General features: G+C 27.6%; 58 protein-coding genes, 1 tRNA gene and 1 pseudogene (2 of these 60 running past the window's edge). 13 read left to right on the plus strand and 47 right to left on the minus strand.

The genetic code is table 11. The features are described 5' to 3' along the window. The 4 genes in view from O6B72_RS01580 to O6B72_RS01595 are tightly spaced (each overlapping or abutting the next) and all read right to left on the minus strand, a layout consistent with a single transcriptional unit that may run on beyond the window. On the minus strand, positions 1-622 hold the 5' portion of the coding sequence (locus O6B72_RS01580) for a cell division ATP-binding protein FtsE (RefSeq protein ID WP_269492008.1). 50 nt of this gene lie to the left of the window's left edge; 622 of the gene's 672 nt are visible here — the first part of the coding sequence; it begins with the start codon at positions 620-622; its stop codon lies off the left edge, out of view. Beyond that, the gene (gene trmB, locus O6B72_RS01585; protein ID WP_269492009.1) at positions 619-1,776 is read right to left on the minus strand and encodes a tRNA (guanosine(46)-N7)-methyltransferase TrmB; all 1,158 of its coding nucleotides are present in this window, start codon (positions 1,774-1,776) and stop codon (positions 619-621) included. The genes O6B72_RS01580 and trmB overlap by 4 nt, the downstream gene beginning before the upstream one ends. Continuing rightward, entirely contained in the window at positions 1,776-2,978 is a 1,203-nt protein-coding gene (locus tag O6B72_RS01590; protein ID WP_258298360.1) for a fibronectin type III domain-containing protein, read from the minus strand. Before O6B72_RS01590 ends, trmB begins: the two co-directional genes overlap by 1 nt. After that, positions 2,908-3,870, minus strand: coding sequence for an RluA family pseudouridine synthase (locus O6B72_RS01595; RefSeq protein ID WP_269492010.1), 963 nt, complete (start codon positions 3,868-3,870; stop codon positions 2,908-2,910). The genes O6B72_RS01590 and O6B72_RS01595 overlap by 71 nt, the downstream gene beginning before the upstream one ends. Before the next feature lie 53 nt (positions 3,871-3,923). On the opposite strand from O6B72_RS01595, the gene O6B72_RS01600 reads away from it, so the two are divergent. Next, positions 3,924-5,015 carry an FtsW/RodA/SpoVE family cell cycle protein gene (locus O6B72_RS01600; protein WP_258298358.1) on the plus strand — a complete coding sequence of 364 codons (1,092 nt, stop codon included), beginning with the start codon at positions 3,924-3,926 and terminating at the stop codon, positions 5,013-5,015. On the opposite strand, the gene O6B72_RS01605 is transcribed toward O6B72_RS01600, so the two are convergent. From O6B72_RS01605 to O6B72_RS01665, 13 genes are all read right to left on the minus strand, one after another. Beyond that, positions 5,012-5,617 (minus strand): MBL fold metallo-hydrolase, encoded by a 606-nt coding sequence (locus O6B72_RS01605; RefSeq protein ID WP_269492011.1) that lies wholly within the window; start codon positions 5,615-5,617, stop codon positions 5,012-5,014. The two genes, O6B72_RS01600 and O6B72_RS01605, sit on opposite strands and share 4 nt — an antisense overlap. A 373-nt stretch (positions 5,618-5,990) precedes the next feature. Then, positions 5,991-6,347 carry a hypothetical protein gene (locus tag O6B72_RS01610; RefSeq protein ID WP_269492012.1) on the minus strand — a complete coding sequence of 119 codons (357 nt, stop codon included), beginning with the start codon at positions 6,345-6,347 and terminating at the stop codon, positions 5,991-5,993. A 98-nt stretch (positions 6,348-6,445) separates the two neighbouring features. Then, on the minus strand, positions 6,446-8,782 hold the full coding sequence (locus O6B72_RS01615) for an AAA family ATPase (RefSeq protein ID WP_269492013.1): 2,337 nt from the start codon (positions 8,780-8,782) through the stop codon (positions 6,446-6,448). Continuing rightward, positions 8,769-9,899: a metallophosphoesterase family protein gene (locus O6B72_RS01620; RefSeq protein ID WP_269492014.1), complete on the minus strand. Its 1,131-nt coding sequence runs from the start codon at positions 9,897-9,899 to the stop codon at positions 8,769-8,771. Before O6B72_RS01620 ends, O6B72_RS01615 begins: the two co-directional genes overlap by 14 nt. Beyond that, positions 9,896-10,375, minus strand: coding sequence for a hypothetical protein (locus O6B72_RS01625; protein ID WP_269492015.1), 480 nt, complete (start codon positions 10,373-10,375; stop codon positions 9,896-9,898). The genes O6B72_RS01620 and O6B72_RS01625 overlap by 4 nt, the downstream gene beginning before the upstream one ends. Before the next feature lie 123 nt (positions 10,376-10,498). Beyond that, the gene (locus O6B72_RS01630) at positions 10,499-10,996 is read right to left on the minus strand and encodes a hypothetical protein (RefSeq protein WP_269492016.1); all 498 of its coding nucleotides are present in this window, start codon (positions 10,994-10,996) and stop codon (positions 10,499-10,501) included. Positions 10,997-11,007: 11 nt separating this feature from the next. Next, complete coding sequence (locus O6B72_RS01635) at positions 11,008-12,540, minus strand: helicase HerA domain-containing protein (RefSeq protein WP_269492017.1); 1,533 nt, start codon at positions 12,538-12,540, stop codon at positions 11,008-11,010. Between the two features lies 1 nt (position 12,541). Then, positions 12,542-13,108: an ATP-dependent Clp protease proteolytic subunit gene (locus O6B72_RS01640; RefSeq protein ID WP_269492018.1), complete on the minus strand. Its 567-nt coding sequence runs from the start codon at positions 13,106-13,108 to the stop codon at positions 12,542-12,544. Between the two features lie 162 nt (positions 13,109-13,270). Then, positions 13,271-14,842, minus strand: a complete 1,572-nt coding sequence (locus O6B72_RS01645) for a hypothetical protein (RefSeq protein WP_269492019.1) — start codon at positions 14,840-14,842, stop codon at positions 13,271-13,273. 616 nt (positions 14,843-15,458) lie between these two features. Beyond that, complete coding sequence (locus O6B72_RS01650; RefSeq protein ID WP_269492020.1) at positions 15,459-16,940, minus strand: hypothetical protein; 1,482 nt, start codon at positions 16,938-16,940, stop codon at positions 15,459-15,461. Positions 16,941-17,506: 566 nt separating this feature from the next. Further along, positions 17,507-17,581: transfer RNA gene (locus O6B72_RS01655), tRNA-Asn, on the minus strand. Positions 17,582-17,719: 138 nt separating this feature from the next. After that, the gene (locus O6B72_RS01660; protein WP_156846618.1) at positions 17,720-19,000 is read right to left on the minus strand and encodes a dihydroorotase; all 1,281 of its coding nucleotides are present in this window, start codon (positions 18,998-19,000) and stop codon (positions 17,720-17,722) included. Continuing rightward, the gene (locus O6B72_RS01665) at positions 18,997-19,926 is read right to left on the minus strand and encodes an aspartate carbamoyltransferase catalytic subunit (protein ID WP_269487386.1); all 930 of its coding nucleotides are present in this window, start codon (positions 19,924-19,926) and stop codon (positions 18,997-18,999) included. The genes O6B72_RS01660 and O6B72_RS01665 overlap by 4 nt, the downstream gene beginning before the upstream one ends. A 105-nt stretch (positions 19,927-20,031) precedes the next feature. On the opposite strand from O6B72_RS01665, the gene O6B72_RS01670 reads away from it, so the two are divergent. After that, positions 20,032-20,523, plus strand: coding sequence for a CreA family protein (locus O6B72_RS01670; protein ID WP_269487385.1), 492 nt, complete (start codon positions 20,032-20,034; stop codon positions 20,521-20,523). 31 nt (positions 20,524-20,554) lie between these two features. On the opposite strand, the gene O6B72_RS01675 is transcribed toward O6B72_RS01670, so the two are convergent. From O6B72_RS01675 to O6B72_RS01745, 15 genes are all read right to left on the minus strand, one after another. Continuing rightward, entirely contained in the window at positions 20,555-21,193 is a 639-nt protein-coding gene (locus tag O6B72_RS01675) for an HAD family hydrolase (protein WP_269492021.1), read from the minus strand. 8 nt (positions 21,194-21,201) lie between these two features. After that, on the minus strand, positions 21,202-21,984 hold the full coding sequence (locus tag O6B72_RS01680) for a patatin-like phospholipase family protein (protein ID WP_269492022.1): 783 nt from the start codon (positions 21,982-21,984) through the stop codon (positions 21,202-21,204). A gap of 75 nt (positions 21,985-22,059) precedes the next feature. Further along, a complete protein-coding gene (locus O6B72_RS01685) occupies positions 22,060-22,416 on the minus strand; it encodes a c-type cytochrome (RefSeq protein WP_269492023.1) in 357 nt (118 codons plus the stop codon). Next, positions 22,400-24,034, minus strand: coding sequence for an FAD-binding oxidoreductase (locus O6B72_RS01690; RefSeq protein ID WP_258298302.1), 1,635 nt, complete (start codon positions 24,032-24,034; stop codon positions 22,400-22,402). The genes O6B72_RS01685 and O6B72_RS01690 overlap by 17 nt, the downstream gene beginning before the upstream one ends. Next, positions 24,031-24,429, minus strand: a complete 399-nt coding sequence (locus O6B72_RS01695; protein ID WP_258298301.1) for a hypothetical protein — start codon at positions 24,427-24,429, stop codon at positions 24,031-24,033. The genes O6B72_RS01690 and O6B72_RS01695 overlap by 4 nt, the downstream gene beginning before the upstream one ends. Before the next feature lie 160 nt (positions 24,430-24,589). Beyond that, the gene (locus O6B72_RS01700; RefSeq protein WP_269492024.1) at positions 24,590-25,885 is read right to left on the minus strand and encodes an SH3 domain-containing C40 family peptidase; all 1,296 of its coding nucleotides are present in this window, start codon (positions 25,883-25,885) and stop codon (positions 24,590-24,592) included. Between the two features lie 18 nt (positions 25,886-25,903). Beyond that, positions 25,904-26,926, minus strand: coding sequence for a uroporphyrinogen decarboxylase (hemE, locus tag O6B72_RS01705; RefSeq protein ID WP_258298299.1), 1,023 nt, complete (start codon positions 26,924-26,926; stop codon positions 25,904-25,906). 21 nt (positions 26,927-26,947) lie between these two features. After that, positions 26,948-27,688 carry a hypothetical protein gene (locus O6B72_RS01710; RefSeq protein WP_258298298.1) on the minus strand — a complete coding sequence of 247 codons (741 nt, stop codon included), beginning with the start codon at positions 27,686-27,688 and terminating at the stop codon, positions 26,948-26,950. Further along, positions 27,667-28,698, minus strand: a complete 1,032-nt coding sequence (locus tag O6B72_RS01715; protein ID WP_269492025.1) for an aspartate-semialdehyde dehydrogenase — start codon at positions 28,696-28,698, stop codon at positions 27,667-27,669. The genes O6B72_RS01710 and O6B72_RS01715 overlap by 22 nt, the downstream gene beginning before the upstream one ends. Next, entirely contained in the window at positions 28,691-31,276 is a 2,586-nt protein-coding gene (gene gyrA, locus O6B72_RS01720; RefSeq protein ID WP_269492026.1) for a DNA gyrase subunit A, read from the minus strand. The genes O6B72_RS01715 and gyrA overlap by 8 nt, the downstream gene beginning before the upstream one ends. A 109-nt stretch (positions 31,277-31,385) precedes the next feature. Then, positions 31,386-31,859 (minus strand): hypothetical protein, encoded by a 474-nt coding sequence (locus O6B72_RS01725; RefSeq protein WP_269492027.1) that lies wholly within the window; start codon positions 31,857-31,859, stop codon positions 31,386-31,388. After that, positions 31,844-32,176, minus strand: coding sequence for a hypothetical protein (locus O6B72_RS01730; protein WP_269492028.1), 333 nt, complete (start codon positions 32,174-32,176; stop codon positions 31,844-31,846). The genes O6B72_RS01725 and O6B72_RS01730 overlap by 16 nt, the downstream gene beginning before the upstream one ends. 351 nt (positions 32,177-32,527) lie before the next feature. Continuing rightward, positions 32,528-33,358 carry a hypothetical protein gene (locus O6B72_RS01735; RefSeq protein ID WP_269492029.1) on the minus strand — a complete coding sequence of 277 codons (831 nt, stop codon included), beginning with the start codon at positions 33,356-33,358 and terminating at the stop codon, positions 32,528-32,530. Positions 33,359-34,471: 1,113 nt separating this feature from the next. Continuing rightward, positions 34,472-35,674: a methionine adenosyltransferase gene (metK, locus tag O6B72_RS01740; protein WP_024962596.1), complete on the minus strand. Its 1,203-nt coding sequence runs from the start codon at positions 35,672-35,674 to the stop codon at positions 34,472-34,474. A 97-nt stretch (positions 35,675-35,771) separates the two neighbouring features. Continuing rightward, positions 35,772-36,470 (minus strand): metallophosphoesterase, encoded by a 699-nt coding sequence (locus O6B72_RS01745; protein WP_024962595.1) that lies wholly within the window; start codon positions 36,468-36,470, stop codon positions 35,772-35,774. Between the two features lie 144 nt (positions 36,471-36,614). Here O6B72_RS01745 and O6B72_RS01750 point away from each other — a divergent pair, with 144 nt between their 5' ends. The 10 genes from O6B72_RS01750 to O6B72_RS01795 all read left to right on the plus strand — a co-directional run bounded on the left by O6B72_RS01750 (position 36,615) and on the right by O6B72_RS01795 (position 44,063). Further along, complete coding sequence (locus tag O6B72_RS01750) at positions 36,615-37,391, plus strand: NAD+ synthase (RefSeq protein ID WP_269492044.1); 777 nt, start codon at positions 36,615-36,617, stop codon at positions 37,389-37,391. After that, entirely contained in the window at positions 37,372-38,502 is a 1,131-nt protein-coding gene (locus O6B72_RS01755) for a DegT/DnrJ/EryC1/StrS family aminotransferase (protein ID WP_269487366.1), read from the plus strand. Before O6B72_RS01750 ends, O6B72_RS01755 begins: the two co-directional genes overlap by 20 nt. Next, complete coding sequence (locus tag O6B72_RS01760; RefSeq protein WP_269492030.1) at positions 38,495-39,409, plus strand: tetraacyldisaccharide 4'-kinase; 915 nt, start codon at positions 38,495-38,497, stop codon at positions 39,407-39,409. Before O6B72_RS01755 ends, O6B72_RS01760 begins: the two co-directional genes overlap by 8 nt. Positions 39,410-39,451: 42 nt before the next feature. Next, positions 39,452-39,757 (plus strand): monooxygenase, encoded by a 306-nt coding sequence (locus O6B72_RS01765; RefSeq protein WP_024962591.1) that lies wholly within the window; start codon positions 39,452-39,454, stop codon positions 39,755-39,757. A 17-nt stretch (positions 39,758-39,774) separates the two neighbouring features. Continuing rightward, positions 39,775-40,614: an acetylglutamate kinase gene (gene argB, locus O6B72_RS01770; RefSeq protein WP_373871172.1), complete on the plus strand. Its 840-nt coding sequence runs from the start codon at positions 39,775-39,777 to the stop codon at positions 40,612-40,614. Continuing rightward, positions 40,611-40,910, plus strand: a complete 300-nt coding sequence (gene cutA / locus O6B72_RS01775) for a divalent-cation tolerance protein CutA (RefSeq protein WP_024962589.1) — start codon at positions 40,611-40,613, stop codon at positions 40,908-40,910. Before argB ends, cutA begins: the two co-directional genes overlap by 4 nt. A 2-nt stretch (positions 40,911-40,912) precedes the next feature. Then, a complete protein-coding gene (gene thrC / locus O6B72_RS01780; RefSeq protein ID WP_269492031.1) occupies positions 40,913-42,346 on the plus strand; it encodes a threonine synthase in 1,434 nt (477 codons plus the stop codon). Further along, a complete protein-coding gene (gene kdsB / locus O6B72_RS01785) occupies positions 42,343-43,065 on the plus strand; it encodes a 3-deoxy-manno-octulosonate cytidylyltransferase (protein ID WP_269492032.1) in 723 nt (240 codons plus the stop codon). The genes thrC and kdsB overlap by 4 nt, the downstream gene beginning before the upstream one ends. A gap of 42 nt (positions 43,066-43,107) precedes the next feature. Then, positions 43,108-43,494, plus strand: a complete 387-nt coding sequence (locus O6B72_RS01790; RefSeq protein ID WP_258299131.1) for a DUF4878 domain-containing protein — start codon at positions 43,108-43,110, stop codon at positions 43,492-43,494. A gap of 140 nt (positions 43,495-43,634) precedes the next feature. Next, positions 43,635-44,063 (plus strand): hypothetical protein, encoded by a 429-nt coding sequence (locus O6B72_RS01795; RefSeq protein WP_332112742.1) that lies wholly within the window; start codon positions 43,635-43,637, stop codon positions 44,061-44,063. 37 nt (positions 44,064-44,100) lie between these two features. On the opposite strand, the gene O6B72_RS01800 is transcribed toward O6B72_RS01795, so the two are convergent. The 14 genes and pseudogenes from O6B72_RS01800 to pgp3 form a co-directional block, all read right to left on the minus strand. Beyond that, entirely contained in the window at positions 44,101-44,994 is an 894-nt protein-coding gene (locus O6B72_RS01800) for an NAD(P)H-dependent glycerol-3-phosphate dehydrogenase (protein ID WP_269492034.1), read from the minus strand. Positions 44,995-45,003: 9 nt separating this feature from the next. Continuing rightward, on the minus strand, positions 45,004-46,428 hold the full coding sequence (gene gatB, locus O6B72_RS01805) for an Asp-tRNA(Asn)/Glu-tRNA(Gln) amidotransferase subunit GatB (protein WP_269483646.1): 1,425 nt from the start codon (positions 46,426-46,428) through the stop codon (positions 45,004-45,006). A 132-nt stretch (positions 46,429-46,560) separates the two neighbouring features. Further along, positions 46,561-47,244: a F0F1 ATP synthase subunit A gene (locus tag O6B72_RS01810; protein WP_016647229.1), complete on the minus strand. Its 684-nt coding sequence runs from the start codon at positions 47,242-47,244 to the stop codon at positions 46,561-46,563. A gap of 73 nt (positions 47,245-47,317) precedes the next feature. After that, positions 47,318-48,076, minus strand: a complete 759-nt coding sequence (locus O6B72_RS01815) for a TSUP family transporter (protein ID WP_050335113.1) — start codon at positions 48,074-48,076, stop codon at positions 47,318-47,320. A gap of 12 nt (positions 48,077-48,088) precedes the next feature. Further along, a complete protein-coding gene (locus O6B72_RS01820) occupies positions 48,089-48,850 on the minus strand; it encodes a TIGR02757 family protein (protein WP_269484956.1) in 762 nt (253 codons plus the stop codon). After that, positions 48,850-49,425 carry a 16S rRNA (guanine(966)-N(2))-methyltransferase RsmD gene (rsmD, locus tag O6B72_RS01825; RefSeq protein ID WP_269492035.1) on the minus strand — a complete coding sequence of 192 codons (576 nt, stop codon included), beginning with the start codon at positions 49,423-49,425 and terminating at the stop codon, positions 48,850-48,852. The genes O6B72_RS01820 and rsmD overlap by 1 nt, the downstream gene beginning before the upstream one ends. Then, the gene (locus tag O6B72_RS01830; RefSeq protein ID WP_269492036.1) at positions 49,418-49,744 is read right to left on the minus strand and encodes a hypothetical protein; all 327 of its coding nucleotides are present in this window, start codon (positions 49,742-49,744) and stop codon (positions 49,418-49,420) included. The genes rsmD and O6B72_RS01830 overlap by 8 nt, the downstream gene beginning before the upstream one ends. A 2-nt stretch (positions 49,745-49,746) precedes the next feature. Continuing rightward, positions 49,747-50,715, minus strand: coding sequence for an SAM-dependent methyltransferase (locus O6B72_RS01835; protein WP_269486579.1), 969 nt, complete (start codon positions 50,713-50,715; stop codon positions 49,747-49,749). A 5-nt stretch (positions 50,716-50,720) separates the two neighbouring features. Beyond that, the gene (locus O6B72_RS01840) at positions 50,721-51,881 is read right to left on the minus strand and encodes an aspartate aminotransferase family protein (RefSeq protein ID WP_269492037.1); all 1,161 of its coding nucleotides are present in this window, start codon (positions 51,879-51,881) and stop codon (positions 50,721-50,723) included. Beyond that, positions 51,878-52,498, minus strand: a complete 621-nt coding sequence (locus O6B72_RS01845) for a trimeric intracellular cation channel family protein (protein ID WP_258298862.1) — start codon at positions 52,496-52,498, stop codon at positions 51,878-51,880. The genes O6B72_RS01840 and O6B72_RS01845 overlap by 4 nt, the downstream gene beginning before the upstream one ends. A 64-nt stretch (positions 52,499-52,562) precedes the next feature. Beyond that, on the minus strand, positions 52,563-53,627 hold the full coding sequence (locus O6B72_RS01850; RefSeq protein WP_269492038.1) for a sensor histidine kinase: 1,065 nt from the start codon (positions 53,625-53,627) through the stop codon (positions 52,563-52,565). Positions 53,628-53,688: 61 nt separating this feature from the next. Beyond that, a pseudogene (locus tag O6B72_RS01855) lies at positions 53,689-54,347 on the minus strand (response regulator transcription factor). Positions 54,348-54,387: 40 nt separating this feature from the next. Beyond that, entirely contained in the window at positions 54,388-54,930 is a 543-nt protein-coding gene (locus O6B72_RS01860; protein ID WP_269489721.1) for a hypothetical protein, read from the minus strand. Between the two features lie 90 nt (positions 54,931-55,020). Then, positions 55,021-55,836 carry a peptidoglycan metallopeptidase Pgp3 gene (pgp3, locus tag O6B72_RS01865; protein WP_269489720.1) on the minus strand — a complete coding sequence of 272 codons (816 nt, stop codon included), beginning with the start codon at positions 55,834-55,836 and terminating at the stop codon, positions 55,021-55,023. Positions 55,837-55,944: 108 nt separating this feature from the next. On the opposite strand from pgp3, the gene O6B72_RS01870 reads away from it, so the two are divergent. Then, the gene (locus tag O6B72_RS01870) at positions 55,945-56,652 is read left to right on the plus strand and encodes a lipid-binding SYLF domain-containing protein (protein WP_244078636.1); all 708 of its coding nucleotides are present in this window, start codon (positions 55,945-55,947) and stop codon (positions 56,650-56,652) included. 95 nt (positions 56,653-56,747) lie between these two features. Here O6B72_RS01870 and glyS read toward each other — a convergent pair whose 3' ends face one another. Continuing rightward, positions 56,748-57,671, minus strand: the final stretch of a protein-coding gene (gene glyS, locus O6B72_RS01875; protein WP_269492039.1) for a glycine--tRNA ligase subunit beta. 1,098 nt of this gene lie beyond the right edge of the window; only the last 924 of its 2,022 coding nucleotides appear in the window; its start codon lies off the right edge, out of view; the stop codon is at positions 56,748-56,750.

Consider the following 57,671-nt stretch of genomic DNA (forward strand, 5'->3'; position numbering starts at 1 on the left):
TAAATTTTAAACTTGACGGCGCTCTGTGAGTTACTACAACAACTGTTGCATTCCATCTATCATTTGCAAGCCTTAAAAGTCTCCAAATCATCTCACTTGACACATCATCTAAATTTCCTGTTGGTTCATCACATAAAATCAATTGAGGATTTTGTGCCAATGCTCTTGCTACAGCAACTCTTTGCTGCTCACCGCCGCTTATTTCAAGCGGATATTTGCCAACTTTATGAAAAAGTTTAACTCTTTTTAAAAGATTTTCAACCTGAGCATCGCACTCTTTTTCACCGTATCCTGTGATAACTAAAGGAAGTCTGATATTTTTTTCAATAGTCCATTCAGCAATTAGTCTATAATCTTGAAAAACGATTCCTATTTTTTGCCTAAGATGTCTTAAATTTTTAGCAGATCTGTTTTTTAAATCATAAAAGCAAACTTCTAAATCGCCACCTTTTATACTAATTCCGCCATAAAATGATTTTAAGAGTGTTGATTTTCCACTTCCGCTTTCTCCTGTAATTACTATAAAGTCCTTTGTTTTAATGCTGAAATTTGCACCATTTATAACAGGACTTGAACCGTGATATCCAAGAGTTAAATTTGAAGCTTTGATAATATCTGTCATTTTAGTAAAATTTCCTTTATTTTTTCATGTGCTTTTTGATTTATCTCTGTTGGAAGCGGTGAGTTTATATAGTACTTACTAACTTCGCTTGAAATGTAAATAAATCTATTTTCATTAACACTAAAATCTCCAAAAGAGAGTTTTAACAAAATTTCATCATCACTAAATTTATAAATTTCTTCGAAATTTATAAAAAAACCATCAAATTTAAACTTTTCGTGTTTAAATTTTGATGCTATTTTAAAAGGATCAAATTTTGGAAACTCTAACTCTTTGAAATTTGAAATATCATCTGATAAGTAATTATTTATCATAATAATATCATAAATATCTTTATCTTGTTTTTTCCATCTATCTTCATATTTGCTTGAAATTTCTAAATTTTTATTCTTATAAATTTCCAAATTAACACCATTTAAATCAAGCATTTCATTTATGCTAAACTCACTATAATTTCTACTATCACTTCTTAATTCAAATCTACCATTAACTTTTAAAACTCTTTTAGTTTCTTCTAAAAAGTTTTTTGAAATTACTCTTCTATGTGGCGAATCATCCCAGGGAACTGGAAAGTGCAAATAGATAAAATCAACAGAATTTGACTTAACTAAACTTAAAAAACTTCTTGCATCACAATTTAGTAGAGCCAAATTTACAAGCTTATCTTTTATAGCTAAATTTTCCACTTGATCAATTGATGGTTTATAAATCTCAATACCCAAATATGAAATTTCGGTGTTTTCTTTTGATCTATATAAAAGGTGCCTTCCAGAACCAAAGCCTATTTCAATTGCTTTTTTACTAGAACTGTTTAAAAAATTTATTGCTTCTAATTCATCTTTTACAATTTTACTTTTTTTAAATTTGCTTTTTTTAGCATTAATTGAATTTGTAATAAGCTCTTGAGTAAATTCATCTCTAAAAATTTCTAGAGCAATTTGTAAATTTTCAATCCTTGCTGGACGGGTAATTTTTTCAGATTTTATGATAAATTTATCTCCACTAGGTTTTATAGTTATAAAAAATTTTTCACCAAAAACTTCAGTTAAAAGCAAATCTACAACTCTTCCTTTTGCAAGTTTTAAAAACTTCACTCCATTCTTTTCAAAAGGAAGAGTTAAATTTTTAAGTTTTTTTACTCTAAAATTTGGCATTAAAACTCTACACTCATTTTATTTGATACATTTGAGTTTATGCTATATTCATCTACACTATAAACTCTATAACTATATTTTGTTCCTTTTGCAACTTCTCTATCTACATAAGACATTGTTTTTATATTATCAACTGTTTTTGTACTACCACCACCATCTCTTATAAGAACAAATTTATCATAATTTGCCCCAGTATGCCAGTTAAGTGATATAGAGTTTTTTTCAATTATTGGCTCACCTAAAACAGGTGCTTTTGCAGCAGCTAGTGTTTGCCCCATAATAGCCTCATCTTGAGCCAAGCTCTCAAGCCCATCTTTATCAACTAAAGTTACTTTATAATATCTTCTAGCCCCATTTGCATTAATTAAATCTTCATAGCTATTTTTATCTGTTTTAGCAAGTGGAACAAGTGGCAAAATAGATCCTCTTGAAGTATAAATTTGATAATGCGAAAAAGCATCATTTAATGGACTATCCCAAGTTAAAATTATTTTTTTTGGCTGATCAATTGTAGCCTGAAGATTTATAACACCAAGTGGAAGCTCTTTTGTTTGAGCAGTTAATACCTTTGATGGTTCTGAAATATCACCATCAAGAGTTTTTACTCTAATTCTATATTGATACATCTCCCCACTTTTTACGCTATTATCTATATATTCAGCACTCAATCTCCCTTTAACTTCGGCTTTTTTAGACCAACTACTTTTTTCATCTTTTCTTCGCTCGATTATGTATGAGCCAACTTTTAAATTTGCATGTGGTCTCCAAACAAGTTTAACTCTTTCAGGAAGACCATATATTGCTTGAGCAAACGAAACTGTTTCAATTCCTTTGGAAGTGCTAGCACTTACTACTATGCCATCTGCTGAAATGCCATTTTGACCAAATGTTTTAATAGCATATCTATAGGTTGTAGCAGGGCTTAAGCCATCATCTAAATAATGAGTTGCAAAACGATCTTTTATAGTACCCACTAATTTTAAAGACTCGTTTAAATTGGCCCTATAAATGTAGTATCCCATCACATCTAAATCTTTTGGATCGCTCCACTCAAGACCAATTGATTTTGAAGAACTAACTGTTCTAATATCATTTATTGCAGGTAAAGAACTATCTTTTACCATAGGAACTTTATGTGAGGCGCAACCAGCTATGAAAATCATCAAAACTACCGATAATAAAATTTGGTGAAAATTTTTCATACGCTTTCTCCTTAATGTTTTTATAGTTTAAAAATTCATTATCTAAATTTGCTACAAATTTCATATTTTCCCCAGTTATTGGATGTTTGAAATATAAAATATAAGCGTGTAGCATTAAACGAACAATTTTATCATTTTGGCTCTTAAATCCATATAAATTATCACCTATTATATAGCGATTTATACTTGAAAGATGAACTCTTATTTGATGAGTTCTTCCACTAAAAAGCTTTGCTGCAATTAAATTTACCTCATCATCATTATATAAATTTAAAAAAGCACTTTTTGACTCTCTTGCTCCTTGCACAATCGCTTTTTTAAGACGATTCTTGGGATTTCTACCAATTGGTCTATTAATTATTAAGTTTTCTTTTAAGCTTAAATTTATTAAAGCTAGATAAATTCTTCCCATTGTTCTATCTTTTAGCTGGGTAGCTAAATTTAAATGCGCCTTATTTGTTTTTGCTATAACAAGTGCACCACTTGTACCTTTATCAAGTCTATGAACAATACCTTTTCTTGTATTGTTCAAATTTGAAAGAGCATAGTTTTTATCTAAAAGCCAGTCTAAAAGAGTTGGTTCTTTTACACTTGGTGCTGGATGAGTTACTAAATTTGCAGGTTTATTTATAACTAAAATATCACTATCTTCATAAATTATTGGTATTTTAAAATCAGTTTTAAAATTTTCTTTTTTATCTTCTTTTTCATCCAAATTTATAGAAATTTTTTTTCCTACTTCGACTATAAAAGATGGCTTTAAAATAGGTGTTTTATCCAAAGTAACCAAACCGTTTTTTACTAAATTTGAGGCTTTATTTCTTGATATTTGCAACATTTTACTTACAAAAACATCCAATCTTAAATTTTCATCTACTAAAAAATCACTCAATTTGATACCTTTTTTTGTTATAATCCACTTAGAAATTTTAAATGGAGATATAATTGATAATTTTTGATAAGCGTATTTTAGCACATTTTGACTTTGTTCAGCTACTTTTTATAATTCCTATTTTAGTGCTATCGCATATTTTAATATCTGAAGCAAATGAAATTTTAGCTTTTAAACAATACATCTACTACGCACTTGGCTTTGGAGTGTTTTTATTTTTTTTTATAGTTCCATTTAGAAAACTTGAATGGATAATTCCATTTTTTTACTGGTTTGGGATAGTGTTATTAATAAGCGTTGATCTGTTTGGCGTAAGCAAGCTTGGCGCAAAAAGATGGCTTGAAATACCACTTATAAATTTTACAATCCAACCAAGTGAAATTATAAAACCGGCATTTATATTAATGCTTGCCTATATGGTTAAAAAAAATCCTCCGCCTAGTAACGGATACGACTTAAAAAGCTTTTTAAAATTTAGTTTTATCATACTTTTACCATTTATTTTAATACTTAAAGAACCGGATCTTGGAACAGCTATGATACTTTTATTAGGCGGATTTGGCACACTATTTATCATTCATGTTAATAAAAAAATTTGGATAAGTTTGTTTTTAGTAATATCTGTGGCATCACCTGTAATGTATCAAAGTTTACATGATTATCAAAAAAAAAGAATAACTGAGTTTTTATCAGAAGAGTCAAGCTATCATGTAAAGCAGTCAATCATCGCTATCTCAAATGGTGGAATGAGTGGAAAACCAAAAGATGAAGCTACTCAAACACACTTTAAATTTTTACCAATTGCAACAAGTGATTTTATCTTTGCATATAATAGCGAGCGATTTGGATTTGTGGGAAATTTACTTTTAATGGGGCTTTATTTATGTTTAATAATACACTTAATTACATTAAACTACCAACTAAAAGAGGACTACTTTACAAGAGTTGTGGCGACAAGTATTGGGGTTTTAATTTTTATCTATGCAGGAGTTAATATCTCAATGACAATCGGACTAGCACCAGTTGTAGGCGTTCCATTGCCATTTTTTAGCTATGGTGGAAGCAGTTTTATAACTTTTATGTGTTTGTTTGGAATGCTTCAAAATCTACTTACTTTTAAATTTAAAGATAGCTATAAACTTTAAAAATAGTTTAAAAAATGCTCTAAATTTGGTTTTTCAGCACTTAAAAAACTACTATTTCCATGACCTGGAAAAATCTCAAAATCATCTTTAAAACTTAAAACTTTTAAAATGCTTTCCCTCATATCAAAGGCACTTGAAAAAGGAAAGTCATATCTTCCAATGCTATTTTTAAATAAAAAATCTCCACTAAACAATACAGGTTTTTCATCATTTTTACAAACTTCAAGCATACAACATCCTGGTGTATGGCCAGGAAAATGATGAAAAATAACTTTAAATTCCCCTACTTTAAACTCATCTTTATCAGCAGTTAAAACATCTGCATTGCAAGTTTTTTTAAGCATACTAAAGTTATCATTTTCAAGCATAAACGCATCATTTTTATGAATATAAATTCTAACACCATCTTCTTTAAATTTATAATCATCGTATACGTGATCAAAATGACCATGAGTATTAAAAACAGCTAAAATATTATCTGAATTTATTTTAACCCACTCATATGCATTTTCGCCAGGATCTATTACAATATCGCCGCTTGAGCCTTTTAAGATATAACAATTTGTTACGGCAATCCCGAAGCTTTTTTTAAGAATTTTCATATTTTTTCCCTTTTTAAAATATTAAATAAATTCTAAAAAATTTATTTAATATTTTATGAAATTATTATTTAATAAAACTTAAGCTTATTCTCTAACAATATTTTAAATATTTCAATACTTTATTGTTTTTTATCTATAACCGTAATTATTAATTTGTAATATTTTTTTAAGATGTCAAAGCCATCAATAAAAAATAATTTATTTTAATTTGAAACATACATTACAACCATTATAACACATTGGTGTTGGCAATGCCTAAATAGCCAACAACCTAATAGAATATTAAAATAATGAATAGGTAATAATTTTTCTAATAATTAATTTTACATAGCTTAATGAAAGTGCTATTTTTTATATTCAACACCTAATAGTACTAAATCTCATCTGGATGACCTTTTCCAAACATCAAAAACCAAAGTCTATTTAAATTTCTAATTTCTTTTTCAGTCAAAATTTTATAATCTAAATCTTCCTCTATTGAGTTATCTAAGCTAGCATTAGAAGACCACCTATCACCATCTCCACATAAAGCATTAATAAATAAATTTAGATCTAGTTTTACATATTCAGATAAAATATCCCTATTAACGCCGCCAAGCTCTAAATAATAATTGAGCAACTCTTTTTTATCTTCGTTTGAAATCTCATCATTTGAAATCATATCATCCATCGTGCTATGCAACTCTTTTAAATTTTTACAATTTTTTAATATCTTTTTTTTATTCTTCATTTTTTTTCCTAAATAATATTGCTTGTTTACTATTTTTATTTTATCAATAAGCTTTATAATATTTTATTAAGACATTATATACAATATTATAAAGCCTTTTAAAGCTCTATAATATTTTCAAATGCATCTTTAATATCTTGCTCGTGAGATATTAAAAACACTTGAGAATATTTCTCTTTTATTGCATTAAAAGCATTTAAAATACCTTCTCTTCTTTCTTCATCTTGTGAGCCAAAAATCTCATCAAACGCTAAAAATTCTGTAGTATTAATACCATTTAATTCAGCCGCAACTTCTGAGATGGCTATTCTAATTACTAAATTTGCCAAATCTATCTCACCTCCTGAAAATCTTTTAATATCATATTTTTTACCTTCATCATAAATAAAAAAATCAAAATCATTGTCTATTTCTATTAGATCATATTTTTTATTTGTAATTTTTGAAAACATATCAGAAGCAATTGTTGAAATTCTTGGAGAAATTGTAGAGTTTATATATGTTTTAAATTTTTCTAAAAAATTTTTTATCTTATCGTTGATATCTTTTTTATTTATTAATTCCTCTTTTTTTTCTTCATTTTTGATATTGTTTTTTTCATCAGCTTCTATTTGAGAAAGTATTTTTGTATTATTATTTAAGTCTTTATTTTTATCATCTGTTTTTTTATCTAGTTCTTTTATTTTTTCTTCTAGCTCTTCTTTCTCTAAATTTTTATTGTTAAATTCTTTTTCGTCATATTTTAAAGAACTATTATTTTCTTGAATTCCTAGAAGTTTATTGTTTTCTTCGCTAATTTTTGAATTTAAATCTTTTATTACACCTTCTACTTTTGGAATTCCTTTAATTACTTCTAGGGTTGTTATATACTCATCTTTTTTAGGTTCTAGTTTTTTTTGATTTTCAATAACTTTATTATGATAGTTTTCATCGTAGTTTATATTTTTAAAAACTTCTAGTTCTTCGTTAAGTGTTTTTATTTCATTTTTTATTTTGATTATATTTTCTTTGTCTTTATTATAATTTAAAAGTCCTTTTTCTAATTCGTTTTTTTTAGCATCATGGTCTTTTATTTCTTTTTCAATATTATTTTTTTCTTCTTCAACACTTTTAAGCTCAGATTGATATTTTTCTATGTTTTTTCTTTCATCTGAAATCTTATTTTGACTTAAATCATTAATTGTTTTTGTTAGTGAACTTATTACTCCGTCATATTCGTCTTGTAAAGGTCTTGAGCAAGTTGGACAAGATGCGTTTTTCCCTATTTTTTGAATATTATCTTTTTGGGTTTCAGCTTTTTGGATTGCTTCTTTTGCTACGTTTATTCTCTCTTCTGCAGTGTTTATATCTTTGTCAATACCTTTTATTTTTTCAGATAAGTCTTTTAATTTTTCTTCGTTATTATCATAATTTTTATTTAAAATTTTATAATTTTTTATTATCTTTTTTATTTCTTCTTTTTTTAATTTTAAATTTTTTTGTTGAGAATCTAAATTGTTTTTTTGGTTATTAAAATTTTTTTCTTTTTCATTTTTTATACTATTTTTACTTTTTAGTTCATTTAATTGCTTAATTTTTTGTTCTAATTCATTGTAATCATCGTTGTATTGTTTAAGGTTCTGCAGTGAATTTTGTTTGTTTTTTAAGTCTTTCAACTCTTTTTCATAGTTTTGAATTTGATTTTTGTATGTATTGATTTTATCTTCACTATTTTTTATATCTTTTAGTTCTAAAAGCTCTTTGTTTATTTCTATATATCTATTTTTGAGTTTATTTTTTTCTTTGCATAGTTCTTCAATTTCCTTATTTATAGCGTCATTTTCATCTTTATGTTTTTTTATGTTTTCAGACATTTTAGTTTTTTCATCATCTGATAAAACTGATATTATGCCTATTTGGCTGCTTAAGTCTTTTATTTCTTTTTGTAAATTTTCTGTTATTGTGTCTAATTTTTCTAGCCCAAGCAGTTTTCTCATCATTTTTTTTCTATCTTGAGTGCTTCCTTCACTTAAAGTAATAAGATCTTTTTGTCTGGCAAATACTGTATTTTCAAAAATTTTCCTATTCATTTTTATTAAATTTAATATTTCTTCATTGACACTTGATGTATCAGAGGCTATTGGGTTATCGTTTTTATAAATAGAATCTTTTGAAATTAGATTTTTACCAGTATATGTTCTTATTACAATATAAGCATCACTACCTATTAAAAAATCTAACTTAACTTCAACTGACTCATTTTCATCTGCATTTGAGTTTTTAACAAGCTCTTTTTTATTTTTTAAGTACCCAAAAAGTGCAAAACTTATAGCATCAAATATCGTAGATTTGCCACTTCCATTTTTACCAACAATTCCTGTTATCCCATCACTAAAATCAAACTCTTCATAGGCATATTTTTTAAAATTTTTTAAAGTTAGTTTAGTTAGCTTCATTGTAATCCTCCTCATGACTATCAAAAAGTTCTTTTACTTTTTCTATTATTTCATTTTCATGCTTATCACTACTTGCCTCTTTTTCAATAAATTCTAAAAATTGTTCTTTTAACGATGATGATTCAATGTTTATATCTATCATATCGTCTAAATTATCAACCAAATTTCTTTTTATGTAAACATACAAAGCATCTTTTAGTCTATTTTTTATATCTATATTTTTAATATTTATTGAACTTGTTGTTGTTAGGTTATTTAAATTTACTATACAAATAGCATCTTTTATTACATTTAGATTAATCTTATCCATATCTTCTTCATATTTATCACAATCTATATTAAATTCATAAAAGGGTCTTATGTTAATATTTTTAAATTCTACTTTTGGATCTTGATTTTTGAATATATCAGCAATTATAAATCCTTTTTCATTTCTTGTATCATTCAAGCTCGTTCGTTCAGTACTTCCACTATAATATACATTTTTATGCTTTCCAACATTACTAAAACCATGCCAATGGCCAAGTGCAACATAATCCATTTCTTCAAAAATATACTCTTTATTTTCTGGATAACACCATTCGCCATATTCATCCATTGACCAACTAGCTCCTACTGTGCAGTGCATTAACATTATGTTAATTTTATCTGATTTTATATTTTTTTCACAAAGTTCTATTTGTTTTAGTGCCTTATTGCTATCATTTATATGTGGTAAACAGTGGAAAACAACATCTTCGAATTCATCAAATAGCTCATATTGCTGTTTATAGGCTATATAAACATTTTTAAAAATTTTAAAACACCCTAAAATTGGAGTGCTTGTATTTGACTTTGGTGTGCAATGATTACCAGCAATCATTATAAAAGGTATGCCTAATTCATCAATTTCTGATATTTTATCTATTGCAAACTCAATAGCCATATTACTAGGTGATACTTTATGAAAAAGATCACCTGTATGTATAATATAATCTGGTCTAATAACCTTTATCTCTTCAACAACCTTAGAAAAAGCATCATAAAAATCAGCCTCCCTTTGATTTGTGCCGTTTTGACCTAAAATATTTAGATCACTATAGCCTAAATGCGTATCACTAAAATGTAGTATTTTCATTTTTTATCCTTTTGCTCTTTAACATATTCAATCATTGTGCCAATTTTAATAAAATTATTACCTTGATTTATATAAACACCTACAAAACCACACCCTTCAAAGCCACATAAAGAATTTTCTTCGATGTAGTTTTTTACAGTCATAACTCCTAGGTCTTCAACTTCTATAAGAATATCTATTATTTGATATTTTTGCTTTCCATGATCATCACAAAAATCATAATATCCCATTAAATCTCTTTGCTTAATTATATGAGAGTTTCTCTCATCTAGAATATCAAGTATTTTTTGTTCGCTGTCTTCATCGCCTTTTAATAGTAAATCATTTAGCATATTTATTTCTTCTTTATTAAAAGCATTCTCTTCTTTTATAAAAACTTGAAAACTATTTTCTATACTCCAACCTAATATTACTTTGTCTTCCGTAATATGTTTTATTTCTTCACTATCAAGTGTTTTATATTTAATTTCTTGCATTTTACATCCTTTCTTTCTTAATTTTAAAAGCATTGAATCTTTTTTTTATATAAGTAAAATTTTCTGCAATACGATTGTTATTAAATTTATTTAATAATTTGTTTATATTCATAATTTTTCCTTTTATATTTTCCTTTTAAGTGTGTTTTCTTCTTCCTTTTTTCTTTTTAACATCTCCTCAAAAGTTTCTTCTTTTTCTTCAAAAATTTCCCATTTTTTACAGTAACTTTTTTTATTAAGTAAAGTGTTTTTTATTAAGCAAGATAGCATATTAGCCCTGCTGCTTAATTTTGCTAATTTTAATTTAGATTTTGCATTTAAAATAGCCAACATTTCACTATGATAAATTCTTAAAGTTTGTATATTACAACTTTCTATTTTTTTACAAGTTAGAATGCAAATTTCTTTACTAAAAATTAGTTTTAACATTAAAAACTCATCTTTTATATCTGAGCTTATCGATATAAAACTATCTGCTTTTTGCATATTTTTAGCTAATTTTACATCACAAATTTCTAACTTATTTAGATAAAGTGCATAGTTCATAACCGACTCAAATAACTTTAAATCTTTAACTAACTCATCATCATTTTTAAAATGACTCTTACTTAAACTTAGCATTTAGTCTCCCTTTAATTAAATTTTTGTAAATTTTTAGTCAAATTTCTCATTTTAGTTAAATTTTCACTTGTGATAAATTTGACCTCTTTTGTTTTGTAGTTAATTATGTTTTGAGCTATAAAGGTAAATTTTTCACTTAAAAGCTTCTCATCATATTTTAAAATGTAATTTTTTTCTTTAAAACCAGCTGCAAATCTTTCAAAAACTTTATTTAAGCTTTGAAACTCATACTCAGCACCTAACTGCTCGTTTTTGCTTATAAAAAGTGGTTTTGCATTTATAATTTTGTCATTTTTAGCATCATAGCACTCGTTATAGGTTATTAAACCATTTTCATCTTTTATGGCTTTTAAATTTTTAGAATCGCTATAAAACCTTGTTCTATCATTTCTAAATATAAATTTATTTGTTAAATTTTGACAAAGTGCTAAATATCTATTTTCTCCCATTTCATTTATCATAAGATGCTCATTTTGAAAACTTAAAATTACTTCAACTTTTGATTCTCTCAAAACATCAGTATGGAAATCCATGGTTTTATTTACAATTTTTTGAGCCTCGTCTATAAATATTGAAATAGGATTATCCTTGCCTTTTGCCTTCCTTCTGGAAAGATTGTCTAAAGCTCCATTTAATAGTAAGCTAAAAGCTGTTTCAGCAAGCCCTTCTTGATTTACAATAACGATTTTTCCACTATTTAAAAGATCTATTAAACTATTTTCATTTGAGTTAAAGTTTTTATTATAAGCCAAATCCGAACAAGAGGTAATTATACTTGGCACATTTCTCGAATAAATTCTATTTTCATCGTCCATGCCAGAATATGTACCACTTGATCTTTTTGCCCCCTTGAAATTTTTATATTTTATATTAAAGTTGTTCAAGATAGCTTTTGCTCTTTCTAATGGACTTGTAATGTTTTCTAAAAACTCATCTGCTAGTTCTTTCGGCAAATGTGAAACAATGCTTTTAAGATCAACATTTATATAGTTTTCATAAAAATCATAAACCCTTACTGTAAAATCAACAAAGTCATTATAGTTTTCATGCACCATAACGCCTTCTTCTAAGCTAAATTCGGGGACATTTTCTACATAATTTGGAAAAAACTCATTATAGATAAGCGCTATAATTTGCATTTGTTTTAGAGCATTTAGAGTATCATATAGATACCTGCAAGCAAGATTTTCCCACATTGAATCACTATCCATCGTAAAATAGATATTTTTTATTAATCCTATAGCAGATTCTAAATTTATCTCACTTAAAAGATTTATTTTAGCTCCCCATGGAGAATTTACCATTACAACATCGTTAAGTCTATTGTATTTTTTTGCCAAATGTTTGATTTTTTGGTGTTCTTCTCCCTTATAATCGAATGTTAATACCCCATAGCCTTTTTTTATTCTATCTTCCAAAAATGGAATAATAGCAGATGTTGTCTTGCCAGAACCAGTTTCACCAATTATCATCGCATGAGTAAATTCCTCAGGAAGTTCTAAATATTTTTCATTATCTACTTTTGTAAAACCATAATTACTCATCTTAAATCCTTACTTTTTTAGCTGTCATTATCTCATCGCAAAAGCCTAATTTTAAGCACTCATCTGAACTTAAAAAGCAGTCTTTTTCAAGCATTTTAAGAATTTCATCTTTTGGAGTTTTACCTGAATTGTCTGCTAAAATTTCAGCTGTAACTTCTTTTAATCTAATAGCTTCATCAATACTAGTTTGCATATCACTTAGTTTTCCAATCGCACCGCCACTTGGCTGATGTATCATATACCTAGTATTTTTACCCATATACCTTTTATCACCTACTGCAAAAATAATAGCTGCCATGCTTGCAACTAAACCAGTTGCATAGGTATAAACAGGAGCGTTTATTGTTTCAATCATATCTATTATGCTTAGTCCTGCATAGACAATGCCACCAGGACTACTGATATGTAAAAAAATTGGTTTGCTGTCACTGTTTGATTCCAAATTTAGAAGCATTAAATTTATTTTTTCAGTTAGCTCAAAATCAATTGGCGAGTTTAAAAAAATATGTCTTTTTTTAAATAGCTCATTTTCTAAAACTAAATTCGGAGTTTTTAAAATCTCATCCATTGTTTTTCCTTTTTTAAATATTTCAAAGATTTTTTGTCTTTGATGAGGAAATTGTAATTGGTTTTTGAAAGAAAAACTACGAGATTTAAAATAAGATTCTGCTTTAAAATACTATTTTTAGGGCCTTTTGAGCAGAATGTTTAAAATTTTGACATTGATTTTTTAAAAATATTGTGTTCTATCAGATATTTTTTTAAAAGTATTTAAAATTTCTTGTTTTATCGGTTTATTTTCAGAAATATTGGGGTTAAGATTGAATTTTAAAGCAACTGTGCTTTTTGCAATATCACACATAAAGACTATGTAAGCTTTTAACTCACCATCACTGTAGTTTAATATCTCTTTATTATATTTTCTTTCTAAATGAGATAATTTGTAGTATGGAAATGCATCGCCAATATTTAATTTTTCTAAAAGAGCGATTAAATTTTCCCTTAGAGCTTTTAAAGCACTATTTTTATTTTCAGCATTAAAAAACTCATCTACAAAACCATCTATTTTTGCATAAATTTCATCTTTTAAAGGAAGATCTTTATTTTTATCTAATAAAAATTCCTTTGCTTCTTTGTGATAATCACCTCTGTAATTTTCCATAAAAGCACCTAAAAAATCACTATTATAGCTCATTTTTATCTCATCATCTTCTAAAAAATTCATCTCGTTTAAAAAATAGTCGTTTTCTAAAATATTTAAGAAATTTCCTGCTATTTTATAAATTTTGCCAGTTTTCAAAACTAAATGTGCTCCATTATAAAAATAAATACAAGCTATATTTAGATTTTTAATATCATTAGAGTTGTAATGATTTGACATGGTAGCATATTTAATCCCCATTGTATCAATATAATCTTTTGAACGGATTTCTTCAAGTTTTGTATCTGATAGTTCTTTGTCATTTTCTTTAATAAATTCTGTAAAATTATTCCAAAAATCTTTGGTGTCATTATCCCATGGGTAAAGTATGTCTTTACCACAGTATCCATCATATCCATTGCTGTATTTTTCATACTCAGCAGGCTCTTTGTTTGGATATTTATTTTCAAGCCACTTCTTATACTCTTCAAATCTTTTGCTAGATTTACCATATTGGGCAGAACAATACCAAAATAAAATTTCTGACATATTAAGTAGCTTATTTTGTATGTCACTCTCACCTTCTAATAATTTTATTTTATCTACCAATTCTTTTATTTGGATAAGCGGAGTTAAAATATAATTTTTCTTTCTTTTCATCTTATCTAAATCCCAAAGCCGCAAAAGAAAAAAATTTGCATATTCCTTTGATTTTTTTGATTTTTTTGGTAATTTTGATATTGATGCCGCACCTTTTAACTCTCTTAAAAGATCTGCATATTTTCTTTTTAAACTAATATCTTTGTTTAATAATGGTAACTTATCATCATATTGTATTTCATTGTGTTTTTGTATTATGCTACCAATATTTATTAAATAATTTGTGTTCTTTTTATTTTCTATAAATTCTATAATTTTTTTATGTTTTGCTTTTTGATTTGAAGAAAAATTAAAATTTTTTGAGAAAGTCTTTTGAACATTTGTTATTGCTATATCCCATGCCCAAAGTTTTAAAAATTGCTCTATAGTGTTTTTAGCTTGGTTTTTATCTTCGTACTTAGGATTAAAAGGTAATATAATTTTTTCTAAATGAGTTATCTCATACATATCAAAAAATCTATAAAGTGTAGCCAACATAACAACCTCTGGCTTGTAATACATTTTATATCCTTTTATTTTTTTAAAATTTTACCAATACTTAGTATTTATGTCAATAATTTTATATTTTAATGATTATATACCTATTATCCTCATGCATATCTAAAATTGCTATTTTAGACTTTAATTAAATTTTAAAAATTAATAACAATAAAAAATTTATTTAATAGTTTTCAAAATAAACAATATTTAAGTATTATTTTATATTTTTTAGCTCAACATAATTATATAAATTTTAAAGAATCAATATACTATATAAGCACATTACTAGGACTTTATATCATATATTTTAGCATTATAAAAATAGGTAAAAATTATACAATGAGAGATTCGATAACTTAAAATTTTAAAATAAATATTTTCCCAAAAAATATTATCATTATCATATAAAATTTAGCAAAATATTTATTTTACTCTTTTGATTATCAAATAGATTGTTTTTTTAAAAAAATATAACTTTAAAAAATTTTAAAATTAAAGATAATGTAAATCTTACTTATTCTAGTGCTATAAAAAGTAGAATAAAACTATGAGTCTTTAAAAGACTAATTCAAATTAACTCTATATCTACAATTACTATTTTAGGTGCTTATTGTGTTTATGCACTATACCTTTAAAATCAATATAAAATTTCTCCACCTAAATAAACTCTAGCATAGATATAATCACCTACTTTTGGAGCTTTTGACTCCTTCCAAACATCTTTTACAATAAGTGTTTCCATCTCATCAAATACGCCACCATCTTCTTGTATAAATTCATTGGTTATAAAATCTATAGAACAAATAAACGCCCTTTTTTTAAAAAGTTCAAGCCTTACCTTTTTTATTTTTGAGACTCGTCCTTTTATAAAAAACTCATCTTTATCACCGCCTACTCCATCAGCACATACACACATTCTCATATAGCCTGTTTTAAAGACTTTTTTCTCCCCTATTTTACCACCAAAATTCCTTACATTATATGGTGTAATTTCAACTTCTACATCTTCATTTTTTGAGTATTTAGCCCAAAAAGCCACAGCATAAATTCTAGCCTTAAAAGGTATATTTGGAGTATAGATAGCCCTTTTGTTTAAAAAATTATCATCAAAAAATTCCAAACTTCTACCATTTTCCATAGTAAAGCCAATTTGTGCCTCTATACCATTTTCCCAAACATACACTCTATAAATTTTACCGGTATATATAAATCCTATATTTCTATATATTGGATGAGCAGTTGTCATAATAAGTTTTTCATTATTCCTAATAAATTTAACCATTAAAGCACTATTTGATTTTAGACTAGGATATACAAAACAAGATGCATTTTCATAGAGATTTGTTAGATTTTGTGCGTTATTTGTCATTGGTATTACTTCTATAGCATTTCTTATATATTGTTCTAAATTTAAAGCTATTTGTTTTAATCCTAACACATCGTTTTTGAAGCCTATGCGATGATTTACCATGGATAAAAATAAAAACTCATCACCTTTGTTCCCTATAACATGTTTATATTCAAAAACACAATTAATAGGCAAAAACTTTTTTATTTCACAGAAAAACTCTAACCCTTCTTTATATAAAGAACCACTTAAGCCAAAAATAGGATTTTCAAATTTCATCTGGTATTTTGAGCATCTATAACACCAATCATCAAGTTTTTTTTCTAGATTTTTTTTATTCTCATCATACTCTAAGCTAAACTCTTCACACAATGACTCTATGTCAAAACAATCCATATCGCCAAACAAACAAGAAGAATAATCAGCCAATAAATACAAATATTTTATAGCTACAATCCCGTGAGTTTTGCTCTTGTACTCTATATAATAGTTTTTAAGTGAATTTTTTAGTTCTTTTGCCAAATACAACCCATAGCTATCTAAATTTTTATCTTCTTGCAAACTTGAATCTTTAGTTTTTTTATAAAAATTTGCCCTTACTTGTTTGCTCCACTTTTTAAAATCATTTTTTAAATTATCTGAAACTTTAAGATCATCTATGGCTATTTTTTCTAAAATTTCACTACAAAAAGGAGTTGAAATTTTATAAATTTCACCATTTGCAACTTTTATATGATTTTTAAATTTTTCAAAATATTCTAAATTTTCCATATCTATCCATTTTTATTTTATTATACAACTTTTCAACGAACAAAAAAGAAAGTATGACCATATTTAAAAATTAAACAAATTTAATAGTATCTTCTTCCTTTATTGATTTGATAGTAAAAAAATAAATTAAAATAAAAACTTTTATTTTTTATCACCATAATTCAATATTTTCAATATACAAAAATATTTAAACGCAGTTAGATGTAATTAGTTTTTATTAAACTTATCAAAATATTTATCTTTAAAAAATATAAATAGAAATTTTATAAAGTAGTTTTATGAGGGATTTTATCCATCAAAGTTATTTACTAGGCAAAATACTAGATAAAAGCATTTTATATGTTATTTTAAAACTATATTTATTATAAAAACATATTTGTATTAATTCTTTTACAAAATAAATTTTACTACACAAACGTATGAAAATAAAAATGTTTTGAAATAAACTATAATACTACACAGCAAATTACAATTTTAAAAATATAAGAACAAGCAGAAAAAAACTAAAATTAAAAAAAATTAAATTTTTTAAAAAATCGATAAAATGGACTTTTAAAATGAAATAGTGGCTCCGGATGCTGGATTCGAACCAGCGACCAAGCGGTTAACAGCCGCCTACTCTACCGCTGAGCTAATCCGGAATAAAGTAGAAGTTTTAAACTAAAACTCTGTAAAAAAGAAATGTAATTATAATACAAAAAAATTCCTTTGTCAAGTAAATTTGCAAAATTTTATAAAAAATCTGCAAATTTACATAAATTTAGAAAAAATATCTAAATTTAAGCTATGAAATCTGGATATTCCCACACTATTTTTCCACTTTTTATGGTCGTAAAAGCTATGCCTTTTAGTTTTTTTCCAAGAAGTGGGGAATTTAAAGACTTTGATTTATTTAAAAACTCATCATACATATACTCTAAGTTTGGATCTATTATTGCAATATCAGCTAAAAATCCTTCTTTAATCTCGCCTTTATTTTTTAAATTTAAAATCTTAGCAGGATTGAAAGAAGTTAGCCTTACCATATCGTTTAAGTTTATAACATCTTCTTCAACAAGTTTTAAAGTAAGCGGTATGAGTGTTTGAAGTCCTAAAATTCCAAAACTAGCTTTGTCAAATTCTGTAAATTTATCATCTACATTATGCGGTGCATGATCTGTTGCAATTACATCTATAAGCCCATCTTTTAAAGCATTTCTAATAGCAAGTTTATCGCTTTCTTCTCTTAAAGGTGGAGACATTTTATAATTTGTATTATAGTCCATTAAGCACTCATCTGTAAAGCTAAAATGATGTGGTGTGGCCTCACAAGTTACATTTATACCATCTTCTTTTGCTCTTTTTATAAGTTTTAGTGAATACTCTGAGCTAACATGTGCAATATGAATATGCCCACCTGTTAATTTTGCTAAAAGCATATCGCGACTTGCCATAATTTCTTCTTTTTCTCTTGCCATACCTTTTAAGCCTAGAATTGCTGAAACTTTTCCCTCATGCATCACACCACTTCTGCACATTGAACAGTCTTCACAATGACTTATAACAAACGATCCAAAATGCTTTGAATACTCAAGTGCTGCACGCATGACATCACTAGAGCTTACTGGGAGCCCATCATCACTAAACGCCACAGCCCCAGCACTTATCATATCGCCCATCTCAGTTATGCCCTCACCTTTTAGGCTTTTTGAAATAGCACCAATTGGCAAAAGATCTATAAGTCCTCTTTTTTTAGCTTTTTGTATCATATCTCTTGTGATGGCAGCATTATCATTTACTGGATTTGTATTTGCCATAGGAAGTGCAGTTGTCACACCACCTGCAACTGCACACTCGCTTCCTGAATTAATATCATCTTTATACTCATATCCTGGATCACGAAAGTGTACATGCATGTCAATTAAACCTGGCATTACAAGCATATTTTTAGCATCTATTATTTTATCAGCCTCTAAAATTTCATCAGTTATTTTTACGATTTTATCATTTTCTATTAAAATATTTGCTTTTTTTGAACTATCATGATTTATTATAAGACCATTTTTTATTAGAGTTTTCACGCTTTTCTCCTATTCGAGTTTAAAATATCTAAAATAGCCATTCTTACAGCAACTCCATTTTCAACTTGGTTAAATACCATATTAAAATCCCCTTCAAGTACATCTGAATTTACTTCAACGCCTCTATTTATAGGACCTGGATGCATTATTAAAGGGTCATTTGCTAAAAGAACTCTTGCCTTTGTAAGTCCAAAAAATTTACTATATTCACGGTTGCTTGGAAAAGGTGTTGAAGCGTTTTGTCTCTCAAGTTGAACTCTAAGCATTATAATGACATCGGCTCCATCAACTGCTTCTTCCATATCTCTTGCTACCTTGCAACCAAAAGCATCTATGCCAAGTGGCATCATCATAGGTGGCCCAAAAAGTGTTAATTTAGCACCAAATTTACTCATTGCCCAAATATCACTTCTTGCAACCCTGCTATGCTCAATATCACCTATAATAGAAATTTTAAGATTTTTTAAATCACCTTTATGTTCCATTATGGTAAAAATATCTAAAAGTCCTTGCGAAGGATGTTCATTCAATCCATCGCCTGCATTTACAACTGATGAGGTTGTGTGTTTTGCGACAAATGATGCAGCCCCTGAGGAAAAGTGTCTAAGGACGAAAATATCAGTTTTCATGGCTTCTAAATTATTAATGGTATCCATTAAAGTTTCACCTTTTTTCGTGCTACTACTTGCAGCTGAAAAATTTATAGCATCAGCACCCAGTCTTTTAGCAGCAGTTTCAAAAGAAATTCTAGTTCTAGTTGAGTTTTCAAAAAAAGCGTTTATCACAGTTTTGCCACGCAAAGCATCGCTTTTTTTAATATCACTATTGTTCAGAGCTTTGTATTTTTTAGCTAAGTTTAAAAAACAGCTCATCTCATCGACGCTTAAATCCCTAAGTCCAAGTAAGTCTTTTCGTGTGTAATTCATTGTATTTCTCCATTTTCGGGAATTTATGATAGCAAATTTTTCCTTAAAATTTGAAAATTTAACTTTTTAAGATAAAATTTTAATACTTTTTAAAAAAGGAAAAAAATGAAAAACATATTTTTAATACTTTCTATTTTAACATTAAATTTGTTTGCAAATGATGATGCTATAAATAAAATAGGCTCGGTAAATACGGCTTGGAAACTGCTTGGTAAAAATGATAGGATAGAGATAATATCTGTAAAAGATCCAAAAATAGATGGAATAACTTGTTTTTTATCTTACGCTAAAAAAGGTGGAGCAAGCGAAATAGTAGGACTTGAAGAAGATACTAGCAATGCCTCAGTTTCATGTGTACAAACTGCAAAAAAGATTATCATAAAAGAAGATATCTCAAAGGATAAAGAAAATATTTTTAAAAAACGAAGCTCAGTTTTATTTAAAAAAACGCAAGTTGTAAGAATGTATGATGAAAAAGATAATGCAATAATTTATCTAGCCTACTCTGATAAGCTAGTTGATGGATCTCCTAATAACTCAATTTCAGTAGTTCCATGCAACCAAGCAGTTGGAAATGTGTGCGAGTTAATAAAATAATTGAAATTTGCTAAGATTTTAAGTAAATTTTTTATTTTAAATTTATAATATTCCAACCTTTTTCAAGTGCGATTTTTTTAAGCTTATCATCAGGGTTTATACAGTTTATAGAGTGTGCGAACTCACACATTGCAAGATCATTTATCGAATCTGTATAAAAAACTATTTTTTGTGGGTTTAAATTTTTGTTTTTTAAATAAATTTTTAAAGCCTCAACTTTGCCCTCTTGAAAACTTAAAGGAGGTATAAACTCATCCGTATAATGAGAGTTTTCAACCACTAGATTTACACCAATTGCCTCTTTTACATTAAGGTATTTTGAAACTGGATTTACTATATAAGATGGTGTTGCTGAAATTATCAAATTTGGAGTTAGAGTTTTTATCCAAATTTTAGCTTCATTATAAATAATAGGTTTAATTTTAGTTTCTAAAAACTCAGGTATTAATTTTGAAATTTCATCCAAACTAAGGCTTTGTAATGAAGTTATTGAGAATTTCAAATACTCATTCATATTAAGCTTTCCTTCATCATAAAGCTCTATCATTTTTTGATTATCTCTTATAAAATCATCTTTTAAAATACCTTTTTCGAGTAAAAATTCGTGCCATAAATCGTAGCTATCGCCATTAATTAGTGTTTTATCAAGATCAAAAACTGTTAAAGTCATAATTTTCCTTATCTAAATTTTTCTTCATTAACACTATTATAACCAAGTTCAAAAAGCTCATCAAAGTTTTTAAAACTAAAAAGTGAATATTTCTTAATCAAATTTGATGAGATATAAATTGTATCTTTTGATATTTTTGGCTTTTGGGGACTAAGCATAACTCTTAAGGCCCTATTTACGCCAGTTATTAGATTAAAATCATCTTTAAATTTTGGCTTTTTAAAAGGAAGTGAGATATCATATTTATTTATCAAATTTGAAATTGGCTGCAAATCAACAGCTACGGTTTTTTCTTTAAATTTTTCAAAAGGCTTTGTTGGGAGATTGTCTTTAAATCCACCATCTGCTAAAAAATAGTTATCATATTTTACCGCTTCAAAGATAGGTATTAATGCACAACTTCCTAAAACTATTTTTAAAGTATCACCTTTATTAAAGTAAATTATCTCACCACTTTTTAAATCAAGTGCCGATAAATAAACAGGAATTTTAAGCTCTTCTAAGCGCTTAAATTTAAGTAAATCTTGAATAATCTTGTTGTTAAACTCAATTTTTGCAAAGCTTTTAAAGTCCAAATTTAAACTAAATGCGCTTTTAAACTCATCAGTTTTAATAATTTCTAAAATTTCAAGTGGCTTAAATCCACTTGCATACGCCACAGCTACAAATGATCCTATACTTGCTCCACTAATGCGCTTTACATAAACACCAATTTCATCAAGTTTTTGAAGAACGCCTAAATGATATGCGCCTCTTGCAGCTCCACCTGAAAGTGATAAGTTTATATCCAAAATTAAGCCTTTTATTTAAATGCTTAATTTTACAGACTGTTTTTAAACAAATGCCCAAAAAATTGGGCATTTTAATTACTCTTTTGATAAATACTTACCTAAAGCCTTTAGATCTTCATCATTTATCTCAACTTTTCTAAAAAAAGGCATACTATGTTTTCCATCTCTTACAAAAAACTCAACTAACTCAGGATTTAAATCATCTCTTTTTGTTAATTCAGCAGGAATTGAACCTTGATACAATGCCTGCAATGCATTTGTTCCTGGCATATTTGCCCCATGACATGGAAGACACCAATAATTATAAATTTCTTCTCCTGTTTTTGGCATTTTTGCCTCAACGCCGCCACTTAAAATATCATTTTCTTTAGCATTTAAATTTACAAAACAAACAATTCCTATAAAAATCATAATCTTAACTAAGTTTTTCATCTTTTTTTCCTCTTAAATGTTTTGGCCAAATTCCACCACGACCTGGCGCAATTACGCCATTTGGATCTATTGCATCTTTTAATTCTTGTGTAAATCTTTTTAATATATGGTTATTAAAAGAATATACATTATAAACATCATCTTGAAAAGTTGGAGCAGCCCTATAATCTCCCCAGCCATTTTCTGCAGCAACTTCAATCATTTTTCTATAAGCTTTTCTTAAATTTTTATTATGCTCAATATCTGTTCTTGAGTTTCCAAAATTTAGCATAAAACAAAACGCTCTATACATCCAACTTCTAGGATGTGAAAATGGTGTAATCGGCGATGGCATGCCAAGCTCGTGAAAAACATCTATATATACCTCTTGACATTTTAAAAGCTCTTTTCCATCTCTTGGAATAATTGGAGAAAACCACACATGTCCATCTTGAGGCTCTAAACTCTCTCCTCTTGTACTAAGCCAAAAAATCTCCATATTTGGAATTCCAAGAGAAATTTTATGTTTCATTTTAGTAATATCATCTTTGCTTAAAGGAAGTGAAAACTCTTGAACGAGCTTGAAATTTGAGCCCTCAACTTCATCAAATCTACTTTTTATATAGTTTGCATTTGCTTTAACTGATTCTTTGTTGCCATAAATTGGAATATCGATTTGCCAGTAAGGAATTTTATTTTTTAACGCGTAGTTTTGAATCTTTTCAAGGTCTGGTTTGCCATCTTTTGAGGTTAGATATGATTTTAACTCAGGGTTCATTTCTTTTCCATGAGGTGGATTTAAAGGACTTCTATAAAGTGGCCAACCGATAATAAAAGAATCTTCTAAATAATTTAATATTTCAACTATTTTTATTAAATCATCTCTTTTTTTAGCTTCCAATGAATAAAGTGCATAATACTCAGGTTTAGGCATAAGCCAAAAGCCCATTTTTGTTACAATGCCAAAATTTGATTGAGCAAAAAGACCGTCTAAGTAAGCACCATATCCATATTTATTTTCAGCAAAAGTCTTAGCTCCAGGAAGCGCTCCCATGCCGGTTCGCATTATCTCACCATTTGCTAAAACAACTTCCATTCCGCAATGTGCCCCAAAATGATCTCTATACATTCCATAAGTATAACCCCAACCATGATCAAGTGCATTTCCAACAGGACTTCCCCAACCAGGATCTGGCATATCCATAAAAACATTTAAGTTATTATCTTCGCAGTATTTATAAAAGTCAAAGTAGCTAACTCCTGGCTCTAAAATACAGAAATTTCTCTTATCGTCAACTTCTATAATTTTATTCATTCTTTTTAAATCAATTACTATATCACCACGGTTATTTGGGGCTGATGAACCATAGCCTAAATTTTTACCAGTTGAGATAGGAAAAAGTGGAACTTTAAATTCATTTGCTACTTTAACAATTTTGCTTATCTCTTCGGCAGTTTTTGGAGTTATTGCTAATGATGGGATTGGTTCAGTTTCTTCATCCCATTCAGGAGAATAAGCATCCCTATACAAATATATATCTTTTTGATTGTCTATAACATTATCTTCGCCTACTATTTCTTTAAATTTTTTTACAGCTTTTTTAAAATTTTCAACACTTACACCATTTGGTAAAATCATGCTAAACTCCTTTTTATATTTAGATTACTGCTTGGAAATAAAATCCAAGATATCAAACCATCATCTAAAACTTTTTCTTTACTTTGATAGTAAAAATCTTTTGCTATATTCCTAATAACAAAAAAAGTTTCTTTTGAAGTTATGCCAGATGAGATAAATTCATTTTTAAATTTATCCTTTAAATCAAAATAAATCTCACTTACATCTTGATTTATCCTTAATTTTTCCTTATTTGCAAAAGTAAATGCATAGTTTTTGCTTATTTTTAAATTTTCATCATAGATTAAGAAATTCTTATCTTCAAATTTAAAAGAATCAGCAAAAGAGTAATTAGAAAGAAAAAAAGTAGATAAAACGCCAGTTTTCAAAAAATCTCTTCTTGAAATTTCACTCATCACTTAACTCCTTTTATATAATAATGTAACTTAAAAGTTATTTTATCAAATCAAGCAAAATTTTAAGATAGAAATTAAAATTAGATATTTTTTTTAAAGATGGCTTAATATTTTAAAATACGTTCATAAAAAATTATAATTATTAAAAATTTTAAAACCTCTAATCAAGCAAAATAAGTTTTGTAATTTTATTTAAGAATAAGTTACTTTGAATGATGTTTGGATTATATTGACCTATTTTTAAAGATGTGATTGCAGTTTGACCAATTAAAGCTCGTCCATTATCTACTGTTCTAAGTCCCCAAACATTATGGATAACACTAACTTCACCATTTATAATGCCACTATAAAGCATAATGTGCCCTGGCATATAGATAAGAGCTAGATATGGTATGGCATTTTGTTTTATTGTTTCAAGTTTTTCATCACTGCTTAAAAAACTTAAATCTATGCTTTTATGCCCAACAGTTTGAGCTTTTGAGTTTCTTCCAAGCCATACCCCAAAAGCTGCCATAACATCTTTTGTAAAAAGCGAACAATCTCTATAATATCCAAACCCACCCCAACCATAAGGCTCACCCAAAATACTATTTATTACTTTTTTAACATTTTCATCATTTAAAGCAGCAGGAAATAAAGAAGCACTTTTTTTAGAAATTTTATAATTTTCTAAACCATTTTTTGTAAAAATTTCACCATAATAATACTTATCATCATATCTATGAACCATTAAAAGTGTCCCAACTCTTGCATTTAATAAAAACTTATTATTTAAATTAAAAAGTGGTACTTTATCCTCTAAAATAGTTATAAATTTAGAATTTTTTATCAAATTTATTTCATTTTGTGATAAAATTTTTATATCTCTTGTATCTATCCAGCCCCAGGCAGAGTCAGTTTGTACAAAAACAAAATCTCTGTTTTTGCTAAAATGAGAAATTAAAACTGGATAATTAACTCCTAAAGTGGAATTTGCAAAATAATCAAAAGGATAGCCCTCGCCTACATCTTTAAAGCTTATGAAAATTGGCTCATTTGTTGGAGCATTTCTTAAAAAAGTATTTTTCAAAGTAATCGCAGGAAAAAATAACTCACCAAATTTATCAGTATTTGCATTTTCATAAATTTTATCAAAGAATTTATCATCGTAAATTCTTCTACTTGGTGAATAATATTTTTTATTTTTTGTATTTTTATATGTGTTTAGCGCCCAAAAAGCCTCTTTTTTAGAAATTTTGGGGCTGTTTTCTTTACTAAAATCCCAAACTCTAAAAAAACGCTCTAAAAATGGTTTTTTATCAAAAAGTTTAGGATTTTTAACTTTTGGTAATATTTTAGAGTTTTGAGGAAATTCAAGCTTTAAAATTTCATATTTTTGATTTTGGTTTATTATTTCATTTTTAGTGGCACAACCAGCAAAAAATAAAACTAAAACTAAGCTTAAAAACCACCTCAAAACCATTGCAAAATATCTTTATTTAGCTGATAGCTCGTGAACTAAATTTATAAAATATTTAGCATTTTCAACTGGAATATCAGGTAAAATTCCATGTCCTAAGTTAAAAATATGAAATTTTCCTTTCATTGTTTTTACTATCTTTTCAACGCTTTCTTTAATAGCATCTTTACTATAAAGACGACAAGGCTCCATATTTCCTTGAAGTGTATATTTATGGCTTAAAATATCTCTTGCAAGAGCTAAAGGAGTACTCCAATCAACTCCAAAAACATCGAAATTTCCATCAATTTTATCTAAATATGCACTAATACCTTTTGGAAAAACAATAATTGGAATTTCAGGATATTTTGCCTTTAAGTAATCAACAATTTCTAAAATATATTTCCAACTAAAATCAAAATAAACATCTTTCTCTAACGCACTTGCCCAGCTATCAAAAATTTGAACAGCATTAACGCCAGCTTTTATTTGATTTTCAAGATAAATTTTAGTTGCTTGTGTAACTTTGCTTAAAATCTGATGTAAAAATTCAGGATTTTGATATAAAAGTTTTTTACATTTTGCATAGTTTTTTGTGCTTCCACCCTCTATCATATATGTTACAACAGTCCAAGGTGCCCCACAAAAACCAATTAATGCTTTGTCTTTTGCAAGTTTTTCTCTAGTGATTTTAATAGTTTCATAAACATAATCTAGATTTTTAACAGCTTTTTGGATATCTAGCTTTTTTAAATCCTCTTCACAAACAACTGGATCACTAAAAACTGGACCGCGACCAACTATAAATTCTAAATCCATTCCCATTTCCATAGGAACAACCAAAATATCACTAAATAAAATAGCGGCATCAACACCAACTATATCAACTGGTTGAAGTGTAACCTCACTTGCTTTTTTTGGATTTTTACATAAACTTATAAAACCACCTGCATCTTTTCTAACTGCTCTATATTCAGGTAGATATCTCCCCGCTTGCCTCATCATCCAAACTGGAGTATAAGGAACTTCTTTTTTTAAACACGCATCTACAAATATCATTATTTATCCTTTTATTTGATTTTATTTTAAAATTTCTCCGCTTATTTTAAAGCTAATAAATTTATCAAATTCTTTGTAAATTTCAACAAAAAGTGGTTTATTGCTTGGTTGAACAAGCTTAAAAAAAATTTTGTGATTAATTAAATTTAAAACAACTGAAGCTGCCAAACTCCCACTTGCACAAGCACTTTCATAAAATAAAGTATTAATATCTCTTACAAAAACAACAGGTTTTAAAACTTCATCTTTTACATTTATAAAACCACTTGCTTTAAGGTTAGTCAAATTTAAACTTTTTATCTTTTCAAAGCCAAATTTTTTATATTCATCATCACTTTTAAACTCTAAATTTTCTAAATTTATAATATGAGTAATACCATCTAAATTTACTAAATATTCAAAATCATTTAGCTTTTTTATATCAAATTTATCACTAAAATTTGAAATTGTAAAAATGCCAAACTCATCCTTGCCACATTTAAAAACTTCACCTAAATTTTTAACCTTAACCTCATCAAGACTAAATTTATCCATATAAAAAAGCCCTGCACACCTTATGGCATTTATACAGCGCTCACCACCTGCCATGTAAAGGTTAAAATCATCATCAACAAAACCCACTTGTTCAACAAATGGGTGTTTTTGCATAATCAAATCATTTAAACTTTTATCAAGTTTTTGACTAGATTTAATATAAATTAAAGCCGTGGGATTTCCACTAGGCTTATAAATTTCATAATTTATCTTTGATAATCTATCCATTTAAGTGCAATTCTCACAGCATTTGTAGCAGCGCCAACTCTTACTTGATCAGCTACACAAAAAAGATGAAGTATTTTTTCATCAAAATTATCTTTTCTAATCCTACCGACATAAGTATAATCAGTATTTGTAGAAATAGTTGGCATTGGATAAGAGTTATTTTTAATATCATCAATAAGCTTTATACTTGGAGCATTTCTTAAAATTTCTCTAACTTCTTCAACTTCAAAATTTCTTTCAAATTTAATAGTAATTGCTTCACTATGACTTCTTAAAACTGGCACTCTAACACAAGTTGCTGAAAGTGGAATATTTTTATGAAGTATTTTACTAGTTTCATTTACCATTTTCATCTCTTCTTTTGTGTAGTCATTTTCCAAAAATACATCAATATGAGGAATTACATTTAAAGCAAGTTGGTGTGGAAAAACTTTATTTTCAAACTCATCAAGTTTAAAAGCAAAAAACGCTTGCATTTCATTAACAAGCTCTTCCATTCCTTCTTTTCCTGCCCCACTTGCTGCTTGATAGGTGCTTACATCAACTCTTAAAATATTAAAAATATCATCAAGTGGTTTTAAAACCTGCACCATTTGTATTGTTGAGCAGTTTGGATTTGCAATAATTCCTGTGTTTTGCCATAAATTTATATCTTTTGGATTGCACTCAGGCACAACTAAAGGAACATTTGGCTCCATTCTAAAATGACTTGTGTTATCGATTACCAAGGCTCCACTTTGAGTTGCAAATTTAGCAAAATGAGCTGATACCGAACCACCTGCGCAAAAAAATGCAATATCAACATCATGCTCATCAAAAATAGTTTCAGTAAGCTCTTTTACAACATACTCTTTGCCGCAAAACTCTAGCCTTTCTCCAGCGCTTCTTGAACTTGCAAGTAAAAGTAATTCATTAATAGGAAAATTCATCTCCTCAAGTATTAGTAAAATTTCTTCTCCAACCGCACCTGTAGCTCCTACAACTGCAACATTAAAACGCTCTTTACTCATCGGATTCTCCTAAATTTAACTGATCTGACTCTTCGCTGGTTTCTTCATCTTCTATTTTTGGACAAATTGCAATATTTACAACCTCTTCTCCATCAACATTTACAACTTTTACGCCACTTGTATTTCGACCTGCTTTTCTAATGCTTTGCATATCTACTCTAATCATCTTACCACTAGTTGTTAAAGCCATTAAATCCATCTCATCATCAACTATGACAATGCCAACTAAATCGCCTGTTTTATTTGTAAGTCTCATACAAATAACGCCTTTTCCAGCTCTTTTTTGAAGTCTGTATTCTTCAGCTGTGGTTCGTTTACCAATGCCTTTGCTTGCAACACTTAAAATTTCTTGATCATTTGTTTGTAAAACTGCTGCACCTATTACGCTATCATCTTTTTCTTTAAATTTAATTGCAGTAACGCCTCTTGTAACTCTTCCAGTTTCTCTAACATCAGTTACGTTAAATTTAATACACATTCCCTTTTTAGTAGCAACTAAAAGCATTTGACCATGTGGTGCAACTTCGCTTTCATCTTCAATCTCATCTACTACTTCATCATCTATATTTTCATCATCAATGATTTCATCATCATCTGTATCAAGATCACCTTTTTCTATAATTAAAGATGTTACTACTGTATCATTATCATCTAAATTTATAGCTTTTATTCCAACACTTCTTATGTTTGCATACTCGCTTAGTTTTGTTCTTTTTACAATTCCGTTTTTAGTAAATATTGTTAAAAATTTATTATCAGCAAAATCAGTTGTTGGAATGATAGCCATAATCTGCTCATCAGGTGCAAGATCTATTAAATTTACAACTGCTTTTCCTTTTGCAGTTCTGCTTCCTTCTGGGATTTTATAAACTTTTAACCAATAAAGCTGTCCTTTATCTGTTATAAACATAAGCGTATCGTGAGTATCGCAGACAAAGAAATTCTCTATAAAATCATCATCATAAGTAGTTAATGCAACTCTTCCTTTTCCACCTCGTTTTTGTTTTTCATATGTTTTACTTGGAACTCTTTTTATGTATCCGCGGTGAGTTATGGTTACAACCATATTTTCATTTGGTATTAAGTCTTCTATGTCAATATCATCATAATCATCAACTATTTCAGTAATTCTTGGGCATTTAAATTTATCTTTTATTTCTAATAGCTCATCTTTTATAATGCCTTCAATAAGTTCTTCACTTTTTAATATTTTTTCTAAATTTTCAATAAGTTCTAAAATTTCTTTTAGCTCAGCTTCTAGTTTTTCTCTCTCTAATCCAGTAAGCTTACTAAGTCTCATATCCAAAATGGCATTTGATTGAAGCTCACTTAGTCCAAATTTACTCATTAATCCATCTCTTGCTGAGCTGGTATCTGCACTATTTTTAATAAGTTCAATTACTTCATCTATGTTATCAAGGGCTATTTTTAAACCTTCTAAAATATGAGCTCTAGCTCTTGCTTTTTGAAGATCAAATATAGTTCTTCTTATAACAACAGTTTTTCTATGATTTAGGAAAAGTTGTAAAAGCTCTTTTAGTGTGAAAACTTTTGGCTCTTTGTTATCAATGGCAAGCATTATAACACCAAAAGTTGTCTCCATCATGGTTGATTTAAAAAGATGATTTAAGACAATATCACTCATGGCATCGCGTTTTAGCTCAATGACCATACGCATACCTTCTCTATCGCTTTCATCTCTCACTTCGCTAATTCCATCAATTTCTTTATCTTTTACTAAATTTGCTATTTTTTCTATTAAATTTGCTTTATTTACTTGATAAGGAAGTTCATCAACAACAATAATATCTTTATTATTTTTCTTTTCAATATGAGTTTTTGCTCTTATTTTAATTCGTCCACGACCTGTTTCATAAGCCTCAATAATGCCTTTTTTACCGAATATAATACCACCTGTTGGAAAATCTGGTCCTTTGATGTGATGCATTAACTCTTTTAGTGTTGCATCTTTATTATCAAGTAAAACCAAAAGTCCATCAACAAGCTCATCAAGGCTGTGTGGAGGGATGTTTGTAGCCATTCCAACTGCGATTCCGCTTGAGCCATTTAATAACAAATTTGGAACGCGTGCTGGTAAAACATCTGGCTCACTCATGCTTCCATCATAATTTGGTGTAAAATCAACAGTTTCTTTATCTAAGTCTTTTAAGAGCTCTTCTGCTAAATTTGTCATTCTAGCTTCTGTATAACGCATAGCAGCAGCAGGATCACCATCAACAGAACCAAAGTTTCCTTGTCCATCGACAGTTGTTATTCTCATACTAAAAGGCTGAGCCATTCTAACTAATGCATCATAAACTGCAATATCACCGTGTGGGTGGTACTTACCAATGACATCTCCTACGATACGGGCTGATTTTTTATATGGACTTCTACTTCCAACACCCAAGTCATTCATAGCATAAAGTATCCTTCTATGAACGGGTTTAAGCCCATCTCTTGCATCAGGTAAAGCTCTACCTATGATAACACTCATAGAATAATCAAGATAGCTAGTCTTTATCGAATCCTCAACATCTATTATCTCGACATTTTCATCAAAAAGATTATTTTCCATAAAATTCCTTATATTTACACATTTATTTTTCAAAAATACTAAACATTATATCCAAAAATTAGTCATTTTCAAAACTGATTTATAACTGGATTTCGTATTTTTGCTTGCTTTAGCTAATAAGCAATTGTTTATTAAATTTTATATATTTCAATTTATCAAAGAAATATCTTTTTATTTCTATATCATAACTTTCTTTTGGCAAAAAATTTATGATGTTTTTCTCTGTTTTTATTAAATAACTAGTGTAAATTTTAAATCTAATTTTTTTATTTAAAAGAATAAAAACTACAAATTTACCAACTAAAAATACCGCAATAAACCACCCATAAACAAATAAAAATATACTGAAATCAAAAATTATCATTGTAATACCAACTAAAAGTATAGCCCCAATTAAAAATTTTTTAGAGACAAGTTTTTGAGTTTGAAAATTTTCATTACAAATAGCAGTTTTATAAACTCCAACTATGTCGTTTAAATTTATTTCAAGTGCTGTATCGCTTCCTTTTTTATAGACAATTTTTGAATTATAAAAAATAATAGTTTTATGAAAACATTTAAATAATTCTAAAATAATTTCCAAAAGAATAAATATAAAAACAACTCTTTTTGGAGTGAAAAACTCGCTTGCGTAATTAAAAATAAAATCAAATAAAAAGAATAAACTGTAAAAAAGGCTGTTTCGTGCATATTGTAATCTCTTATAATCAACGGTTCTTTATCATAATCTCTTTTATTTGATTTATTATTTGAAATTTGAGAATTGTCTGAATTTAAATTTTTATCTAAATTTCTATTAGATTTTTCTTTATTATTAGAGTTATTGCCCAAATTCACTCTATTTTTAGGTCGATTATTTCTTAAATACTCTCTAAGTTTTTCTCTTTTATCATCACTCAAATTTTAGCCTTTGCTGTTTTAATAAAAACTATTTTATTTTAATAGTTTAAATCTTAACACTATTCAAATTTTATCTTATCTTAAATGTTTTTAAAAAATTTGTTGTTTTTATAATTAAATTTCAAAACAATTAATTATTTATACTCCTTAAAGTTTTGTAGCTTTTATCCATTGTATTAAATTTTGCCACTGTCTCCCATAAAAATATTCTCTTAAATTTATCTTGTCATTTTAACAAATCAGGCATTAAAACATCATATAATAGTAGTTTAATTCTTGTTGTGCCTTGGATAGCTCTTTAAGAGCAGTATTAATTCTCGTATTTGTATTTGACATTGTTTTCTCCTTGTTTTAAAACTCCAAAGGTATAAATTTAGTATCTATAAAGTCTAAATTTATACCTTTTTTAGCTAAAAAATACTTTTTAATTTTTTTGTAATCACTTATTTTTGGTAAAAAATCTATCATATCATCATCTTTTCCATAAATTATTAAGCCAGTATAAAATTTAAATGAATATTTTTTATTTATAAAAATCTCGAAAATAAATTTTACAGCAAATGTAAACATAAATATAATTAACGGCACTGAGGCAATGAAAAAATCTCCTACACATAAGCAATAAGTTAAAAAAGAAATAATAGCTAAGATTATAAATCTAGCAAATTTTTTATTTACTTTAATTAAATGCGCCTCATCTGCAAAACAGTTTTTTATATGTTTTATCTCTTTTGTGATAATTTCTTTTTCAAGTTTATTATTGACAAGATACTGTATAGAACTCTCATTCAAAACGACATAAAAAGAATTTTTATTTGAAAACAGTCGTGACGAGCTTTCAATACATATAAAAATACCTATAACCAAATAAAAATATCTTTGGTCGTTATATATCGTAAAAATAGCTATAAGTATAGCACCCATTAAGCAAATTATAAAAACTAACAAAACACTATAATTCTTAACAATAAGTGGTTCTTTATCATAATCTCTTTGATTTGAATTTTTATTGCTTGAAATTTGAGAATTGTCTGAATTTAAGTCATTATTTAAATTTAAATCATTTTCTAAATTTTTATTAGAATTCTCTTTATTATTAGAGCTATTTCCTAAATTTGCTCTATTTTTAGGTCTATTATTTCTTAAATACTCTCTAAGTTTTTCTCTTTTATCTTCTTCCAAATTTAAACCTTTACTGTTTTTATAAAATCATCATAGTGTAGCTGAAATAATTCTGAATTAGTTCCCCATATCTTTCTTAAATCATCTACATTTTTATTGTCGTTTAAGTATCTTTTTTCTGCTTTATTATAGCTTCATCAATTTTTTTATTGCTCATAGCACATCCTTTAAGTAAATTTTATTAGTTGAAATTGTTTAGTTGCATAGTCTAAATTTTTACCAGTTTTTAATAAAAAATATCTCTTTAGTTCATTATATACATTCTTTGATGGCACAAATATATTAATAATTTTATCATCAGAAAATATAGCTAAATTGGTATAGATATTAATTTCTCTTTCGCCTAATTTTAAATTTAGAATAATTTGCGGAATTAAGTTTATAAAAAATATAGTTATAAAAAATAAAAATGCATAAAAAATATTTATTTCCATAATTTTAATATAATTTATAAAAGCAACAAAACAAAACAATAACCTAATAAAAACTATATATTTATTAGCCTCTATTTTATATAAGCTATTGGAAGAATCAAAAGTTTTAACTATATTTTTAATGCTATTAATTTCTATGATATTTATTGTATTTTTTTGCCTTATGCAGCTATTGTAAACTCAAAATAGCTATCTTTTTGTGAATTTAGAACTGTTTTTAATCTACCTTTTATAGGTAGTATTGTAATGGCTATATAAAATATCACTTTTTCTATGACTAAATGAAAAACAAAAATTGATAATATAGTAAGAACAAATATAGCTATAAAAGACATATATAATGATATTATGCTAAAAAATCTATCGTAGTTTGTTATTATTAAAGGCTCTTTGTTATAATCTAGTTTAATTAAATCTGAGTCTTTTTTTAAATTTTCAGTAAAATTTTCTTTATTATCAGAGCTGTTATTTAAATTTATTTTATTTTTAGGTCTATTATTTCTTAAATATTCTCTAAGTTTTTCTCTTTTATCATCACTTAAATTTTAGCCTTTTGTTACTCAATTAAATACTATATTTTATCTTTTAAAAGCTTAAATTAATTTGTTTATTAAAATTTTTGTAAAAGATTATTTCAAGAAAAAACTTAATTTGTAAATTTAGGCTAAAAAGCCTAAATTTATTTTAATATATTTTTAAAAAACTCTAAACTATCAAGTTTTTCCCATGGATAGTCTGGGTTTCCAACTTGTCCATGAGCTGCAACATTTGCGTATAAAAAAGTATCTTTACTAGGTTTATCAAGTCCAAATTTATCAGTTATCCACTTTGGAGTTAGAGGGAAATTCTCTAGGACAAAATTTGATAAAATTTCATCATCAATACCTTTTATATGTGTTCCCATACAATCAACACTAACTGAAACTGGTCTGGCCACACCAATAGCATAGCTCAGTTGAACGATACATTTTTTTGCCAAATTTGCAGCAACTATATGCTTTGCAATCCATCTTGCAGCATAAAGTCCACTTCTATCAACTTTTGTGTAATCTTTACTAGATTGTGCTCCACCACCTATTGGTGAATATCCACCAAAACTATCAACTATAAGTTTTCTACCGGTTAGTCCGCTATCATGAAGGCTTGAATGATTTACATATCTACCTGTTGGATTTATATAAATTATAGTTTCATCTTTATTAAAAAGCTCTTTTGGAAGCCCTGCTTCATCGATCAAGCCGCTTATTAACTCCCTAACTTTTTCAATACTCATACTCTCAACGCACGGAGCTGAAACAACAATAGTGTGTATCTTTAAAGGTTTGCAGTTTTCAAAATTATCTTTTGAACCGTAATCAATCGTTACTTGAGTTTTGATATCAACTCCAAGCTCATGAGGATGAGCTTTTGCATATTCATAAACTTTATCGCATAAAAGTCTTGCGTAAGTAATAGCTGCTGGCATAAATTCTTTTGTTTCATTGCTTGCAAAACCAAACATTATACCTTGATCTCCAGCTCCTATTTCGCCTGAACTTTGATCAACTCCGGTGCTTATATCAGGACTTTGCTCGTTTAAAAATACATGAACTTCGATATCATCTAGGTGAAGACACTGCTCCTTTGTAAAGTGTGGATTTGCACTATAACCTATGTTAGAGAGTGCATTTTTTACAATATTTTCATAATCACTTTGGCTAAATTTTACTTTTGATTTAACTTCACCGCCTATTACTATATGATTTCCTGCAACGAAAACCTCACTTGCAAGTCTTGCATCTTTATCTTTTCCTAAAACCTCATCTACAATGCTATCAGCTATAATATCAGCGCATTTATCAGGATGACCAGGACTTACAACTTCTGATGTGAATAAATACATAAATCTCCTTAAAAGAAATAATTGCAAATTCTAGCTTTTATTTTTTAAATTATGGTAAATTTACTAAATTTATCTAATTTTTATTTTAATTTAAAATTTAAATTTCAACTTCAAATTCGGTCTTACTTTTAATTTCAAGTATTTTTAAATTTTTACAAAAGTTAGCTCCAACATCCATACTATAAACATTATTAGGTCGTTTGTGAATTTGATTTATTACACTTGGCGTATGTCCATGATAGATTTCCTTACCGGTAGTATTATAATCCCAAAAATTTTCCCTACTCCAAAGCACAAAATCCTCATTTTGCTCAACAACTCGCCCATCATATCCAGCATGAACAAAAATATAACTTTGCGAGATTAAAATATGAGGCATTTTCTCAAGCCACTCTTTTAGCCATTTTAAACTTTCTTCGCCATCTAGCCCATGCCAAACACTCTTAAATTTAGGATATTTTCTAAAAGATAACTCTGTATTTTTACCACCGCTTAATCTCCAAATTCTTTTTATTGCCATATCATTACAAAATCCACCTTTATACATCATAATTTCATGATTTCCAAGAATATGTTTTATTGTATATCCATTTTCCATAAGCTCTTTATATTTATAGTATAAATCAGCAGTTTTTTTGCCCCTATCACAACTGTCACCTAAAATAACAATTAAATCATCTTTTGTAAATTTGATCTTTTCAAGCATTTTAATAAATAAATCATAGTTTCCATGGAGATCTCCAAAAACATAAATTTTATCAAATATATCCTCATTAAAATTTTCTATTTTTACCACATTTTTTCCTTAGTCACCTTTGTTATTTTTTTATATTTTATTAAAAATTTTAGTATTTTTTTTAAATATCATTGCAATTATGCTTTAAAGTCATATTTTAACAAAACTATGATAAAATACAATATTATTTATTTTGGAAAAACTATGGATTTTAAAAATTTAGAAAAAGATTTATTAATTTTTTTAGACGAAAACCTAAAAGTCACAGGTAGAAAAAATTTTATTTTAGGAGTTAGTGGTGGACTTGACTCAGCTGTTGTTTCTGTGCTTTGTAAAAAGGTAGCTCCAACATATGCAAAAATAATGCCCACAAACTCATCAAATAAAGCAAATTTAGATGATGCAATAAATCACTGTAAAAAATTTGATATAAACTATGAAATTTGTCCAATTGACAAACTGATAAAAACTTATGAAAAAATCTTTTTAAATAAAAAAATCTCTACTCATAGAATTGGAAATTTATCTGCTAGAATTAGAATGATGGTTTTATATGATCTTAGCGAAGAACTTGATGCTGTCGTTGTGGGAACTTCAAATTTAAGTGAGTTAATGCTTGGATATGGAACTATTTTTGGTGATTTGGCGTGTGCATTTAACCCTATTGGAGAAATTTTTAAAACTGAGATTTTTGAATTTGCCAAATTTTTAAAGATAGATGAAAAAATCATTTCTAAAAAACCTTCAGCTGATCTTTTTGAAGGTCAAAGTGATGAACAAGATCTTGGGTATGATTATGAAACTTTGGATAAAGTACTTAAAAAAATTTATGATGATGGATTAAATTTTAAAGAACTTTGTGAGATTTTTAATGAGAGTTTAGTTAAATTTATAACATCTAAAATAGAGCAAAATAGCTTTAAAAGGCGTATGCCAAAAATTGCAAATGTAAGGAAAAGTAGTGCAAATACCATTTTTTAGACCACAAATTACAAGAGATGAAAAAAATAACATAAATCAAATTCTAGATGATCCAACATTTGATGCAGCACTAAGTTTTGAAAATGAAGTTATAAATTTTTTTAATTCAAAATACGCTATTTCTACAAATAATGGTACAACCGCTCAACACCTTGCTTTAAGAGCTATGAATATAAAAAGAGCAGATAAAATAATTTGTTCTGTAAATTCATTCCCAGGCACAGCTGAAGTTATAAGACATTTTGATGCAGAGCCAATTTTTACAGATATCAATGAATCTGATTTCAATATAAACATTAAAAGTTTAGAAGCTGTTTTACAAAAACACAATCATAAAAAATTAAAAGCTATTTTCGTATCTCATATTGCAGGTCAAAGTGCTGATTTAAATAGCATTTATGAACTTGCTAGGAAATTTGATTTAAAAGTTATAGATGATGCAAGTAACGGCGTAGGGACTATGTATAATAATGTAAAAATAGGCTCTATAAATGATTCATTTATCTCGACTTTTCAGCTAAATCCACAATTTAAAAAAGCAGTTGCAACAGCTGGATTTTTCACAACAAATGATGAAAAAATTGCTTCAAAAGCAAAACTTATAAGAAATCATGCAATAGTTACAAATACTCAAAAGGATGGGAGCCTGGATTATATTTATGACGTCGTTGATATTGGTGAAAAGTATGATTTAAATGGAGTTTGCGCAGCTTTTGCCTCATCTTGGTTTAAAAAAATACCAAATTTCATTAAAAGGCGAAAAGAAATAGCTCAAATTTATAATAATGAACTTAAAAACTGCCCCCATATAACCACACCACTAGCAAAAAAAGATCATATCTATACTCAATATATCATAAAAATAGATAGAAATAGAGATGATTTTGCAAGAAAATTGAAAGAAGCCGGAGTAAATGTCTCACTTCATTATATTCCACTTTATTTACTTTCATACTATAAACAAAAATACGGACATAGAGTAAATGACTTTCCAATAGCCTTAAAGACTTATCAACAAATTTTATCTTTACCAATTTATGCTGATTTAAGTGATGAAGAGGCACATTATGTCTGTGAAAAAGTAAAATTTGTAGCAAGTAAACATGTATAAAAAAAATTTTCACAACTGGGTAAACAAATACTTTTACTCACCAAATTTTTCACAAAAATTCATTGCGAAACTACTGCTTCCACTAAGCTATATTTACACTTTTATAGTAATTATTAAAAAAATTTTAAGCAAAGAAAAAGACCTTAATATAAAAATAATAAGTGTTGGAAATTTAATAGTTGGAGGGAGTGGAAAAACCCCATTAACGCTTGCACTTTATAGATATTTTAGTAAAAACTATAAAATATTTATAATTTTAAGAGGATATAAAAGATCTTCTAAAGGATTAATTGAAGTTTGCATTGATAATAAAATTTTAGTTGATGTAAAACAAAGCGGCGATGAAGCTATGGAATATGCACTAAATAACGCAAATGTAATAGTTAGCGAAAATAGGATAAATGCAATACAAAAAGCTAAAGGCTTAGGGGCAAATTTAATTATTCTAGATGATGGGTTTTCTAAATTTAATATTAAGAAATTTAATATTTTACTAAAACCACCGATTAGACCATACTTTAACTTTGCTTTACCAAGTGGAGTTTATAGATATCCATTATTTTTTTATAAATTTGGAAACTTTATAATAGAAAATAACGAAAACAAAAAATACTCTTTTATAGAAAATGAAACTAAGAATATGGTTTTAGTAACTGCAATTGCAAATCCAAACCGTTTAAAAGAGCATTTTAATAAATGCATTGGAAAAGAATTTTTCCCAGATCATCATGCTTTTACGAAAGATGAACTTTCTCAAATTATAGAAAAATATAATGCAACTTCACTTCTAGTTACAATGAAAGATTATGTTAAAATCAAGGATTTTGGTTTACCAACTTCAATCATAAGACTTGAAATTTCACTTAGTCAAACTCTTATAAAAGCTATTTCAAATTACATAAAGTAAGAATATGATAAAATTAAAAATAAATTCTTAAAGGAGAAAAAAATGGTAATTTTGCAAGTATTATTTGACTACAAAGGTGGTTTTGGCGATGAGATGTATAAAGAGTGTAAGGATTTAGCAAATTCTATAAATCAAGAAAAAGGCTTTTTGTGGAAAATTTGGACAGAGAACAAAGAAGATAAAAAAGCTGGCGGAATATATGCATTTGATAATGAAGAAAACGCTAAGAGTTATATTTTAATGCATAAAAAAAGACTTTCTGATTTTGGTGTAGCATCAAATTTCACTTACGAAATTTTAAATACAAACGATGAGCTAAGTAAAATTACAAATTTTAAAATAAAATAATGCAAAAAAAATTAAAAATGGCGAAGTCAAGAACAGCTGAGATAATCCTCTCAGCTTTACCATACATAAGAAAATTTAAAGATAAAATTTTTGTTGTAAAATACGGAGGCTCAGCTCAAATAGATGAGGAGCTTAAAAATGATTTTGCAAAAGATATAGTGCTAATGAGTATGGTTGGCATAAGGGTTATAGTGGTTCATGGCGGTGGAAAAAGAATAAATCATTATCTAGATAGACTTGGAATAAAAAGCGAGTTTAAAGACGGTCTCAGAATTACAACAAAAGAATCTATCGATGTCGTTGAAATGGTATTAAGCGGTCTAATAAATAAAGAAATAACTGCACTTTTAAATGAAAATGGCGCAAAAGCAATTGGACTTAGTGGAAAAGATTCACACTTGCTTAGTTCAAAGCCACTTAAAAATGGAGCTTATGGCTTTGTTGGGGAAATAAATAGTGTAAATAAAAATATGCTTGATTATATTTTAGATGGTGGATATATACCTGTTATTGCACCAATTTCGGTTGGTGAAAATTCACAAAGCTACAATGTAAATGCCGATCTTTGTGCAAGCAGTATCGCAAAATGTATAAAAGCTGATAAAGTTATTTTTCTAACAGATACAAAAGGTGTTTTAGATAAAAATGGTGAATTAATAAGCACTTTAAATAGCGATGAAATTCAAAATCTTAAAAATGATGGCACGATAAGTGGAGGCATGATACCAAAAATAGATGCTTGCTTAGAGTGTGTAAAAAATGGTGTAAATGGAGCTCACATCATAGATGGCAGAATTTCTCATTCAATTTTACTTGAAATTTTTACAGATACTGGCATAGGAACTTTGGTAAAATGATAATTTTAACAACAGTTTCATCTAAAAAAGAAGCCATTTTCATATCAAAAAAACTTCTTGATAAAAAAGCAGCGGCTTGCGTTAATTTTTACAAGATAAAAAGCCTTTATTTTTGGAAAGAAAAACTTCATAAAGAAAAAGAATTTCAACTTATCATAAAAACAAATAACTATAAAAAAGTAAAAAAAATTCTTTTAAAACACCATTCTTACGATACACCTGAGATAATATCTTTAACATTTAATAAAGCATATAAAAAATATAAAAAATGGATTAAAAATAGCATAAAAGGATAAAAATGAATTTAACCTCCACAAGAGATGAAACCCAAAGTGTTGCTTTAAGTTATGCACTTTTAAACCCTAGTGCAAATTTTGGTGGACTTTTTGTTCCCAAAAATTTTCCTAAATTTGATGATGAATTTTTTAAAAAAGCAATTCATTTAAACTACAAAGAGCTTGCACTTGAGATAATTAATAGTTTTGATTTTGATATAGATGAAGAAATTTTTAAACTTGCTTTAAGTTCGTATGATAAATTTGATGATAAAAACATTCCATTAAAAATAGAAAAAATTAGCGAAAATCTATATATAAATGAGCTATATCACGGACCTACAAGAGCATTTAAAGATATGGCTTTACAACCATTTGGCATAATCATAGATGAGCTTGCAAAAAAAGATAATAAAAATTATTTAATAATTTGCGCAACAAGTGGTGACACTGGACCAGCCACTTTAAAAGCTTTTGAAAACTCAAAAAATGTAAAGGTGGTTTGCCTTTATCCATATGAGGGAACAAGCGAAGTTCAAAGACTACAAATGGTAACTTCAAATGATAGAAATTTAAAAGTCATTGGAATAAAAGGAAATTTTGATGATGCACAAAAAGCTCTTAAAACTTTACTTGGCGATGATGATTTTAAAAACACATTAAAAAAAGAAAATTTATTTTTAAGTGCTGCAAATTCTGTAAATTTTGGCCGTATTTTATTTCAAATTATTTATCATTTTTATGCTTATGTAAATTTCCTTAAAAACGGCATTTTAAAAGGTAATGAAACATTTGACATCATAGTTCCAAGTGGGAATTTTGGAAATGCCTTAGGAGCGTATTATGCTAAAAAAATGGGGGCAAAAATTGATATTATAAAAATAGCTTCTAATCAAAACAATGTTTTGACAAATCTTTTCAATGATGGAATTTATGATATAAAAAATAAAAGCTTAATTAAAACAATAAGCCCTGCAATGGATATTTTAGTTTCATCAAATGTTGAAAGGCTTTTATTTGATAAATTTGGAGATGTTAAAACAAAAGAATTAATGCAAAATTTAAAAGATAATAAAAGCTATAAAATACCTAAAATAAATGGTTTTGAGGCGAAATTTTGCACTGATAAGGAGTGCATAAATTTTATAAAAGAAATTAGTAAAAAAGGCAAATTAATAGATCCACACACTGCAACTTGCTTTAAATTTACACCAGTTAAAAAACCAACCGTTATAACATCAACTGCTCATTGGGTGAAATTTACACCATCAATGATAAAAGCTATTAAAAATGACGAAATAAAAGATGAAAAAAATGATATGCTAAATTTAGCAAAAGAGTTTAATGATAAAGTTCCAAATGAAATTTTATCTCTTTTTAGCAATGAAGAAAAACATAAAACAATAGTCGAAAAAGAAGAGATTAAAAATACAATAATAGAGTGGATAAAAAAATGATAGTAATCCCTGCAAGACTTAAATCAACTCGTTTTAAAGATAAGATTTTAGCTGATATTGGTGGTGTTCCAATGTTTATAAAAACTGCACAAAATGCTAAAAAAGTTGGTGATGTTTTAATAGCAGTTGATAATGAAGATATCCTAAATATATCTTTAAAATATGGTTTTAAAACAGTCTTAACCTCCACATCACACAATAGCGGAACAGATAGAATTAATGAAGCTGTTTTAAAAATGGGTTTAAAAGATGATGAGATTATTATCAACCTACAAGGCGATGAACCATTTTTTGAAACTGAAAATTTATCAAAATTTAAAGAATTTGCAAATATTGCCATAACAAAAAAAGGTTATTTCATGGCAAGTGCGTATAAAAAAATAAGTCAAATCGATGCAGACAATCCAAATTTGGTAAAAGTTGTTTGCGATAATCTAAATAACGCAATCTATTTTTCAAGGGCAAAAATTCCATATCCAAGAGAAAGTTTTAATGGCTATAGAGGACATATTGGAATTTATGCTTATAGCGTAAAAAACCTAAATGAGTTTTGTGATTTCGATGAAAGCATTTTAGAAAACACAGAAAAACTTGAGCAACTTCGTGCTTTATCAAATGGTAAAAAAATCGCAATGTGTGAGCTTGCTACTGAAAGCATTGGAATTGATACAAAAGAAGATTTGGAATTTGCTCTTAAAAAATTTAAAAGCCAAATTTAGTTATTTCTAGATATAGTTTTATGATATATTAAGGAGAAAGAAGTGAAAAAGATTTTAACAATTTTAACTTTTTTTACATTTATTTTAATTGGATGTGGTGGTTCAAGTGCAGAAAAAACAGCTGTTGATTTTACACAAAAACTTTATACAAGCAACACAAAAACAGTTGTTGATATGCTTTATTTAGGTGATGAAAAACCATCAAAAGCAGATATGGATTTTGTATTTCAAAAAATTGATTCTGTTTTAGAGCAAAATAAAGCAAAAGCAAAAGAAAGGGGAGGATTTAAAAAAGCTGATGTTATAAAAAAAGACATTGATGGAAATACTGCCAGCATTAGAGTCCAAACCACATTTAAAGATGGCTCAACCCAAGCTGACACGATGGATCTTATAAAAATCAATAATAAGTGGAAGATAAGATTATAAAAAAAATATTTCCATTTTTATTAATATTTTTTATATTAGTAGGTTTTTTTACATATAAAAACACCAAACTAAAAAGTCCTAATTTTAGCTACATCCCTGAGTTTAAGCTTGGGGATCTTGTATTTAGACATGGAAACACAATGGATAGTTTCCTAATAGCAAAAGCAAGCGATTTTAAATACTCACATGTAGGAGTTATATTATCACTAAATCCCACAAAAATTATACATTCTCTACCAGATGATTATAAAAATAAAAATGGTGTTATTATAGAAAATTTAGATGATTTTTTAGAAAATGCTACTGATTTTGGCGTAGCAAGGGTTAAATTTTTAGACAAAAATAACACTTTAATTTTTCTAAATAATTTAAAATTAAAACTTGGAAGTAAGTTTTCACTCGATAAAAATGGACTTTACTGCACAACATTTATAGTAAATGAGCTTAATAAATTTAAAAAAATGAATCTTTCATATACAAAAGTAAATTTACCACTACTACAAAAAGAGTATCTTTTTCCAAAAGCAATATGGAATGATGAAAATATAGAAATAATCTATGAAAATTAGACCTTTAAAAGAAATATTTCTTATTTTAAAGCTAGATTTATTTATGTCTTAAAAGATCAATTAAGCTTTTTTTAGGATTTTTTCCATCTATTGTTAGTGCAACTTCTCTTGCAATTGGTGTATATATATTATGCAAATTTGCTAGTTTTAAAATAGCCTTTGAAGTTAAAATTCCCTCAGCAACTTCGCCCAATTCTTCCAAAATTTCATCTATTTTTTTACCTTGTGCTAAACCAAAGCCTACTCTATAATTTCTTGATAAATTGCTTGATGCAGTTAAAAACAGATCCCCTGCGCCACTAAGTCCTAGAAAAGTCTCATCTTTTGCACCAAAAAATTTACCAAATCTTGCTATTTCTACAAGACCACGAGAAATGAGACTAGCTCTTGCATTGTTGCCTAAATTTAATCCATCGCATATTCCACTTGCTATTGCAATGACATTTTTATATGCACCGCAAACTTCAGCTCCTATAACATCATCTGATGAATAAGCCTTAATATAATGTGGAAAAAATGAGCAAAACTCTTTTGCTAAGTTATCGTTTTTAGAACTAACAACAACAGCACAAGGGAGCTTTTTTAAAACCTCGCTTGAAAATGATGGCCCAGAAAGAGTTGCTAAATTGTCTTCACTAACAAATTTAGCAAAAATTTCATGTAAAAACTCTCCACTTTTGGCATTTATCCCTTTTGAGGCGACTAAAATTTTTTGGTTATTATAAACAAAATTTTTCTCAAGCCAAGACTTAGTTATTTGAGATGAAAGACTAAAAACTAAATATTCACATTTTAAAGCTTCTTCTAAACCAACAAAGTTAGGTATATCTTTTTTAGTTCTTGAAGTTATAACGCATTCATTTTGAAAGCTAAAAGCATCAAAAAGTGCACTTCCCCATTTTCCAGCTCCAATAACTGCTATCTTAGCCATAAACAAACCTTAAAGTTTAGCTTTTAAAAGCTCGTTTACTTTTGCAGGATTAAACGCACCTTTTCCGGCCTTCATAACTTGTCCTACAAAAAATCCAAAAAGTTTATCTTTTCCGCTTTTATATTCAGCAACCTTATCACCATTTTTAGATAATACTTCGTCTATAACTGCTAAAATTGAAGCATCATCGCTAATTTGTTTTAAGCCAAGCTTATCGATAATATCATCAACTTTTGCATTGTTCTCCATCATATTATCAAGCACATCTTTTGCTGCTTTTTGAGATATAGTATTATCTTCAATCCTTTTTAAAAGCTCACTCATTCTTAAGCTATTAACTGGGCTTGTTTCTATAGTTAAACCATTTTTAAGTCTTCCTAAAAGCTCAACTGTAAGCCAAGTAACACAAAGCTTTGGATCGTGTCCTTTAGAGATTAAATCTTCAAAATAAACAGCCATAGCATAATCATCAATAATAACTTTTGCATCACTTTCTTTTATCTCGAGCTTTTCAACATACCTTTTAAGCTTTGCGCTAGGAAGCTCAGGTATATTAGTAGCTTCTTTCATCATTTCATCACTTATATGGACAGGAAGCAAATCAGGATCTGGAAAATATCGGTATTCTGCACTATCTTCTTTGCTTCTCATTGATTTAGTTGTCAAATTAACTGTATCAAAAAGCCTTGTTTCTTGGACAACTTCACTTTCATATTTACCATCTTCATAAGCTGAAATTTGACGCTCTACTTCATACTCGATTGCTTTTTGTATAAATTTAAATGAGTTTAAATTTTTTATCTCAACTCTTGTGCCGTATTTACTCTCGCCTTTTGGACGAATGCTGACATTAACATCACATCTAAAACTTCCTTCTTGCATATTTGCATCGCTTATATTAATAAATCTTAAAATTGAGTGAAGTTTTTTAAGATAAGCAACTGCTTCATCACTACTTCTTAAATCAGGCTCGCTAACTATTTCTAAAAGTGGAGTTCCAGCTCTATTTAAATCAACCAAGCTTCTATCGTTTTCATGATTATTTTTACCAGCATCTTCTTCTAAGTGTGCTCTTGTAATTCCTATTCTCTTATTGCTTACTTCGTCTGTGTCTATATATAGCTCTCCATGCTCAACAATAGGAATAGTAAATTGAGAAATTTGATAAGCTTTTGGAAGATCTGGATAAAAATAGTTTTTTCTATCAAAAACAGAGTTTTGATTAATCTTTGCATTTACAGCCGTTCCAAAGCTAATTGCCTTTTTAACAGCTTCTTTGTTTAAAACTGGCAAAGCTCCAGGAAGTGCTAAGCAAACAGGGCAAACATGAGTATTTTGTTTATCCCCAAAACTTGTAGAGCAAGAACAAAAAATCTTACTTTTTGTATTTAACTGACAATGAACTTCTAAACCTATAACTGTTTCAAATACCATATAATAATCCTTATAAAATTTCTAATTGACTATTTTACTATAAAAAGTTTTTAAATTTGATAAAGTTTTGTAATAAAAAGAATAAAAAAGTAAATTTAGCCCAATTTTGAGCTAAATTTTAATAATTTAATTTTAATGTTCGTCGATTACAACAGCACCTGCTAAATAAACATAACTCAAAACAACGAAAATAAATGTTTGAAGTATAGCCATAAAAGTTAAAAGTGCATAAGGAATCATTGGAACAAACCAAGGTGCAAGTGTAAGCATAACCAATAAGAATAAATCATCACCTTTTATATTTCCAAACAAACGAAATGATAAAGAAACAACTCTTGAAAGATGAGAAACTATTTCTATTACAAATATAAATGGAGCCATGACTTTTATTGGACCACAAAAACTTTTCATATATCCAAAAAATCCATTTATTTTAACACCTTGATAGTGATAATAAAGAAAAACACAAGTTGTAAGAGCTAAAGTTAGATTTAAACTAGCTGTTGGTGCTTCAAAACCAGGAACCATACCAACAATGTTTGCAGTAAAAATAACAAGGCCTAAAGTTCCAACAAGTGGTAAATATCTTCTTGCTAACTCATAACTTCCCATTGCATCTTTTCCAATAGAGATAATACCGTTTATATAAGCTTCAAAAATATTTTGAGCGCCATAAGGCACAAGTTGAAGTGAATTTGTTGCCATTCTAGCAAGCAAAACAACAATAGCAACTATAAGCAAAAAGTGAAACACATAAATAAAAGTATGATTGTAAGTAATCAAACTACCAGCAAATAAAAATATATCTTTTAGCATTCTAACCCCATAAATAAAAATTTCTAAGCCATTCTACACTATTTTTGGTTAAACAATATTTAAATTTTGCTTTTTATTTTACAATATCGTATAAAATTTTTAAAATTGTCGCACAAACCATAATTAAAAACAAGGTTTTTATAAATTTTACATCTTTTTTAATTACCATATTTGAACCCATATATCCACCTATCATCTGACCAACACCCATTAAAAGCCCAATGAGCCATAAAATATGTCCACCAAAAATAAAAACTACTAAAGCCACAATATTTGAAGTAAAGTTTAAAATTTTTGTGTTTGCGACGGCTTGTTTCATTGATAATCCCAAAACACCAAGAAATGCAAAAGTCCAAAAACTACCAGTTCCAGGTCCTAAAAATCCATCATAAAACCCTATTAAAAGCCCAAAAATAATAAAAAACGCATTTTTACTCATCTTTGCTTCTTTTTGGGTTTCGCCTAAATTTGGTGAAAAAATAGTATAAATCACAACAAAAATAAGCAAAATAGGAATTATATAGTTTAAAAATTTTGGATCTATAAAAAGCACACTTATAGTTCCCGTGCAAGCACCAATAAGCGTAAAAATAATACCTATAAAAATCTCTTTAAAATTTATAAAACCTTTTCTAGTAAAATTTACAGTTGCTGAAAGTGTCCCAAAACATCCTTGAAGTTTATTCGTAGCAAGTGCTGCGTGAGGTGGTACCCCAACTGCCATAAGTGCGGGCAAACAAATAAGTCCTCCACCGCCAGCAATTGCATCAATAAAACCGCCAATAAAAGCAACTCCAACTAAAAGTATAATTTGCCAAATTTCAAACTCCATCTTTTTCTCCCGTTAAATATCTTTTAAAATTTCATCTATTTCGCCACTTTGACCAAGCCTATAAAGTCCAAAATCATATTTTATAGGATCATTTTTATCAAATTCTCTAAGTTTATTAGTTAGTTCTAATACAGCTTCAAAATCATAAGTTTTTCTACTCATTAAACCTAATTTTAAAGAAACTCTGTGTGTATGAACATCAAGTGGCATTAATAAATCTTTTTTATCAATACTTTTAAAAAGCCCCAAATCAATGTCTTTATCTCTTACCATCCATCTTAAAAACATATTGTATCTCTTATAAGGGGATTTTGGTTTTTTATCAAAGTTTTTACCAAAGAAAAACTCATAACCATCACTTCTATAATTGTTTAGTGAATAAATTGTAGAAATTAAATTATTAATACCATAGGCTAAATTTTCGCCTTTTTCAAAGCCTTTTTTTATCAAATTTTCTATATTTTTATCATTTTTAAGGCGTTTTATAGTTATAAATATCTCGGCAACATCGCGTGAGTTTTGAAACCTATATTTTTTATTTTTATAGAAATTTCTTATTTCATTGTCATTTTCATTTAAAAGTTCAAAATTTAAAGAATTTAAAAATTTAACTATCAATCTAGCATTTCCATAAGCAAACAAAGCACTAATTAATGCGATATTTGGCTCTTTAAACTTAGCAGCAACCCAAAGTGGGTCTGGATTTGCATACAAATTTTCTTTGCAATTTTTAATATCAGCGTGATAATCAAGTAAGGTTTTAAGGTTTTGCATTAAATTTCTTTTTTAAAATAAGTCATGCTTGTTTTTCCAAATTTTTTTGATTTAAAAAGCTTAAATTTGCCTATTATTTCATCAAATTTAACATCGCTATTGTGCTCAATTGCCACTAAAAAAGCATTGTAATTAGATAAATTTTTTATTGTTTCACACACTTTTTTATAAATATCGTCATAGCCATCTCTTATGTCAAATGGCGGATCAAAATAGATTATAAACTCATCATTATTTTCTTTTAAAAGAGTTTGTAAGCCATTAAAACAATCACTGTTAATTGCGATTAAATCACTGCTTATGCCTTTAAAATTTGATTTTAAAATTTCAAATGCAGCCTTATCTTTTTCAAAACCATAGCATTTTTTCGCACCATTGCTTAATGCCTCAGTCGCCATTACGCCGCTTCCTGCAAACATCTCTATAAATATTTTATCTGCAAACTCAAATCTAAAAGTATCAAAAAAAGAGCTTTTTACTAAGCTTTTTGTACTCCTAGTTGTTGTCTTTGAAGGAATTAAAAGTTTTTTTCCTTTAAATTTTCCACTACTTATTTGGGTATATAATTTATTCATAATGCTCTTTTACTAGTTTTATTAATTTTGACTTAAACTCATCTACAAGTAAAGATATTTTATCTTCTAAATTTTCTTTTAAATTGTTGTCTTTAACAATAAAATCAAACTCTTCAAGTGCATAAAGAAGATCTTTTTTACTAAAAGGAAGAGTAAGATATGGTGAATCATCTCCTATGTAAAAAACTCTTTTATTGCTTTTTTTGTTTATATCGCTTATGATAAAATCAGCCTCTTCTTCATTTACTAAATAATCTTTTAAAAAAATTTCTAAAGTCTTTTGCATAATCAAACATTCACAATTTACCGCAATTCTCACTTTTAATATCCTTTGCTAAACTCTATCATTTTAAATTTTTCACCCATTTCAATCATTAATCTTTTAAGCTGCAATACACCATTTTTATAGGCATTTTCACCAGCATTTTTAAGTAGAGTTTCTAAAATTTCATCTGCTTTAAAATTTATTAATGCCTTGCTTTGAGAGCAAAAATTCTCAAATTGTACATCTTTAAATTTTAAAAACTCATCTTTAATATTTCTAAAAACAAGATTATAAGTAATATCGCTTTTTTGATAAAATTCTTTTAAATTTTTAATATCAAAAAAATTATAAACTTGATGTTTTGAAAAAACCCTTAAAGTAAAATCATCTCTTGGTGTAAAATCTCCATAATCAAAACTTAAAAATCTAAATTTTTTTGAACTTTGATAAATTTCTAATAAAAATTTATCAAATTCCAAAACAACTTCACCTTTTTTAATGCCTTGTTTTTTAGCTAAATCTACAATTTCTTTTGAAGCCGTTTTAAATACAGGTTTAAAATTTTCAATAAACAGCATCTTTTCATTATCCACAACTTCGCATTTAAAAGTATCAAAAAGCTCATTTGATATAAAAAAAGCATTTTTAAACTTAGTCTCTTTTAGACTTGACAAATGATTTAGTTTTACTTCTTCTCCTATTTTATTTTCAAAATTTATTTTTTGAATTCTTCTTAAATTTTCAAACGGTTCAACTATAAAAAATTCAAAATTTTTAAGTTTTGTTTTATCAAAAGTATAAATTCCCTGGATTATATCACAAATCAAATGCCCTTCATTTGCGCCTATTTCAACTATTTCAAAATTTTCGTTAAAACTCATTATATATTTTGCAATACAAATTCCAAAAAAAGAACCTACGCTTACTGAGGTATAAAAATCGCCTTCTTTACCAATTTTTACACCTTTTTGATAATATCCATCTTCGCCAAAAAGCCAGCTGTCGATAAACTCACTAAATTTCATCTAGCCTATAAACATTTTAAAGATATTTTAAATCTTTTAAAGCCCTCTTTGATTTCATCTTTATCTATATTTAAAGGTGGTAAAAATCTAAGTATATTTGTACCTGATTTTAGTATTAAAAGTCCATTTTCAAGGCATTTTTTATAAATAATATCTAAATTTTTACTATCTTTTAAAACAAGTCCTTGCATAAGCCCAAGCCCGGTTCTTTTTTCAAATATCAATGGATAGTCTTTGATTATTTCATCTAAATGTTTTTGAAAATTTTTAATATTCTTATCAAGATCGCCACTTTTTTTAAGTTTTACAAGTTCATCAAGCGTTGTAAGTGCGACATTTGTTACTAAATGATTTCCACCAAAAGTACTTCCATGATCTCCAAATGTAAAAATATCCTCTTTGCTTACGCAAGCTCCTATTGGAACACCACCACCAAGCCCTTTGGCAAATGTTATGATATCTGGTTTGATACCATACTCTTTAGAGGTTACAAACTCACCAGTTCTATATACACCGCACTGAACCTCATCTGTTATTAAAAGTAAATTTCTTTGTTTTAAAACTTCTCTTAGCTTTGCAACACTATCTTTATCAAGAGCTTTTACACCGCCCTCACCTTGAACAAGCTCTATAATAACAGCTACAGTTTTTTCACTAATGTTTTCTATAATCTCATCAATTGAGTCAAAAAACTTAAACCCATCAGGATATGGTGCAAAATCTTTGGGATGAAATTTATCTTGTCCAGTTAGCTTCAAAGTTGCAATTGTTCGACCGTGAAATGAGTTTTTTAAAGATAAAATTTCATATTTTTTTTCTTTAAAATTTTTTGTGCCGTATTCTCTAGCAAGTTTTATCGCACACTCATTTGCCTCAGCTCCTGAGTTGCAAAAAAACGCGTATGTTTTATATCCTAGTAATTTTGATATTTTTTTAGCAAGTTTTTCTTGCGTTTCATTGTTATATAAATTTGAAGTATGAAGTATTTTTTTACTTTGTTTATTTATAGTTTTTAAAATTTTATCATTTGCATGACCTAAAGAACACACCCCAATTCCAGCTGCAAAATCAATATAATCTTTACCATTTTTATCTATTAAAACAGAATTTTTCCCCTCTGTAAAAACTATATCTTCTTTTTTATAATTACTCATTAAATAGCTCATTTTTCCTCCTCAATTTTTGGTAATCTCCAATTTTTCTTATGTGCAATCATCCTAAAAGCTACACCAAAAGCAAAAAGTATCATTATAAAAAACATATTGTTTAATCCAATTAAATCCATAAAATAATAAATTAGCCCAGTTACTATGCAAACTGTTCCATAAAACCCTGTTTTCATAAACCATGGAACTTCATTATACAACATATCTCTAAAAATTCCTCCGCCAACGCCATTTGCAAGAGCTATTAACAAAACTCCAAATATATTATATCCATACTCTAACGCAACCATTGAACCGACAATTGAAAAGCTAACTATATCTATAGCATCGCTCATAACAAAAAGTGTGCTTTTATCAAGACTTTCTCTTTTTGTATGAATTTTAAAAGCCATGGCAAATAAAATCACCGCCAAAACAATACTTATAGGCATATAGTGAGTAAAAGAATAAATATCTCTACCAACTAAAACATCTCTTAAAATTCCACCACTCAAAGCAGTTAAAAATGCAGCCATAAAAATGCCAAGTAAATCGCACTCTTTTTTAACTCCATATAAATAACCACTAAGTGCTGCTGATGCAATGCCAATATATTCAGTTAGAAGTAAAGCAGTCAATGTTTTCCTAATCTTAAAATTTAAAAGATATTTTACACTAAGCTTATAAAACTTAGTTTAAATTTTAAAATTCAAGTATAAATTTAGTTTTATTACCATCTGCTTTGCATGAAATTTTATAATTAAGTTCATCGCTGTATTTTTTAACCAAGCTTAGTCCGATTCCAAAACCAGCTTGAACTTTGCTAAATCTTGCATATTTTTTAAAAATATCATTTAAATTCTTAGCTTCTATTTTTTCTCCAAAATTTGAAATTTCAAATTTATTTTTATCTAAAAAAAGAGAAATTTTACTATTTTCATTGCTATATTTTATAGAATTTGAGATTAAATTATCAAAAATTACATCAAGTTTTTTTATATCAGTTTTTAAAGCCACACTATTTAATTTTAAATCAAAACTTAAATTTTTCTCACTCATCATAGGGCTAAAATAATTCATTTTTTCTTCTAAAAAGTCTTTTAAATTTACAAATTCTAAATTATTTGGTAAATTTTTTAAGGTTAGATTTATTAATTTATCATTTAAATAAGATAAATTTTTAGAGGCTTTTTTTATATTTAAAAGATATTTTTTTGGATTTTTATCAAACATTTCTATACTCATCAAAATCACACTTAATGGTGTATTTATCTCATGAGTTGCATTTTCTATAAAAGAATTTAAATATGAAATTCTATCAAATAAAGGTCTAAGCGAAAGGCGGATTATAAAATATCCAACAAAAGATAAAAATATAAAAGAAAAGATAAAAATAATTGAAATTTTAATAAAAAGAAGATTTATTTCTTTTTTATAAGTTTTGTTTTTTAAGATAACATTATAGTTTGAAACTCTTTTTTTAGCATGTATATTATCTGCTAAATAAAACTCTTTATTTGATACAAAAATATGCTTACTAATTTGCTTTAAGTCTTTTTTATCATCTAAAACAAAGTCTTTTTTTAAAATTTCTCCAGAATTTAAATCTTTTATAAAAAATAAAATATCCCCATTTTGAGTAAAATCGTAGTTTAAAATACTATTTTGTGTCTTTACTAAAAAATTTAACTCTTTTAAAACGCTTAAAAGCTCAAAACTGCTTTTTTGAATAATTAATTTCAAATTTGAATCGTATAAAGTTTTCATGAAAAAAATCAGACACAAAATACTACTGGCAAAATAAAGCAAAAAAATAGGAAATATAAATTTACGCATAAATATATCCTACTTTTGGTCTTGATGCTATTCTTTTTCCTAAATATTTACGAAGATTTCTTATATAAACTCTTAAGCTTAATTCGCTTGGAATTTCATCATAATCCCAAATTGAACTATAAATTTTTTCTCTAGTTAAAACACGATTTTTGTTTTGTAAAAAAGAGCTAAAAGGCGACTTTCTTTATTTGATAAATTAATAGCTTTACCATTTTTATAAAGTGTTTTTTTATAAATATCAAAACTAAGATTATCACCAAGATCTTCTAGTTGATTAGTTTTATGTGCATAATTTCACTTTATTAAGTTATTTACCCTAAGAAGAAGTTCTGCTAACTCAAATGGCTTTTTTAAGTAATCATCACAACCGCTTAAAAAGCCCTTATTTAAATCTTTTATATCATTTAATGAAGTTGTAAATATACAAGGCGTTAGTTTATTTGCATTTCTAAGCTCTTCTAGCAGTTCAAATCCATTTCCACCAATTACCTTAACATCAAAAATCCAAAGATCAAAGTCATTTTCATAAGCTAAATTTAAAGCTTTTTCATAACTTTTTACTGAAGTTGTTTCGTGATGATTTGCGTTTAAGTATTCGCAAATCATCTCATTTAGCATACTTTCATCTTCTAAAACTAATATTTTAGACAATTTTTAGCACCCACATTTTCTTTGCTTTTTAGGGTAATTTCTAAAAATTATCATCATTATATCTTTGGTAGCCGTAGTTTTCATTCATCATTTGGCAGTTTCTTCCTGCTTTTTGGCAATAATCAAATCTTGGGCAATCAAAGTTTTTATTACATCCGTTAAAGTTATTTTGACAATTTTCAAAATTTCCCATCATATTTTGATTGTATGCACAACCGCCGGAATTTATTTTGTTGTTAAAACCGTTTTTCTTAGCATTTTTTAGATATTTTGAGCAAATTTTCATATCAAATTTGGCTCTATCATTTTGGTTTAATTTAGCAAGTTCTGCGTAAGTTTTCATATGAATTTCATTTCTAAAAGCTCTTTTTTCCTCAGCGCTTTTATATTTTAAATTTTCTTTCATTTTATTATGAAGCGATAAACACTCTTTGCTCATATCAAGCCCATCAACACTTGCTTTTTTCTTTATCTCAAATCCTGCTTTTGCCAAAGAATCAGTATCGCCAAGCTTAATATCATCAATACTGTTTGCAAAACAAAGTCCCAAAGCAACTAAACCTGTTAAAATTAATTTTCTCATTTTTTCTCCTTTAATTTTAAATTTGACTGTATTATAAATAAAATTTGTAAAGTAAATGTTAATTTATTTTTTACAGATTTTATTTTTATATCATTCATCAAAAAGCGCGTAATTAACAGCCTCTATAAATTTTAAAGGCTCAACGCTATTTGCATTTACCATTATTCCAAAATGAAGATGAGGTCCACTTACTCTTCCCGTTGCACCACTAAGTCCGATAACTTCACCTTTTTTAACTAAATTTCCAACCTCTACATTAATTTTACTTAAATGATAATATTGTGAATAAATTCCGCCACCGTGATTAATCACAACCGAATTTCCAGCATAAAATCTCTCTTTTGCTATCATTACAACCCCATCATTAGCAGCTTTTATAGGAGTTCCAACGCTAGCTCTAAAATCAGTCCCTGAATGGTAGCTTTTTAAATTTCCATTAAAAACCCTTGCATTGCCAAAATTTGATGTAATGACTGAATTTATAGGAAGTTCAAATTTGGAATTAAATAAAAGTTTATCTGTTTTTGTTCTATAAATAGAATAAGCCTCTTTGCTTTCTTTTTTAATGCGTTTTAAATTTTCTTTATTTGGATTTGCTTTGCTGCTTGAAACAGTTATATTTTCTTTTTTATAACTACCCTCAATAAGTTTAAATTTTATAATTTGTTCGTCGTTATTAAATATATGTTTAACAATAATATCATTTTTATTTCTATAATTTGAACTAACAAAAGCTATTTTTTCACCTTTTTTAACAGGATTGTCAAGCCAAATGCTTTTTTTATCATTTATAAAAAGTTCTCCTGCAAACTTGCTATCAACTTTTAGAATTTCAGTTTCTCCATTTATAATCTCATTTGCATTTAAACCTAGCAAAATAGCTAGTAAAATAATGATTTTCTTCATTTTTGCTCCATTTTTATTAAATTTATGTTAAATTCTCATCTATTTAAAGACAAAATAAAATTTTATTGTTATAATAACATAAAACTTTATTTCAAAAGGATGTAGGATATGAAAAAATTATTAGTTTTTGCTTTTGCATTTTGCTTAAGTCTTAGTGCAGATGTTTTTCAAAACGAGCAGGTTTATGCTGCTGCTAATGTTGTAAAATCTTTTGGTTGTGATAACAACAACACAGTTTCTGAAAAATATCTAGAAAACGTCAAAGCTGTTGCAATTATCCCTGATGTAACTAGAACAGGTGCTATTGCTTCAACTCAAAGAGGAAAAGGTGTATTTTCTATGAGAGATTTAAATGGAAACTGGACACCACCAATTATGATAACATACTCAAGTTTTGGAGCAGGTCCACAAGTAGGAATAGAATCAGCTGATATGATACTACTTTTCCAAACAAGCAAATCTTTTAGGGATATCTTTAAAGGACAAGATTTACTTGGTTTAAATGCAGGTGGAACTATCGGAGAGGGAAGTATGGCAGGAAGAACTACTGATTTACCTGAAGTTTCAGCTTATATAGTAAAAACCGGTAAAACAAGTGGTGTTTATTTTGGAGCAAGTTTAGATTTTGGAAGAATTGTTATAGACGATCAAGCTACAAATGATTATTATGAAAGAATTTATGACTACCAAGATATTTTAAATGGCTCACCAAGAGATTCAAAATATACAAAGATGCTTAAACACGCTCTTAATGTATATTTAGCAAATGATAGAGAAAAATTTAGATGCGATATTGATAAATTTATCGTTAAATAAAACTTAAAAAGGTAGGATTAATTTCCTACTTAATTTTTACAAAACACTTTAGACAAAAAGCCAAGCATGTTTTAAACTGCTTGGCAAAATATATTTTAAAAACTTATCTCTTTTATATCGGCTACTTTTAAAAATGAATTATAAATTTGACCTATTATTGCAATTCGATTTGCTTTTAAGCTTTCATCATCAACATTTATCATAATCTCATCGAAAAATTTATCTATTTTTTCTTTTAATCCAAAAAGCTCATTTAAATAACTTTTACTATCTTTTAAATCAAGTTTTAAAGAGTTAAATGCATTATTTAATTCCTTTTCGGCATTTTGTGAGATTAAGCTATCATCAACTTTTTTAATTTCTTCATCTTTTATGATATTTGCAAGTCTTTTAAATGTAGAAAAATTTTCTTTAAAGCTTTCTTTTTTGCTTATTTCATCAAGAGCTAAAATTGAATTATTTAGCTTTTTTATGTCACTTTCACCAATTTTTAAACAAGCATTTATAATAGAAGTATTTACATCATAAACAGTGTTTAATCTATCAAAAATAAAATCTTGTAAAATTTGAATGTCAAATTTAGTATAGTTTGGAGAAATCTCTTCTAAAATTTTATTTAAATTAAAATTTAAATTTTTGTTTAAAACTATCTTTATTATTCCATTTGCAGCTCTTCTTAAAGCGTACGGGTCTTTTGTTCCGCTTGGAATTTTTCCAACTGAAAAAAGCCCCATTAATGAATCGAGCTTAAAGCTAAGCGCAACAATACTACTAAAAATAGAGCTTGGTAACTTACTTTTTTCACCATCTGGTAAATATTGCTCTTTTATAGCTCTTACAATATTTTCATTTTCTCCCATTGCTTTTGCATAATAACTTCCCATAATTCCTTGAAGCTCACCAAACTCATCTACCATCAAAGTTGTAAGATCAGCCTTGCTTAAAATAATTGCTCTTTCTAAAAGTTTTTCATACTCTTTTCCAACTTCTTTTTCAAGCTCGTTTTTATAAAGTTTTGC

The sequence above is a fragment of the Campylobacter ureolyticus genome (genome assembly GCF_027277485.1).
In the GTDB taxonomy this organism is placed as follows: Bacteria; Campylobacterota; Campylobacteria; order Campylobacterales; family Campylobacteraceae; genus Campylobacter_B; species Campylobacter_B ureolyticus_B.

Excerpts from the sequence above, each read along its gene's own strand:
- O6B72_RS01650 (WP_269492020.1), bottom strand. The coding sequence starts at position 16,940 with ATGGAAAATTTAGAATATTTTGAAAAATTTAAAAATCATATAAAAGTT.
- O6B72_RS01800 (WP_269492034.1), bottom strand. The coding sequence starts at position 44,994 with ATGGCTAAGATAGCAGTTATTGGAGCTGGAAAATGGGGAAGTGCACTT.
- O6B72_RS01685 (WP_269492023.1), bottom strand. The coding sequence starts at position 22,416 with ATGAAAAACTTAGTTAAGATTATGATTTTTATAGGAATTGTTTGTTTT.
- O6B72_RS01750 (WP_269492044.1), top strand. The coding sequence starts at position 36,615 with ATGGATTTTAAAAATTTAGAAAAAGATTTATTAATTTTTTTAGACGAA.
- O6B72_RS01615 (WP_269492013.1), bottom strand. The coding sequence starts at position 8,782 with ATGAAGCTAACTAAACTAACTTTAAAAAATTTTAAAAAATATGCCTAT.
- rsmD (WP_269492035.1), bottom strand. The coding sequence starts at position 49,425 with ATGAATAAATTATATACCCAAATAAGTAGTGGAAAATTTAAAGGAAAA.
- gatB (WP_269483646.1), bottom strand. The coding sequence starts at position 46,428 with ATGGTATTTGAAACAGTTATAGGTTTAGAAGTTCATTGTCAGTTAAAT.
- O6B72_RS01610 (WP_269492012.1), bottom strand. The coding sequence starts at position 6,347 with ATGAAGAATAAAAAAAAGATATTAAAAAATTGTAAAAATTTAAAAGAG.
- gyrA (WP_269492026.1), bottom strand. The coding sequence starts at position 31,276 with ATGGAAAATAATCTTTTTGATGAAAATGTCGAGATAATAGATGTTGAG.
- O6B72_RS01810 (WP_016647229.1), bottom strand. The coding sequence starts at position 47,244 with ATGCTAAAAGATATATTTTTATTTGCTGGTAGTTTGATTACTTACAAT.
- O6B72_RS01605 (WP_269492011.1), bottom strand. The coding sequence starts at position 5,617 with ATGAAAATTCTTAAAAAAAGCTTCGGGATTGCCGTAACAAATTGTTAT.
- O6B72_RS01765 (WP_024962591.1), top strand. The coding sequence starts at position 39,452 with ATGGTAATTTTGCAAGTATTATTTGACTACAAAGGTGGTTTTGGCGAT.
- O6B72_RS01860 (WP_269489721.1), bottom strand. The coding sequence starts at position 54,930 with ATGAGAAAATTAATTTTAACAGGTTTAGTTGCTTTGGGACTTTGTTTT.
- O6B72_RS01640 (WP_269492018.1), bottom strand. The coding sequence starts at position 13,108 with ATGGATGAGATTTTAAAAACTCCGAATTTAGTTTTAGAAAATGAGCTA.
- O6B72_RS01630 (WP_269492016.1), bottom strand. The coding sequence starts at position 10,996 with ATGCTAAGTTTAAGTAAGAGTCATTTTAAAAATGATGATGAGTTAGTT.
- O6B72_RS01710 (WP_258298298.1), bottom strand. The coding sequence starts at position 27,688 with ATGGATAGATTATCAAAGATAAATTATGAAATTTATAAGCCTAGTGGA.
- hemE (WP_258298299.1), bottom strand. The coding sequence starts at position 26,926 with ATGATATTTGTAGATGCGTGTTTAAAAAAAGAAGTTCCTTATACTCCA.
- cutA (WP_024962589.1), top strand. The coding sequence starts at position 40,611 with ATGATAATTTTAACAACAGTTTCATCTAAAAAAGAAGCCATTTTCATA.
- O6B72_RS01670 (WP_269487385.1), top strand. The coding sequence starts at position 20,032 with ATGAAAAACATATTTTTAATACTTTCTATTTTAACATTAAATTTGTTT.
- O6B72_RS01620 (WP_269492014.1), bottom strand. The coding sequence starts at position 9,899 with ATGAAAATACTACATTTTAGTGATACGCATTTAGGCTATAGTGATCTA.
- O6B72_RS01850 (WP_269492038.1), bottom strand. The coding sequence starts at position 53,627 with ATGAAAACTTTATACGATTCAAATTTGAAATTAATTATTCAAAAAAGC.
- O6B72_RS01635 (WP_269492017.1), bottom strand. The coding sequence starts at position 12,540 with ATGAGTAATTATGGTTTTACAAAAGTAGATAATGAAAAATATTTAGAA.
- O6B72_RS01715 (WP_269492025.1), bottom strand. The coding sequence starts at position 28,698 with ATGAGTAAAGAGCGTTTTAATGTTGCAGTTGTAGGAGCTACAGGTGCG.
- O6B72_RS01835 (WP_269486579.1), bottom strand. The coding sequence starts at position 50,715 with ATGAAATTTAGTGAGTTTATCGACAGCTGGCTTTTTGGCGAAGATGGA.
- O6B72_RS01675 (WP_269492021.1), bottom strand. The coding sequence starts at position 21,193 with ATGACTTTAACAGTTTTTGATCTTGATAAAACACTAATTAATGGCGAT.
- O6B72_RS01760 (WP_269492030.1), top strand. The coding sequence starts at position 38,495 with ATGTATAAAAAAAATTTTCACAACTGGGTAAACAAATACTTTTACTCA.
- metK (WP_024962596.1), bottom strand. The coding sequence starts at position 35,674 with ATGTATTTATTCACATCAGAAGTTGTAAGTCCTGGTCATCCTGATAAA.
- O6B72_RS01665 (WP_269487386.1), bottom strand. The coding sequence starts at position 19,926 with ATGAATTACACACGAAAAGACTTACTTGGACTTAGGGATTTAAGCGTC.
- O6B72_RS01795 (WP_332112742.1), top strand. The coding sequence starts at position 43,635 with ATGGATAGTTTCCTAATAGCAAAAGCAAGCGATTTTAAATACTCACAT.
- O6B72_RS01645 (WP_269492019.1), bottom strand. The coding sequence starts at position 14,842 with ATGTATTACAAGCCAGAGGTTGTTATGTTGGCTACACTTTATAGATTT.
- O6B72_RS01625 (WP_269492015.1), bottom strand. The coding sequence starts at position 10,375 with ATGCAAGAAATTAAATATAAAACACTTGATAGTGAAGAAATAAAACAT.
- thrC (WP_269492031.1), top strand. The coding sequence starts at position 40,913 with ATGAATTTAACCTCCACAAGAGATGAAACCCAAAGTGTTGCTTTAAGT.
- O6B72_RS01695 (WP_258298301.1), bottom strand. The coding sequence starts at position 24,429 with ATGAGTGAAATTTCAAGAAGAGATTTTTTGAAAACTGGCGTTTTATCT.
- O6B72_RS01840 (WP_269492037.1), bottom strand. The coding sequence starts at position 51,881 with ATGAGCTATTTAATGAGTAATTATAAAAAAGAAGATATAGTTTTTACA.
- O6B72_RS01815 (WP_050335113.1), bottom strand. The coding sequence starts at position 48,076 with ATGGAGTTTGAAATTTGGCAAATTATACTTTTAGTTGGAGTTGCTTTT.
- kdsB (WP_269492032.1), top strand. The coding sequence starts at position 42,343 with ATGATAGTAATCCCTGCAAGACTTAAATCAACTCGTTTTAAAGATAAG.
- trmB (WP_269492009.1), bottom strand. The coding sequence starts at position 1,776 with ATGCCAAATTTTAGAGTAAAAAAACTTAAAAATTTAACTCTTCCTTTT.
- O6B72_RS01870 (WP_244078636.1), top strand. The coding sequence starts at position 55,945 with ATGAAAAAATTATTAGTTTTTGCTTTTGCATTTTGCTTAAGTCTTAGT.
- O6B72_RS01820 (WP_269484956.1), bottom strand. The coding sequence starts at position 48,850 with ATGCAAAACCTTAAAACCTTACTTGATTATCACGCTGATATTAAAAAT.
- O6B72_RS01690 (WP_258298302.1), bottom strand. The coding sequence starts at position 24,034 with ATGATTTTACCAAATGGTGTAAGTGTTGAAAATTTTAAAAAAGCTGTA.
- pgp3 (WP_269489720.1), bottom strand. The coding sequence starts at position 55,836 with ATGAAGAAAATCATTATTTTACTAGCTATTTTGCTAGGTTTAAATGCA.
- argB (WP_373871172.1), top strand. The coding sequence starts at position 39,775 with ATGGCGAAGTCAAGAACAGCTGAGATAATCCTCTCAGCTTTACCATAC.
- O6B72_RS01590 (WP_258298360.1), bottom strand. The coding sequence starts at position 2,978 with ATGAAAAATTTTCACCAAATTTTATTATCGGTAGTTTTGATGATTTTC.